This window comes from Nostoc sp. ChiSLP03a (assembly GCF_034531215.2).
In the GTDB taxonomy this organism is placed as follows: Bacteria; Cyanobacteriota; Cyanobacteriia; order Cyanobacteriales; family Nostocaceae; genus Nostoc.
The window spans coordinates 1-57,671 of record NZ_JAVRBQ020000029.1; the positions used below are offsets into that span (position 1 = coordinate 1).

43 protein-coding genes and 1 pseudogene (1 of these 44 running past the window's edge) are annotated in these 57,671 nt (G+C 42.6%); 30 read left to right on the forward strand and 14 right to left on the reverse strand.

Going from position 1 to position 57,671, the window contains the following annotated elements:
- Nucleotides 1-452 precede the first annotated feature (452 nt).
- Entirely contained in the window at nt 453-1,745 is a 1,293-nt protein-coding gene (locus RMY32_RS03715) for a hypothetical protein (RefSeq protein ID WP_322708975.1), read from the forward strand.
- A gap of 332 nt (nt 1,746-2,077) precedes the next feature.
- Here RMY32_RS03715 and RMY32_RS03720 read toward each other — a convergent pair whose 3' ends face one another.
- The 3 genes from RMY32_RS03720 to RMY32_RS03730 all read right to left on the reverse strand — a co-directional run bounded on the left by RMY32_RS03720 (nt 2,078) and on the right by RMY32_RS03730 (nt 6,626).
- On the reverse strand, nt 2,078-2,476 hold the full coding sequence (locus RMY32_RS03720; protein ID WP_322708976.1) for a hypothetical protein: 399 nt from the start codon (nt 2,474-2,476) through the stop codon (nt 2,078-2,080).
- A 294-nt stretch (nt 2,477-2,770) separates the two neighbouring features.
- Nucleotides 2,771-5,350: a COR domain-containing protein gene (locus tag RMY32_RS03725; protein WP_322708977.1), complete on the reverse strand. Its 2,580-nt coding sequence runs from the start codon at nt 5,348-5,350 to the stop codon at nt 2,771-2,773.
- A gap of 658 nt (nt 5,351-6,008) precedes the next feature.
- Entirely contained in the window at nt 6,009-6,626 is a 618-nt protein-coding gene (locus tag RMY32_RS03730) for a DUF4126 domain-containing protein (RefSeq protein WP_322708978.1), read from the reverse strand.
- A 274-nt stretch (nt 6,627-6,900) separates the two neighbouring features.
- Here RMY32_RS03730 and RMY32_RS03735 point away from each other — a divergent pair, with 274 nt between their 5' ends.
- The 7 genes from RMY32_RS03735 (at nt 6,901) to RMY32_RS03765 (ending at nt 19,803) form a co-directional block, all read left to right on the forward strand.
- Nucleotides 6,901-7,074, forward strand: a complete 174-nt coding sequence (locus RMY32_RS03735; protein ID WP_322708979.1) for a hypothetical protein — start codon at nt 6,901-6,903, stop codon at nt 7,072-7,074.
- Nucleotides 7,075-7,270: 196 nt separating this feature from the next.
- Complete coding sequence (metH, locus tag RMY32_RS03740; protein ID WP_322708980.1) at nt 7,271-10,798, forward strand: methionine synthase; 3,528 nt, start codon at nt 7,271-7,273, stop codon at nt 10,796-10,798.
- 249 nt (nt 10,799-11,047) lie between these two features.
- A complete protein-coding gene (locus tag RMY32_RS03745) occupies nt 11,048-11,689 on the forward strand; it encodes a class I SAM-dependent methyltransferase (protein ID WP_322708981.1) in 642 nt (213 codons plus the stop codon).
- Between the two features lie 222 nt (nt 11,690-11,911).
- Nucleotides 11,912-13,900, forward strand: coding sequence for a molecular chaperone HtpG (gene htpG / locus RMY32_RS03750; protein WP_322708982.1), 1,989 nt, complete (start codon nt 11,912-11,914; stop codon nt 13,898-13,900).
- Between the two features lie 154 nt (nt 13,901-14,054).
- Nucleotides 14,055-14,291 carry a 50S ribosomal protein L28 gene (rpmB, locus tag RMY32_RS03755; protein WP_322708983.1) on the forward strand — a complete coding sequence of 79 codons (237 nt, stop codon included), beginning with the start codon at nt 14,055-14,057 and terminating at the stop codon, nt 14,289-14,291.
- A 1,086-nt stretch (nt 14,292-15,377) separates the two neighbouring features.
- Nucleotides 15,378-18,551 carry a GAF domain-containing protein gene (locus tag RMY32_RS03760; protein ID WP_322708984.1) on the forward strand — a complete coding sequence of 1,058 codons (3,174 nt, stop codon included), beginning with the start codon at nt 15,378-15,380 and terminating at the stop codon, nt 18,549-18,551.
- 316 nt (nt 18,552-18,867) lie between these two features.
- Entirely contained in the window at nt 18,868-19,803 is a 936-nt protein-coding gene (locus tag RMY32_RS03765; RefSeq protein WP_322708985.1) for an NAD(P)-dependent alcohol dehydrogenase, read from the forward strand.
- Nucleotides 19,804-19,895: 92 nt separating this feature from the next.
- Here RMY32_RS03765 and RMY32_RS03770 read toward each other — a convergent pair whose 3' ends face one another.
- On the reverse strand, nt 19,896-20,558 hold the full coding sequence (locus RMY32_RS03770) for a DsbA family protein (protein WP_322708986.1): 663 nt from the start codon (nt 20,556-20,558) through the stop codon (nt 19,896-19,898).
- 83 nt (nt 20,559-20,641) lie between these two features.
- On the reverse strand, nt 20,642-21,037 hold the full coding sequence (locus RMY32_RS03775; RefSeq protein WP_322708987.1) for a hypothetical protein: 396 nt from the start codon (nt 21,035-21,037) through the stop codon (nt 20,642-20,644).
- A 236-nt stretch (nt 21,038-21,273) separates the two neighbouring features.
- Between RMY32_RS03775 and ffh the strand changes: the two genes are divergently transcribed.
- The 5 genes from ffh to RMY32_RS03800 all read left to right on the forward strand — a co-directional run bounded on the left by ffh (nt 21,274) and on the right by RMY32_RS03800 (nt 25,614).
- The gene (gene ffh, locus RMY32_RS03780) at nt 21,274-22,737 is read left to right on the forward strand and encodes a signal recognition particle protein (protein WP_322708988.1); all 1,464 of its coding nucleotides are present in this window, start codon (nt 21,274-21,276) and stop codon (nt 22,735-22,737) included.
- 222 nt (nt 22,738-22,959) lie between these two features.
- The gene (rpsP, locus tag RMY32_RS03785) at nt 22,960-23,220 is read left to right on the forward strand and encodes a 30S ribosomal protein S16 (protein WP_251955408.1); all 261 of its coding nucleotides are present in this window, start codon (nt 22,960-22,962) and stop codon (nt 23,218-23,220) included.
- Nucleotides 23,183-23,614: a KH domain-containing protein gene (locus RMY32_RS03790; protein ID WP_322708989.1), complete on the forward strand. Its 432-nt coding sequence runs from the start codon at nt 23,183-23,185 to the stop codon at nt 23,612-23,614. Before rpsP ends, RMY32_RS03790 begins: the two co-directional genes overlap by 38 nt.
- 481 nt (nt 23,615-24,095) lie before the next feature.
- Nucleotides 24,096-25,049, forward strand: coding sequence for a PhoH family protein (locus tag RMY32_RS03795; RefSeq protein ID WP_322708991.1), 954 nt, complete (start codon nt 24,096-24,098; stop codon nt 25,047-25,049).
- A 160-nt stretch (nt 25,050-25,209) separates the two neighbouring features.
- Nucleotides 25,210-25,614 carry a ChuX/HutX family heme-like substrate-binding protein gene (locus RMY32_RS03800; RefSeq protein WP_322709064.1) on the forward strand — a complete coding sequence of 135 codons (405 nt, stop codon included), beginning with the start codon at nt 25,210-25,212 and terminating at the stop codon, nt 25,612-25,614.
- A gap of 5 nt (nt 25,615-25,619) precedes the next feature.
- Here the strand turns inward: RMY32_RS03800 and RMY32_RS03805 are convergent, their stop codons facing one another.
- Nucleotides 25,620-25,958: a carbon dioxide-concentrating mechanism protein CcmK gene (locus RMY32_RS03805; protein WP_322672510.1), complete on the reverse strand. Its 339-nt coding sequence runs from the start codon at nt 25,956-25,958 to the stop codon at nt 25,620-25,622.
- Nucleotides 25,959-26,074: 116 nt separating this feature from the next.
- On the opposite strand from RMY32_RS03805, the gene RMY32_RS03810 reads away from it, so the two are divergent.
- On the forward strand, nt 26,075-26,875 hold the full coding sequence (locus tag RMY32_RS03810) for a DUF6816 family protein (RefSeq protein WP_322708992.1): 801 nt from the start codon (nt 26,075-26,077) through the stop codon (nt 26,873-26,875).
- 88 nt (nt 26,876-26,963) lie between these two features.
- Nucleotides 26,964-28,784 carry an ABC transporter ATP-binding protein gene (locus RMY32_RS03815; protein WP_322708993.1) on the forward strand — a complete coding sequence of 607 codons (1,821 nt, stop codon included), beginning with the start codon at nt 26,964-26,966 and terminating at the stop codon, nt 28,782-28,784.
- Nucleotides 28,785-29,114: 330 nt separating this feature from the next.
- Here the strand turns inward: RMY32_RS03815 and RMY32_RS03820 are convergent, their stop codons facing one another.
- Nucleotides 29,115-30,071 carry a hypothetical protein gene (locus tag RMY32_RS03820; protein WP_322708994.1) on the reverse strand — a complete coding sequence of 319 codons (957 nt, stop codon included), beginning with the start codon at nt 30,069-30,071 and terminating at the stop codon, nt 29,115-29,117.
- 190 nt (nt 30,072-30,261) lie between these two features.
- Nucleotides 30,262-30,726, reverse strand: a pseudogene (locus RMY32_RS03825) (Uma2 family endonuclease); the annotation flags it as partial.
- A gap of 119 nt (nt 30,727-30,845) precedes the next feature.
- Here RMY32_RS03825 and RMY32_RS03830 point away from each other — a divergent pair.
- On the forward strand, nt 30,846-32,951 hold the full coding sequence (locus RMY32_RS03830; RefSeq protein WP_322708995.1) for a M3 family metallopeptidase: 2,106 nt from the start codon (nt 30,846-30,848) through the stop codon (nt 32,949-32,951).
- 256 nt (nt 32,952-33,207) lie between these two features.
- Here RMY32_RS03830 and RMY32_RS03835 read toward each other — a convergent pair whose 3' ends face one another.
- The 3 genes from RMY32_RS03835 to RMY32_RS03845 all read right to left on the reverse strand — a co-directional run bounded on the left by RMY32_RS03835 (nt 33,208) and on the right by RMY32_RS03845 (nt 37,635).
- Nucleotides 33,208-34,008 carry a DUF928 domain-containing protein gene (locus RMY32_RS03835; RefSeq protein WP_322708996.1) on the reverse strand — a complete coding sequence of 267 codons (801 nt, stop codon included), beginning with the start codon at nt 34,006-34,008 and terminating at the stop codon, nt 33,208-33,210.
- 81 nt (nt 34,009-34,089) lie between these two features.
- A complete protein-coding gene (locus RMY32_RS03840; protein WP_322709065.1) occupies nt 34,090-36,483 on the reverse strand; it encodes a CHASE2 domain-containing protein in 2,394 nt (797 codons plus the stop codon).
- A 183-nt stretch (nt 36,484-36,666) separates the two neighbouring features.
- Entirely contained in the window at nt 36,667-37,635 is a 969-nt protein-coding gene (locus RMY32_RS03845) for a DUF1822 family protein (RefSeq protein ID WP_322708997.1), read from the reverse strand.
- A 179-nt stretch (nt 37,636-37,814) separates the two neighbouring features.
- Between RMY32_RS03845 and RMY32_RS03850 the strand changes: the two genes are divergently transcribed.
- Nucleotides 37,815-38,219, forward strand: coding sequence for a four helix bundle protein (locus RMY32_RS03850; RefSeq protein WP_322708998.1), 405 nt, complete (start codon nt 37,815-37,817; stop codon nt 38,217-38,219).
- Between the two features lie 183 nt (nt 38,220-38,402).
- On the opposite strand, the gene RMY32_RS03855 is transcribed toward RMY32_RS03850, so the two are convergent.
- A complete protein-coding gene (locus RMY32_RS03855) occupies nt 38,403-41,126 on the reverse strand; it encodes a CHAT domain-containing protein (RefSeq protein WP_409882191.1) in 2,724 nt (907 codons plus the stop codon).
- Between the two features lie 589 nt (nt 41,127-41,715).
- Here RMY32_RS03855 and RMY32_RS03860 point away from each other — a divergent pair.
- Nucleotides 41,716-42,189: a TspO/MBR family protein gene (locus RMY32_RS03860; RefSeq protein WP_322701606.1), complete on the forward strand. Its 474-nt coding sequence runs from the start codon at nt 41,716-41,718 to the stop codon at nt 42,187-42,189.
- 90 nt (nt 42,190-42,279) lie between these two features.
- Nucleotides 42,280-42,753 carry a TspO/MBR family protein gene (locus RMY32_RS03865; RefSeq protein ID WP_322709000.1) on the forward strand — a complete coding sequence of 158 codons (474 nt, stop codon included), beginning with the start codon at nt 42,280-42,282 and terminating at the stop codon, nt 42,751-42,753.
- Between the two features lie 205 nt (nt 42,754-42,958).
- On the opposite strand, the gene RMY32_RS03870 is transcribed toward RMY32_RS03865, so the two are convergent.
- On the reverse strand, nt 42,959-43,666 hold the full coding sequence (locus tag RMY32_RS03870; RefSeq protein ID WP_322709001.1) for a M15 family metallopeptidase: 708 nt from the start codon (nt 43,664-43,666) through the stop codon (nt 42,959-42,961).
- 208 nt (nt 43,667-43,874) lie between these two features.
- Here RMY32_RS03870 and RMY32_RS03875 point away from each other — a divergent pair, with 208 nt between their 5' ends.
- The 9 genes from RMY32_RS03875 (at nt 43,875) to RMY32_RS03915 (ending at nt 54,953) form a co-directional block, all read left to right on the forward strand.
- Nucleotides 43,875-44,186, forward strand: a complete 312-nt coding sequence (locus RMY32_RS03875) for a CU044_2847 family protein (protein ID WP_322709002.1) — start codon at nt 43,875-43,877, stop codon at nt 44,184-44,186.
- A 60-nt stretch (nt 44,187-44,246) separates the two neighbouring features.
- A complete protein-coding gene (locus RMY32_RS03880; protein ID WP_322709003.1) occupies nt 44,247-45,821 on the forward strand; it encodes a serine protease in 1,575 nt (524 codons plus the stop codon).
- A gap of 37 nt (nt 45,822-45,858) precedes the next feature.
- Nucleotides 45,859-48,663: an AAA family ATPase gene (locus tag RMY32_RS03885; protein ID WP_322709004.1), complete on the forward strand. Its 2,805-nt coding sequence runs from the start codon at nt 45,859-45,861 to the stop codon at nt 48,661-48,663.
- A gap of 62 nt (nt 48,664-48,725) precedes the next feature.
- A complete protein-coding gene (locus RMY32_RS03890) occupies nt 48,726-50,207 on the forward strand; it encodes an aminotransferase class I/II-fold pyridoxal phosphate-dependent enzyme (protein WP_322709005.1) in 1,482 nt (493 codons plus the stop codon).
- Nucleotides 50,208-50,328: 121 nt separating this feature from the next.
- Nucleotides 50,329-50,817 carry a DUF2059 domain-containing protein gene (locus RMY32_RS03895; protein ID WP_409882192.1) on the forward strand — a complete coding sequence of 163 codons (489 nt, stop codon included), beginning with the start codon at nt 50,329-50,331 and terminating at the stop codon, nt 50,815-50,817.
- Between the two features lie 541 nt (nt 50,818-51,358).
- A complete protein-coding gene (locus tag RMY32_RS03900; RefSeq protein WP_322709007.1) occupies nt 51,359-52,339 on the forward strand; it encodes a choice-of-anchor A family protein in 981 nt (326 codons plus the stop codon).
- A gap of 135 nt (nt 52,340-52,474) precedes the next feature.
- Nucleotides 52,475-53,494, forward strand: coding sequence for an ABC transporter ATP-binding protein (locus tag RMY32_RS03905; protein ID WP_322709008.1), 1,020 nt, complete (start codon nt 52,475-52,477; stop codon nt 53,492-53,494).
- Between the two features lie 130 nt (nt 53,495-53,624).
- Nucleotides 53,625-54,512 carry an ABC transporter permease gene (locus RMY32_RS03910; RefSeq protein ID WP_322709009.1) on the forward strand — a complete coding sequence of 296 codons (888 nt, stop codon included), beginning with the start codon at nt 53,625-53,627 and terminating at the stop codon, nt 54,510-54,512.
- A 39-nt stretch (nt 54,513-54,551) separates the two neighbouring features.
- Nucleotides 54,552-54,953: a hypothetical protein gene (locus RMY32_RS03915; protein ID WP_322709010.1), complete on the forward strand. Its 402-nt coding sequence runs from the start codon at nt 54,552-54,554 to the stop codon at nt 54,951-54,953.
- A 175-nt stretch (nt 54,954-55,128) separates the two neighbouring features.
- Here RMY32_RS03915 and RMY32_RS03920 read toward each other — a convergent pair whose 3' ends face one another.
- A complete protein-coding gene (locus RMY32_RS03920) occupies nt 55,129-55,566 on the reverse strand; it encodes a peroxiredoxin (RefSeq protein ID WP_322709011.1) in 438 nt (145 codons plus the stop codon).
- Between the two features lie 194 nt (nt 55,567-55,760).
- Here RMY32_RS03920 and RMY32_RS03925 point away from each other — a divergent pair, with 194 nt between their 5' ends.
- A complete protein-coding gene (locus RMY32_RS03925) occupies nt 55,761-56,165 on the forward strand; it encodes an Npun_F0494 family protein (RefSeq protein ID WP_322693651.1) in 405 nt (134 codons plus the stop codon).
- A gap of 377 nt (nt 56,166-56,542) precedes the next feature.
- A protein-coding gene (gene cobQ, locus RMY32_RS03930) for a cobyric acid synthase CobQ (RefSeq protein WP_322709013.1) crosses the window boundary here: on the forward strand, nt 56,543-57,671 show its 5' portion. 356 nt of this gene lie beyond the right edge of the window; 1,129 of the gene's 1,485 nt are visible here — the first part of the coding sequence; the start codon lies at nt 56,543-56,545; its stop codon lies off the right edge, out of view.

The following is a 57,671-nucleotide window of genomic DNA, read 5'->3' on the forward strand; positions in this document are numbered from 1 at the left end:
CAAGCAAGATTGCTTGGATCACTTTTTGCCGGAGGTCATAACTATAAGGTTTGGGCATCAGTTTCCCAGAGGTTCTACTGGAGCTTTCATCAAGGTCTACTTCCAGTTTATGGCTTAACCGCCTTGGCGGTTGCTATAACAGTTCAAATTGGACGGGTTGATTTGTCGTAAACATTTTGCATTATTAGTTAACTCGTATAAAATTATACTATAATATCAGAAGTATAAGAAAAGCGATCGCCCTCTTTAGCACAACCCAGCAAACTAACGTAAATCTTGGGTTTCGTCTCTAGAGAGAATTACAGCCTCTCCACCACCTCATACCGTTTCACCATAAATTTGATACAGATGCAAACGCCCAAACTTATGCTACGTCTTAATTTTGAATGCGTGAATTTTGAATTTTGAATTGGTATCACCCCCTTATTTTCCTTGAAAATATCTGAAAATATATGAAATTTAGAATCTGCAAATATCCTTTCGCACTCATCCTAGTCAGCTTTGGTTTTGTGCAGATAGCTGATGCTCAAACTCCTGTAGCTGAAACCTCCAACTTATCTCAAGAAGTTTCTGTACTTCGGAAACAGGGCCCAAAAGGGTTAGAAGTATTTCTTAAATCCCATGCTAATACATTAAATACCGCTTCTTCAGGAGCAGTTTTACCTTCTCCTGCGCTTCGGCTAGCTTTAGACGAACTTTGTCAACAAAGAGACTGTTACGCCTCTCATTTGTATTGGTACACTGATATAGAACAAGCCAAAGCTGCTGCTAGAGCCAGTGGTAAACCCATTCTATCTCTGCGGTTATTGGGTAGGCTGGATCAAGATTTGAGTTGTGCTAATAGTAGATTCTTCAGGGTAGCACTGTATCCGAATGTGGAAATTTCTAAACTGCTTCAAGACCGTTTTATTTTGCATTGGCAATCAGTGCGCCCTGTACCCAAAGTAACTATTGATTTTGGCGACGGACGCAAGTTGGAGCGAACGATTACAGGCAATAGCATTCATTATGTATTGGATGCATCAGGTCGGCCAATCGATGCTATTCCAGGGTTATATAGTCCCAAAGCATTTTTGCGGCAGCTAGAGCAGGCTGAATTAGCAGTAAAAAATTACAGTAAACTGACACCAAGCGATCGCGAGTCTTATTTAAGAAAATACCACAGCGATCATTTAAATTCTATCCAAGGCCAATGGGTTGCAGATTTATCCCGCCTGGGTATCCAATCTCCTCCTAAGTTAGTAGAAACTCCCAGCAACCCCACTCAACCACCGACAGCAGAAATAGCAAGCTCTCTAGCAGTTTCTAAAATGAGAGTTGAAACGCCAATGTTAACTGCTCTCCAGTCTGATGCTGAACGGAATCAAAACGCCTTAACTGAAATTACTGACCAGAAAGTTTGGGACAAAATTGCTCAACTCTATGCCGCCGATGTCAAGCTAGATCGAAACAGCATCTCTCTAATTAGAGCTAAAAAGTCTCAATCTGCCAACACTCAAGCAGATAATTTGCCGATAATAGTGAAAAATTTTGAAGCTACAATGGCTTTAGATACAGTCAGAAATGAATATATGCTGCACAGCCAAATTCATCAATGGTTTATGCAGGGTAAGCAAACAAGGAGTGTAGAAGCGCTCAATGAACAAGTATACGGAGAACTATTTTTAACTCCTAGTTCTGACCCTTGGTTGGGGCTTTTCCCTAGCGACAGCTACAGCGCCATTGATAATGATGGCATTCGTTAGTAGCTCATGATAAGCATCGCTAACCTTGCAATAATATTTACTCATTCACGAATATAAAAGACTCATTAATGGAGTTCAAAAACTCGTTAACGGAGCTAAAAGACTCATTAATGGAGTTCAAAGGTGCATTACGCTTTCGCGCTAACACACCCTATTGGACTGACACAGCTAAAATAGTGCATAAAATTTAGCTTTTGTGGGGCGGACAAGATGTCATTGGTGTCAACTTAGCGTGAAAGCCAGCCTATAACCAGCTTTTAGATATTGTCTCGTTCCCAGTCGGAGACTGGGAATGCCGTCCTAGCGGCTCTGCCGCCAGGGAGGCAGAGCCGCTAGGAGCAACATTTCCAGCCTTTAGGCTGGAAACGAGATTTGAAAACGCCGTTAACATCTTGAGCGTACCGTTCACCATAGTTACTTGGATCGACCGAAGCAACTTGATAATTAGGTCTGTACTGTGCAAAAGCTTGAGTAGTTATGTATCTTGCGACAGGCTGGTTAGTCTTGACTGGGGACTTGATAACATTTTGAAATTTCTTTTCTGGCTCTTTCGCTGATTGAAATTGCGCCTGGGGATATTGACTCAAAGCTGTAACCTGTGGATTGGATGCACGGGAGGTTGTCGGATTGTTGTGTAATTTTGTTGCTCGTCCAATTAGCAGCACTACAATTAAAGTGGCGAACATCAGCCAGATTAGTAGTACCCTAGTCACCCAGTCTGTAAACTTCATTTTTCTAATACCTGTAAAACCGTAGATATTAATTTATAGCTAAACTGGCGTATCCTTTGAAGAGGCGCACTTCTGTAAACCCCTACCGCTTATAGTATCCAAATAATAATCGCTATAATACCTTAATTCTAGTCAAATATACGTTACTAGTATATGTTGAATGCTAAGTAATTGTTTTAAATGCTTCCTCTATCTATGGAGCTATTTAAATACTCTTAAAACCATTGCTACTGCTTGAATAGTTGATGAATTATGTCTCTACAATTCAAGATTGCAATCTCAAATTTCAAATAGTTAGCGTTTATACTCTGCTGCGTGGTATTCGCATAGCCACAGGTAATGTCCCTCTGGAGTTAAGACGTTCTTTAATCCACCCCAGTGTTGCTGTGGATCTTTTTCTTCTAAAAGTTGACGTAAGGCACGTAAAGCTGCACCATCGGTGCGTTCTGGATCTAAATCTTCATCTATAGCAATTTTGTTTGCTAATCCTAAATCTTCAGATTCTTTGAGTTCGGGTAATTTTGCTGCTACTTCTTTAAATAGTTCTAAGTCATTTTTGAATAGCGTTTCATATTCTTTGGGATCTACGACACCCAGCCAAGGGCCAATTATCGGTGCGGCATATTTTAAGACTTTGAATAAGTTACCAATATAATGTGCAGTTACTCTCAACCATTTGGCAGGTTCATTTATTTCATATAAACCGCCTTCTTGGGTGGGATGCCAACAACCCGGTGCTTGGCAATAGAGTTGTAAATCTAATTTCTGTCCAGTTAGATTCTTTTGCCAAGCTTTACCGCCATGTGGACACAGGATAAAGACGTTGGGACAGTGAGAATCAATTTTTGCTTGTTCGCGGCGGAATGTATTGGTAAATCCCCGTTGCGTCAGTTCTAGGAGATTTTTGAATTCATTGAGAATTACTGTTTGTCCATCCACAACTGTGTCAACAACTGTTTTTTCTAACTGGTCAATGCGTTCTAACACTGCATTTTGAGTATTCCAGTTTAAGCCATATAAGAGTTCTGGCACTGATACATCTTCCATAGCTTCTGGGCATTCAATTGTTCCTTTCTTTTTTTCCCAGCGTTGCGATAGTTGTTTATAGTCAAATTCGTGAGTGCATGGTTGACCATTATGACCAAGACATGGAATTGTGCGTTTAATATCTAATCCGGGAAACCTGGCGAGAGTGAGTTCCATGCCATCTCGAAGCAGGACAAAAAAATTCAGCGGGTTAGGGCCTCGCACTGTTAATTTAATATAGCGATCGCTTTTAACAGCTTCCACTAATGCTAAATGTTCTTGCTCATAAGCAAATAAGACACCGTTACGCCAATGAGTATTAGTTGTGAAGCGGTGTTGACGCGCAATAAACCAAGTGGGAATACCCGCAGGAATGGTATTGAGTTTAAATTTCATCGAAATTTCATTACATTCCCCTGCTTGTTTAATTTGCTGCCATTTGTGTTCATAATTAGGCGGGTCGAAGGGCAAACGTTCCACAACTAAACTGATATCCCGGTTTTCGGGAATGCGGTAGGAAAGGTCAAAACGCTCCATGAGGTGCAAAAAGTGGTCGCGCATGGATGGCTCTAAGTCGCGCCAAAGTTGATTCATTTCCTGACGGGTGAAAATGCCCAAGCGATCGCTTACATCTTTGCTTTCTAAAACTTTGCTAATATATTCAGTTACCCACTGTGGCTTGAGGATAACGGTATCATTAAGTTCTTCGTTGTCTTGGAAATAGAGAATTTCGCCTAATTCATGCAGCCATCGCGCCAGCACTTCCTTGCTAATATCAGCAACTTGGGACTCAGCCATGATGTCGCACAATTCCTGTGGTGTGATTTGTTTTTTTGGCTGAGTGCGGATGGCATTAGCAGCATTTAGCCAGGTGGTAGGCCAGATTTCACCCATCAAGGGCAACTTAGCGGCTGATTCTGCGATCGCTTGCCGAAGTTCTTCAATGCCAAGGCTAATTTTAGAACTAATTTTACAGTGTTCGATAATCTGGGGGTAATTGTCACGTAACTCTTTTAAGGGAAGGTCAGCATCTCGCTCATCGATGTGAGTGGCGACGAGTAAAATCGGAGATTCCGGGGCTAAAGCTTTGATAATATCCAGCCAGTGGTAGAGTTTACCTTGCTCAAATCCTAGTCGAGCATTCCAGGCGAGTAAAAATAGGGAGCGGTTGGTGAGGAAGAATTGATGCGTGGCGTGATTGATTTGCTGTCCCGCAAAATCCCACGTTTTCAAATGCATTGTAGTACCTGCTTTGCTGGGATGGCTTAAATCGAGCCATTTAATTTCAATACCGTGGGTGGTGGATTCCTGGATGTCGAACTCTTCACCACGCAAGGCTCTTAATAACGATGTTTTACCTACACCTCCTTCACCGACGACTAGCAGCTTAGAAACCCACTGCTGTTGGCTATTCCGTAACCTTTCTCGAAGATAGGTCAAAATTGCCTGCGTTCCCTGCTTGACAATTTCAAGCGGTGGCGAGGTTAGTTGGGGATTGTTATCGAGGAATAGCCTTGTCAAGTTGGAGAGTTGGCTTATTTCTGGCGGCAGGCTGCTGAGTTGATTGTCAGAGAGGGATAGCCTTGTCAAGTTGGAGAATTGGCTGATTTCTGGCGGCAGGCTGCTGAGTTGATTGCTAGAGAGGGATAGCTCAGTCAAGTTGGGGAGTTGACTGATTTCTGGTGGCAGGCTGCTGAGTTGATTGTCAGAGAGGGATAGCCTTGTCAAGTTGGAGAGTTGGCTGATTTCTGGCGGCAGGCTGCTGAGTTGATTGTTAGAGAGGTTTAGCTCTGTTACCTTTTCCCTGGCAGCTTTTTCAATAATTTGCAACAGTTCTTCGTTTGTCACCTGCAAACCTCATCAACTCTGTAGCGATATTTACTCAAGTAGTATATCGTAACTAAGCATTACAAATTGGATTAGTGTGTTCATGCCTATAAAAACGGCTGTAATATTTAAATTAGCTGAGTGCGATCGCTTTTCACGGTCATTAGCTGAGTGCGTAAGCGTAGTCCATCGTAGACATCGATAGCCTCGCAATAATATTTACTTATTCACAAGTATAAAAATCTTATTAAAGAAGTTCAAAGGCTCATTAATGGAGCTAAAAGGTTCATTCACGAGTATAAAAGACTCGTCAGCGAATATCAAAGACTCGTCGGCGAGTATAAAAGACTCGTCAGCGAATATCAAAGACTCGTCAGCGAATATCAAAGACTCGTCAGCGAATATCAAAGACTCGTCGGCGAGTATAAAAGACTCGTCAGCGAATATCAAAGACTCGTCGGCGAGTATAAAAGACTCGCCGACGAGTATAAAAGACTTGTCCACGAGTATAAAAGACTCGTCCATGAGTATAAAAGACTCATTCACGCAGTTCAAAGGGTGCGCTACGCTTTCGCGCTAACACACCCGAAGACTGCGATCGCTTTATAATTGCGATGTCTACGATGGGCTATTCGGCATCGCAGCGATGAAACCAATCCATAAGTACTTATCCCAATTCTCATGATGGAGAAACGGTTTTGTTAGTTTGAGAAGATGGTTTATTCAAAAATAAATTCAAAATTCTTTGAATAGCTATTATTAGAAAACCAATCACGAGTATTCCTGCTACCACTGGTAAAGCTAGCGCCAGCACAGACAGTCCGATGGCAACGAGCAACTCAATGGTTGACACAACTGGATTGGTTAACCCACCGGAAACGCCTGTAGAACTTATCCGCAATATATTCGTTAATCCCTGAGTTAATCCTGCGGTTCCACCACCAGCAACTAAAGCTAACGTCCATTGCACGAGTGGATTCATCTCTGGAGCAACGGATGCTGTGACGATTGTCCCGGCGATAAATGCCGCAGGAGTGGCTACAATATCCAACAGATGATCCAACCAAGGAATGTAATAACCGATAATTTCCAGCGAACAAGCAACGGCAAATACAATTACAGCTTGAGGGGTTTCCAGCCAATCAAAGTTAGTCGGCAAATCTAAATGTCCAAAAACTGAAGCCACACTCAATGCTAGCAGTGGGACAAATACTCGAAAGCCAGCCGCCGCACTCAAACTAATCCCCAGTAATAATTCAATAAATGTATTGAGATTGAACAAAGAATTTAAATCCATAGTAGGACTCAAGTTATACTCCTGGTGTTTTTCCATCTTTGAGCTGAACGGAGTAACAACTCTAAGCTGTGATTCCAAGATAAGAAACTTGATGAAAATATTTCATCTGACTATATGTAGAATTAGTGAAACCACACCTGTGTCAATACTGCGTAGGTTTTGCCTAAAAAATAACTCCAATGTAGGTTGCGTTTCGTTCCTCAACTCAACATTTTCAGGGCTTTGTTTGTGAGCCAGCGACCTCTAGAGTGATATCATGTCCGCATAATTAGTTATGCTAACCACAGTCATTACACCCCACCCTGAGATGCTTTGGCTGCGGTGTACACACAAGTCACCAGTTTTATCCCAATACGCTTGGGATAAGCCAGAAACCCCTCATGTAGAAACGCGATTTATCGCTCATGTAGAGACGCGATTTATCGCGTCTAAAAAACTGAAACGTTAGAGAGACGCGATAAATCGCCGTCTCTACAAAGAATGGACTCGTCAATTATTCCTTGACAGGTCAAAATGAGCAAATGGTGAGTTTCAGCAAAACAGACTTTATTAAAAGATGCCGAAAATATCACAATCTTGGAAAATAATAAAGTAAGTCGAGTATCACAAGACTCACTTGATTTCCTCATTTATTCTAGGAAAATATGACTCATTCTTTCCTTGAACGCCTGCGTAGTCCAGATAGCCCAGTCCTCGTCTTCGACGGGGCGATGGGAACTAATTTACAAACCCAAAACCTGACTGCTGAAGACTTCGGCGGCCCGCAGTATGAAGGTTGTAACGAATACTTAGTCCATACAAAACCCGAAGCAGTTGCTAAGGTTCACCGCGACTTTCTTGCTGCTGGTGCAGACGTAATTGAAACCGATACCTTTGGTAGTACATCCCTGGTGCTGGCAGAATATGACTTGGCAGACCAAGCCTATTGCCTCAGCAAGACAGCCGCAGAATTAGCCAAGCGTGTCGCTGCGGAATTTTCCACGCCAGAAAAACCCCGGTTTGTGGCAGGTTCCATCGGCCCAACAACGAAACTACCCACCTTGGGACATATTGACTTTGACACCATGAAAGCGACTTTTGCCGAACAAGCAGAGGCGCTGTGGGATGGTGGGGTCGATTTATTTTTAGTGGAAACTTGCCAAGATGTGCTGCAAATTAAAGCGGCCCTGAATGCCATTGAAGAAGTGTTTGCCAAAAAAGGCGATCGCCGACCGTTGATGGTGTCTGTGACAATGGAAAGCATGGGCACAATGTTGGTTGGTTCAGAAATCAGTGCTGTGCTGACGATTCTGGAACCTTACCCAATTGACATTCTCGGTCTAAACTGCGCCACAGGCCCAGACTTGATGAAACCACATATCAAGTATCTATCAGAACATTCACCTTTTATAGTTTCCTGTATTCCCAACGCAGGTTTACCTGAGAACGTCGGCGGTCAAGCGCACTACCGACTGACACCGTTAGAATTACGGATGTCGCTGATGCATTTTGTTGAAGATTTGGGTGTCCAAGTGATCGGGGGTTGCTGTGGGACGCGTCCAGAACACATTCAACAATTGGCAGAAGTCGCTAAAGGTCTGAAGCCAAAAGTTAGACAACCTAGCTTAGAACCAGCAGCAGCATCAATTTACACTACTCAGCCCTACGAGCAAGATAATTCTTTCTTGATTGTTGGCGAACGTCTCAACGCCAGTGGTTCCAAGAAGTGCCGCGATTTGCTTAATGCCGAAGATTGGGATGGACTGGTGTCAATGGCGAGGGCGCAAGTAAAAGAAGGCGCACACATCCTCGATGTTAACGTCGATTATGTCGGACGCGATGGCGTGCGAGATATGCACGAATTAGTTTCGCGCATTGTTAATAATGTGACATTACCTTTAATGCTTGACTCCACCGAATGGGAAAAGATGGAGGCGGGTTTAAAGATTGCCGGTGGTAAGTGTTTGCTGAACTCCACCAACTACGAAGATGGAGAACCGCGCTTTTTGAAAGTGCTGGAATTAGCGAAAAAATACGGTGCTGGTGTAGTCATTGGTACTATCGATGAAGATGGGATGGCGCGGACAGCCGAGAAAAAGTTTGCGATCGCCCAACGCGCATACCGCCAAGCTGTAGAATACGGCATACCACCCACAGAAATATTCTTTGATACCCTGGCGTTACCCATTTCTACCGGGATTGAAGAAGACCGAGAAAACGGTAAAGCCACAATTGAAGCGATTCGGCGGATTCGTCAAGAATTACCTGGATGTCATGTGATTTTGGGTGTTTCCAATATTTCCTTTGGTTTGAATCCAGCTTCGCGGATGGTGCTGAACTCAGTATTTTTACACGAGGCGACTACGGCGGGAATGGATGCAGCCATTGTCAGCGCTAACAAAATTTTACCGCTCTCGAAGATTGACGCCCGCCATCAAGAAATCTGTCGTCAGTTGATTTATGATGAGCGCAAATTTGAGGGTAATGTTTGCGTTTACGATCCTTTGGGAGAGCTTACCACAGTATTTGCTGGAGTGACAACTAAGCGCGATCGCTCCTTAGATGAAAGTCTCCCCATCCCAGAACGTCTCAAACGTCACATCATCGATGGCGAACGCATCGGCTTAGAAGAACATCTCAAAAAAGCCTTAGAAGAATATCCCCCTCTGGAAATTATCAACACCTTCCTGCTAGATGGCATGAAAGTTGTCGGGGAATTATTCGGTTCTGGACAAATGCAGTTACCTTTCGTTTTGCAATCTGCGGAAACCATGAAAGCGGCGGTAGCGTTTCTCGAACCGTTCATGGAAAAATCAGAATCGGGTAACAATGCCAAGGGAACCTTTATCATTGCCACAGTCAAAGGCGATGTCCACGACATTGGTAAAAACTTGGTGGATATCATCTTATCCAACAACGGCTACAAGGTGATTAACCTGGGAATTAAACAGCCGGTGGAAAACATCATCAACGCTTACGAACAGCACAAAGCTGATTGTATAGCCATGAGTGGTTTGCTGGTAAAATCCACCGCCTTCATGAAAGAGAACTTGGAGGTATTCAACGAAAAAGGAATTAGTGTCCCTGTGATATTAGGTGGTGCAGCGCTGACTCCCAAGTTTGTCTATGAAGATTGCCAAAACACTTACAAAGGTAAAGTTGTTTATGGCAAAGATGCCTTTTCTGACTTGCACTTCATGGATAAATTAATGCCAGCAAAGGCAACTAATAACTGGGAAGATTTGCAAGGATTTTTGAACGAAGTCGAAACGGCTGAAGTTTCGACTAATGGTAACAAACAAGCAAAAGCTAAGACTGCTGAAGAAACATCTGCTGAACCAAAAGTAGTAGATACGCGGCGTTCTGATGCTGTGGCGATAGATATTGAACGTCCGACACCGCCTTTCTGGGGAACGAAGTTATTGCAGCCTAGTGATATTCCCATTCAGGAAATATTCTGGCATTTAGATTTACAAGCTTTGATTGCTGGACAGTGGCAATTCCGTAAACCAAAGGAACAATCCAAGGAAGAATATCAGGCTTTCTTGGCTGAGAAAGTGTATCCAATTTTAGAAAGTTGGAAACAGCGAATTATTGAGGAGAATCTGTTACACCCCCAGGTAATTTACGGGTATTTCCCTTGTCAAGCTGAGGGGAATTCTCTACATATATATGACTCAGAAAGTCAATCACAACAGATTGCAACTTTCGAGTTTCCCAGACAAAAGTCTTTAAGGCGGCTGTGCATAGCAGATTTCTTTGCACCGAAGGAGTCGGGAATTATTGATGTCTTCCCAATGCAAGCGGTGACTGTCGGGGAAATTGCCACAGAGTTCGCTCAAAAGTTGTTTGCTGCCAATCAATACACCGATTACCTGTATTTCCACGGTATGGCGGTGCAGGTGGCGGAAGCTGTAGCTGAGTGGACACACGCTAGAATTCGCCGGGAGTTAGGTTTTGCTGCTGAGGAACCCGATAATATTCGGGATATATTAGCACAACGCTATCGCGGCTCCCGGTATAGTTTTGGCTATCCAGCTTGTCCCAACATTCAAGACCAGTACAAGCAACTGGAGTTATTGCAGACTGACAGGATTAACTTGTATATGGATGAAAGCGAACAACTTTATCCAGAACAGTCTACCACTGCGATTATTACCTATCACCCGTTAGCAAAATACTTTAGCGCGTAGAATCCTACTCGTTAACCCAATACGCTTGGTGTTAATTATATTTTGCCCTGGAAAATCCCCCTAACCTGTTCTCTACCTCTCTCTAACCTCTCCTCGTAGGAGAAGAAGGGGAGTAAGATGCAAAGCCTCTCTCCTTGTAGGAGAGAGGTTTGGAGTGAGGTTCTGATGTTACTTTGCTGATTTTTCCGGGAATCCTGTAGTTGTATGCGCACCAGATTTGTTAATCTCTCAGCTTAGGTAGGCTTATTTATGCAACTCATCAGCTCGTTAGATATTAGAAATTCAGAATATTTATCCAAAAATCGCCTCATCAGTTACCATCACCAGTTGCGTCTAATTTTTTCGCTGGGTAATCAGGTAAAAAACGTTCTGGAAATTGGGATTTTTAATTCTCTGTTAACAGACATCTTGAAGAATAATGGATACAACGTCTCCACTGCTGATGTTGACCCCAGCCTCAAACCAGAAATAATTTTGGATTTGACTACAGATTTTTCCTTACCAAAAGATAAATTTGATGCGATTGTCCTGTTTCAAGTGCTGGAACATTTCCCCTACCCTGAGTCAGAAGAAGCATTGAGAAAACTTGCTATTGCAACTAAGAAATTTTTGGTGATTTCGATTCCCTATTGCACTCAATACCTTTCATTTCAGGTGAAAACTTCTTTCTCAGGTAGACCAAGGCATTTACTATTCAATGTGCCAAAATTCTGGAGTACAACGCCAGTCTGTGACGAACACTGCTGGGAAATGGGTTTAAAAGGATATCCGAAAACGCGGATTTTAAACTCTGTTGCCAAAGCTGGGTTAACTGTTAAGCAAGAATTTATCGATCCCACTTATCCATACCATTATTTTTTGGTGTTGGAAAAGAATTCTAGTAATACTTAAACAGCAATTTGTGGGGAGCGGGGAGTCGGAAGTAGGGGAATCCGAATCAGAAAATGGGGGCAAACAATGCTCAAAAAAGGTGCGATCGCCTAAGTTATGCTTTTAAAATCCTAATTGGTATCATGCCCTTCTGTGCTCTCCGGGTTTATCCTGGAAAGCAGAAGGCTAAGTTGTATTACCTACTATCATCATTTCAGATACTAACATCGAAGATTATCAATTATGCTAGAACAAGGCACTATCAGTATTCATACTGAGAATATTTTCCCGATCATCAAGAAGTCGCTCTATTCAGATCATCAAATCTTCTTGCGGGAACTGGTATCCAACGCTGTAGACGCCATCCAAAAGCTGAAAATGGTATCCCGCGCCGGCGATTATGCTGGAGACATCGGCGAACCAGAAATTGAAATTGCCATTGACAAAGATAAGAAAACTCTATCCATCTCCGATAACGGTATCGGGATGACCGCAGATGAAGTTAAGAAATATATCAATCAAGTTGCCTTCTCTAGTGCGGAAGAATTTATTCATAAGTATGAAGGCAAATCAGATCAACCGATAATCGGCCACTTCGGTCTTGGTTTCTACTCTTCCTTTATGGTGGCGCAAAAGGTAGAAATTGATACCTTATCCTACCAAGAAGGGGCGCAGGCGGTTCACTGGTCTTGTGATGGTTCCCCAGCTTTCACTCTCGAAGAATCTTCCCGAACAACTCGCGGTACTACTATTATTCTTAGCCTGCAAGGGGAAGAAGAGGAATTTCTCGAACTAGCACGAATTAAGAATCTTGTCAAGACCTACTGCGACTTCTTGCCAGTTCCGATTAAACTTGATGGCGAAGTATTAAATAAGCAAAAAGCGCCGTGGCGAGAGTCTCCAAGTAATCTGACTAAAGAAGATTATTTAGAGTTTTACCGCTATCTGTATCCTTTTCAGGAAGAACCTTTGTTATGGGTACATCTAAATACAGACTATCCGTTTATCATCAACGGGATTCTGTATTTCCCGAAAATGCGACCGGATGTAGATGTTACCAAAGGACAGATCAAGCTATTTTGCAATCAAGTTTTTGTTAGCGACAACTGCGAAGAAATTATCCCGCAATTTCTGATGCCGATGCGGGGTGTGATTGATAGCACCGATATTCCCCTGAACGTATCGCGGAGTGCTTTGCAAGGCGATCGCACCGTGCGGCGAATTGGTGACTACATTGCCAAAAAAGTAGGCGATCGCCTCAAAGAACTTTTCCGCGACAACCGCGAACAATACATTAGCGCCTGGAAAGACCTCGGCACTTTCGTAAAATTCGGCGTTCTCAACGACGAGAAATTCAAAAAACAAATCGAAGATATCATCGTCTTCCGCACCACCGCCAAGCTGACAGAAAAAGTTGCTGCTGAAACTCCAGTGGTTGAAGTCCAGTCTTCAGACGGCGATGCTTGGCAAGATGTCACTCCTTCACCCAGTTCTGAGAACTCAACTCCCAGCGCTCCTTATACTACGCTGAAAGAGTATCTAGAACGCAACAAAGAACGCCACGAAAACCGAGTTTTCTACAGCACCGATGAAGCTACCCAATCTACATACATAGAACTGCACAAAAATCAAGGCTTGGAAGTCCTGTTTATGGACTCCTTCATCGACACCCACTTTATCAACTTCCTAGAGCGCGAATATCAGGATGTCAAGTTTACGCGGGTAGACTCAGATTTAGATAATACTCTGCTAGAACAAGATAAAGATAAGGAAATTGTCGATCCCAAGACGAATAAAACTCGCAGTGAGACGATCAAAGAGTTATTTGAGAAATCCCTCAACAAACCCAAACTCAACATCCGTACCGAAGCGTTGAAATCAGACGATCCTCAAGGGACACCACCTGCGATCGTGCTTTTACCAGAGATTCTTCGCCGCCTGCGCGAAATGAACGCCATGATGCAGCAGCAGTCAGCAGAGTTTCCCGAAGATCACATTTTGCTGGTGAATACTGCTCACCCGTTGATTCAAAATCTGGCAAATATTAATCAAGGTAGTATCATTCAAGGTAACGGTGAATCGTCTACAGATCAGTTAGTCAACTTGATTTGTCAACACGTTTACGATTTAGCGCTGATGTCTCAGAAAGGATTTGACGCTGAGGGAATGAAATCCTTCGTCGAGCGATCTAATGAGGTACTCACCAAGCTGACGGAACAAGCGAGTAAATAGTGCTGAGTGGGAAGTTAGGAGTTAGGAGTTTGGAGTTATTTCTCCCCTGCTTCCCCTGCTTCCCTGCCCCCCTGCCCCCTTATCTCTCCACTTCTGCTGCCTAAGACCTAAAATGGAAAGGCTGTATTAAAATAACAATCTGGAGATAGTAGCTATGTCCCGTCGCTGTGAACTAACTGGTAAGAAGGCAAATAACGCTTATTCTGTTTCCCACTCCCACCGCCGTACTAAACGCCTTCAGCACGCTAATCTGCAAGACAAGCGGGTTTGGTGGGAAGCTGGAAATCGCTGGGTGAGATTAAAGTTGTCTACCAAAGCAATTAAAACCCTACAAATTAATGGGTTAGAAGCAATGGCAAAAAAAGCTGGCATTAACCTAAATCATTACTAAGTAATCTGGATTTCATAACCTGAAACTTTTGTAGGTTGCAATATAGGTGGTTTGTAGGGGCGCACTGCTAGCAGTGCGCCCCTAGTGTTTATAGCGGTTCCCATTCAGATGAGGTATAGCACAAGCCTTGGTGGTTAGGACATTAACAGATGATAAAACTTAGACACAACAAGACTTTTCACCCAATCCCCAGTCACCAGTTCTCAGTCCCTTGCTATACAAGATTAACGTGAGTTCGACAGACCTCTCCCGGACAGCCTCCCTGTCCTAAAAGGCGAACGCGTTGCGTCTCCCCTTGGGAGAGGGAGGAGTAACGAGAAAACAAAAGTTTTTGCTCCCCTCTCCTACCAGGAGAGGGGCTGGGGGAGAGGTCAAAATAGTACTCGTCGAACTCACGTAAGATTACATCGCAAGGTGTAGGGGCACGGCATTGCCCATTGGTATCAACTTAACGCCAAACCCCTTGTCCGCCGGGAATTGAAATTCCCGTCTCATCGCTAAAGTCATCTGAAGATGACTAAATATCGCCAAAAATCTCCAGTCTACTGAAGTAGAGTTAAGCTAAAGCCGGAAAATTTATTTCCGGGCGGGGATGTAAGCTAACAGATAAGCTATTTCCAGCTGAAGTTGACACCTATGGCAACATGAGCGCCCAGATTATGCAACTTGAATACTGATTAGCTTAAAGAAACAGGGGACAGAAGCAATATAGATGTGTACTGAGCTTTTTGACGCAATCAATATGAGTTATTTATGTAATTTTTCCACTACGGATAAATTCAGGTATTTTTGAATAAAAATACTTACCAGTTTTATATTTTTCAGAATTGAAGTTAGACCGCTCTATACCCAAAATTAATTATGAATTGATTTTGTCATTGCTCAACACTCTTAACAAGAGGCCAAAATAGAGATTAACTGAATAAATAGAAAAACTGCCTGACCTTAAACAACTATCAACGAGGCAAAAGAAGCCTTGATAGTAAACTAAAAGTAATCAAGACTCTCCACTAACTAAGACTAGTTGAGCAATTACAAATAAACAAGGGAATACTGAAAATAGGTAGTCTATTTTATTTATAATTTATGACAGCGAACAGTTATGGAACGTCGAACCACTTAGACCTGCAAGATTGTCACAAACAGCTACAGCTAACGGTTCAATATCAAAAAATATTGGCGAGGATTCTGGCTAAGATTCGCGCATCTGTAAATATAGAATCCCTCTGTTCGACTTCTTGTCAAGATATTTGTCGGCAATTGAAGATTGAGCGAGTTGCAATCTATCGCTTTAACACTGACTGGAGCGGTAGTTTTCTCAATCGTTTTGGCTTTGCAGAACATCCTTGGGATGCATTGACTGCCTTTGGACAGGATTTGGTTTGGGAAGATTCACATTTGCAAGAAACTCAGGGAGGGCGATATCGCAAAAATGAGCCGTTTGCTGTGGCTGATATTTACGATGCAGGGCACGCTCGTTGTCATATTGAAGTATTAGAACAGTTTCAGATTCGGGCGTATGCGATCGCACCCATCTTCATCGGCCCAAAACTGTGGGGAATGCTGGCAGCCTATCAACACTCCGCTCCTCGGCAATGGTATCCTCACGAAGTTGAATTTTTCGCTCAAGCTGCCAGCCATCTTGGCCTAGCAATGCAGCAGACAGAAACCCTAGAAGAAACCAAACAACGCACAGCAGAACTGCAAGATGCGATCGCGCGGCAACGGGCTTTAACGGAAGTAGTAGGAAATATTCGCTCCTCTGTAAATACCGAAATTATTCTAGACACTGCCTGTCAAGAACTCTGCAAACTCCTGAAGTTAGAGCGGGCAGCAATTTACCGCTTTAATGAAGATTGGAGCGGCGAATTTGTCAGCCAATTCGGGATGGTAGAGGCGCAGTGGGATAGAATCAATCCCTTTGGCAAAAATCTCGTTTGGGAAGATACCCATCTCCAAGAAACGAAAGGTGGACGCTACCGCAATAACGAAAGTTTTGCTGTCAACGACATCTACCAAGCCGGACACTCGCGTTGTCACATGGATATTTTGGAGCAATTCAAGATTCGGGCATATACCTTAGCACCGATCTTCATCGGCCCAAAACTGTGGGGACTGATAGCAGCCTATCAACACTCCGGGCCGCGCCAATGGGCAAATTACGAAGTGGAGTTTCTGGGACAGGTAGGGGCACAATTGGGAGTCGCGATTCAGCAAGCCGAGAATTTAGCTCAGTCGAAACAACAGGCAGTTGCTCTCAAAGATGCGATCGCAAGGCAACGAGCATTAACTGAAGTGGTTGGGAAAATTCGCTCCTCTTTAAATATTGATTTAATTCTAAAAACTAGTTGCCAAGAAGTATGTAAACTGCTGCGAGTTGAGCGAGTTGGCGTTTATCGCTTCAATCAAGACTGGAGTGGCGAATTCGTCAGTAATTTCGGCATGCTTGAGGCACAGTGGGACAGTATTAATCCCTTTGGCAAAAATCTCGTTTGGGAAGATACTCACCTTCAAGAAACCAAAGGCGGGCGCTACCGCAACAACGAAAATTTTGCTGTAGAGGATATTTATCAAGCTGGACACTCGCGCTGTCACCTCGATATTTTGGAGCAGTTCAAAATTCGCGCTTATGCGTTAACCCCAATTTTTGTGGGACGGAATTTGTGGGGATTGCTGGCTGCCTATCAACATTCCGCACCGCGCCAGTGGGATAGTGTGGAAGTGGAATTTTTGGGACAAGTTGCTAGCCAACTAGGAGTGGCACTGCAAAGTTCTCAAATGGTGACTCAAATTCAAACTCGCGCCGATGAACTGCAACAATCGGCTGAACAGCGCCGGATTTTATTTGATTTGGTCGTCAAAATTCGGGAATCTTTGGATTTAGAGACGATCCTTAAGACTACAGTACAGGAAGTGCGGCGATCGCTAAATACAGATCGAGTTGGCATTTTCCGCTTCGATCCGAATGTTGGTTTTTGTAGCGGTGAATTTATTGCTGAAGATGTCTTACCCAAGTTCGATTCTGCCCTCGCCGTGAAGGTGCAAGACTATTGCTTCGGCGATCAATATGCACCGCAATATCGTCAAGGGCAAGTGCAAGTAATATCTGATGTCAACAGCGTTGGCTCCAAAGTACCTCATCTGGATGTAATTGAGCGATTCCAAGTCAAAGCACAGATTATTGTGCCATTGATGGAAGGGGATGAACTGTGGGGGTTGTTGTGCATTCACCAATGCACCCATACACGTCATTGGGAAGAAGCGGAATTGGAATTTGTCACCCAAGTGGCGGCTCAACTCAGCGTAGCACTGCGTCAAGCCAACTTATTTCAACAATCTAGTTTGCTGGGTCAAACTCGTGAAGAAGCGAATCAACTCGCTCAAGCACTGAATGAACTGCGTACTGCCCAAATGCAAATTATCCACGCTGAAAAAATGGCCAGCTTGGGGCAACTGGTGGCGGGAGTTGCCCATGAAATTAATAACCCGATTAATTTTATCCACGGCAACTTAGAACACGCTCACCAATACACGCAAGAATTGCTTCACTATGTGCAACTTTATTGGCATCATTATCCTGATGCCGCACCAGAAATCCAAGAGTTCTTCAAAAAAGCCGAAATAGCGTATTTGGTCGAAGATTTACCTCAATTATTCCAGTCCATGCAGGTCGGCACTGAACGCATTCGGGAAATTGTCACATCTTTACGGAACTTCTCGCGCCTAGACGAAGCTGACTTCAAACCAGCAAATATTCACGAAGGCATCGACAGTACATTAATGATTTTACAAAACCGTTTGAAGCCCTCAGCTGATAGCCTCACCATTCATGTGAGCAAAGATTATGCTACTTTACCTCTAATAGAATGCTATCCCGGTCAGTTGAATCAGGTATTTATGAATTTGCTGTCTAATGCCATTGATGCTCTAGAAGAACGAACCACAAAGGAGTCTTCTGAAGCACTGGCAAAAAACCCCTGCAAAATCCAAATTTCTACCTCCTTGCTCAATAAAGATTGGATTGTCATTCGCATCGCCGACAACGGACTCGGCATAGATGAAAAAGTCCTATCTCGACTGTTCGATCCATTTTTCACTACTAAGGTTGTCGGTAAAGGTACAGGTTTGGGACTGTCTATCAGCTATCAGATAGTTACAGAAAAACACAACGGTAAAATATACTGCCAATCTGAGCTTGGCAAAGGTACAGACTTTGTGATTGAGTTGCCGATTCGTCAGGTAACAAATAAAAAACAGTAGTTAAAGTCAACGGATTAGACCAGGAATAAGCCAATACGTTTGAGTTAAGGCTAAAATTCTTTCTAAAAATCAATTTTTTTAACGTAGGGCTGCTGAAAAAGAAAGAAAAGGTGACAGTATCTAAATTATCAGACTCTAGAAGTATATTCAGGTGCAAGACAAGGAGTGTTCTTGATGTATCGAAAGTTTTATCGAGGAAAAACCGAAAAAGAACGATAATTCTACAAATAGCCAACAGAAGAAATTAAACATAATTCACGCATACGCAGCCAAAGCAGTAGGTGCAGCACTAGAACCATTTGAATACGATCCAGGTGTGCTGAAAGATCGAGAAGTAGAAATTAATGTTGAATATTGCGGACTTTGCCATAGCGACCTAAGTATGCTCAAAAATGACTGGGGCAGCAGTCGATATCCCTTTGTGCCTGGTCATGAAGTTGTGGGAACAATTCCAGCTGTCGGCGATCGCGTTACCACGCTCAAAATCGGTCAGCGTGTCGGATTGGGGTGGTCTTCCCATTCTTGTATGCACTGCGAATATTGTATGTCGGGGGATCACAACTTATGCCTAACCCTAGAGCAGACGATTGTCGGTCGTTATGGCGGATTCGCTGACAAAGTGCGCGCCCATGAAGAATGGGTAATTCCTCTGCCAGAAGCCGTTGATCCTGCTAAGGTAGGGCCGCTTTTCTGTGGAGGTGTTACCGTGTTCAACCCCATTGTTCAATTCGATGTCAAGCCAACCGATAGAGTTGGTGTAATTGGGATCGGAGGACTTGGACACATGGCACTACGATTTCTGAAAGCTTGGGGATGTGATGTTACAGCATTTTCAACCAATCCAAATAAAGAGTCTGAAGCCCGTGAGTTAGGAGCTAATCATTTTATTAACTCTCGTGATGCCAAAGCGATTGAGTCTGTTACCAACTCGTTTGACTTAATTATCTCAACAGTGAATGCAGATTTAGATTGGGCAATATACATTAATGCACTGCGTCCCAAAGGACGGTTACATTTTGTAGGAGTTGTACCAAATCCAATTCAAGCCTATGCGTTTCCTTTAATTGCTGGTCAAAAATCCATATCGGGTAGCCCTACAGGTAGGCCGATAACAATCGCAAAAATGCTCGACTTTACCGCGCGTCATGGCATTGAACCTGTCACAGAGACTTTTGATTTTAGCCAAGTAAATGAAGCTTTCGCTCATCTTGAAGCAGGCAAGGCTCGTTATCGAATTGTCTTAAAGCATTAAAAGAGCAGATTTCAAGTTGGTTAGGTACACAACGATTTGTCTGTTACTCAGATAGAAAGCGTGTTTTACTCCTAAACTCTGAATTCTGAATTCTAAATTTTGTATTCTGCTGTAATTAATTGTTTTACCTTTTCTATTACCCAATCAACACGATCCTTTCCCCAAAACCTCTCATTTTCGATTACCCAAGTCGGGACTCCGGGACAGCCAAACTGTTCGTATTCTGCCAAAGCTGCCACTGCTGCAAGTTTTGCTGCTTCGCCGTGGATTAATTCAAGAATGCGATCGCCATTCAACCCAACATCATCTGCAACTTTCTTAATCACAGACTCATCGTTGACATCAAGCCGATCGATGTACGTCGCTCGAAAGAACGCGGCATCAAGCAGATGTTCCTTCCCAGTTACACAAGCAGCGTAATAGGCTCTCGCGGGAAGTTCTTCGCGGTCAAACTTCATTTTCTCCCAGCGTTTTACCCACCGACCAAATTCTTCAAACTCCTTGAGCCGAATTTCAATGCCGTACTTTTTCGCCCACCGCAGACAATCTTCTTTGTGATAGGACGATAACACGGCGGTTTCACTTCTTCCTTGGAGATCGGCTACCTTTATCCCGCGTTCCTTCGGTATGTAAATTGGTCGTCGTTCAATATCAACAGGCAATCCGCGCAATGCTTTTTCGGCAAGAGCAATATTAATATATGAATTTGACGAATGGTATATCGAGTATGAGTATACTTTGATTCGCTGCGACATCTTGGCTAAAAGTAGTTACCTAGCTCATAAATAATTTTTGAATTTATTTTCGCTGAAGCTTGTATGTTCTACCCAGAATCCAGTCAAAGAGAAAGACTTTCCCAGTAGTTTAATGCCCATTCAAATGAACGCTTATCAAACCTTTTACCAATTTGATATACCTCTTCCCAAGAATATACTTTTTTTGAAACTCTCTCCTGCGTGCCTGCTAAGTTGGAGATTATTATGTAGTATTTGCCTCGTCCATGAACCTGCTGCTTAACTGTATCTACTACTCTACCTGCTGGTCTAAAAGTCATTTGAACATCATCAACTGCTGGTTCCTTTTTGAGCATTACTGCGGGATGACCTTCTGAGCATACACAGTCTCCTTCATCTTCAGGGTCTTGTTTATCCTTAAAAATAGACCACTGATGCCCAAAGTCGCACATATATGCTCTATATTCTTTCATATATTTTTGCTCTCCTGCGGTTTCCAACTATTTACCCTAAAATCCTTAATTTATCTGTAGTGCTGGCATTTTTCCCTTTGAAAAATCAAAATTTACACCCAAAAGACGGTTTACTACTTCAATAAAGGTAGGTATCTGATTGCTACAGTCGCGGTGAAAAATACTAAGCTGGTAGATAGCACGTTTAAACTTTAGCGGAAATTCGCGATCGCATTCATCGGCGGTTTAGAATTCCCCATTGGCGAACTACCTGTAATTACATTATGTTTGATGCATTATCTGACCGTTTAGAAGCCGCCTGGAAAAAACTGCGGGGACAGGACAAAATTTCTCAATCCAACATTCAAGATGCATTGCGCGAAGTGCGCCGCGCCCTGTTGGAAGCAGATGTCAATCTCCAGGTAGTCAAAGATTTTATTAGCGAAGTCGAAGCCAAGGCACAGGGAGCCGAGGTGATTGCCGGCGTGCGACCCGATCAACAGTTCATCAAAATTGTTCATGATGAACTAGTGCAGGTGATGGGAGAAGAAAATGTTCCCATCGCCGAAGCAAAGGAACAACCTACTATTATTCTGATGGCTGGGTTGCAAGGTACTGGTAAAACCACAGCTACCGCTAAGTTAGCCTTACATTTGAGAAAATTAGACCGTAGCTGCTTGTTGGTGGCGACAGACGTATATCGCCCAGCAGCGATCGATCAGTTGCTAACGTTGGGTAAGCAAATTGACGTACCAGTATTTGAACTAGGAAGCGACGCCGATCCCGTAGAAATCGCAAGGCAAGGTGTAGAACGCGCCAGGGCAGAAGGTGTAAACACAGTAATTATTGATACTGCCGGTCGCCTGCAAATTGACGAAGAGATGATGGCGGAATTAGCCCGCATCAAAGCAACCGTCCAACCCGATGAAACTCTGTTGGTGGTGGATGCGATGACTGGTCAAGAAGCAGCCAATCTTACCCGCACCTTCCACGAACAGATCGGCATTACTGGAGCGATTCTCACCAAATTAGATGGTGATAGCCGTGGCGGTGCAGCGCTTTCAGTGCGAAAGATTTCGGGAGCGCCGATAAAATTTGTGGGCGTGGGTGAAAAAGTCGAGGCACTGCAACCGTTTTATCCCGATCGCATGGCATCGCGGATTCTCGGTATGGGCGATGTTCTCACTTTGGTAGAAAAAGCCCAGGAAGAGTTTGACTTAGCCGACGCTGAGAAAATGCAGGAGAAAATCTTGTCAGCAAAGTTTGACTTTACTGATTTTCTCAAGCAGTTGCGGATGCTGAAGAACATGGGTTCTCTGGGAGGCTTGATCAAGATGATTCCAGGGATGAACAAGCTTTCAGACGATCAACTCAAACAGGGAGAAACCCAGTTAAAGCGCTGTGAGGCGATGATTAACTCCATGACTCGCCAAGAACGCCACGACCCCGATTTATTAGCCAGTTCTCCCAGTCGGCGGCGGCGGATTGCTGCTGGCTCAGGCTATAGAGAGTCAGATGTCAGCAAACTGGTGGGTGATTTCCAAAAAATGCGATCGCTCATGCAGCAAATGGGTCAAGGTAGCTTCCCTGGAATGCCGGGAATGTTCGGCGGTGGCGGCATGGGCAACGCCTTCGCAGGTGCTGGGAATCGTCCCGCAGCCCCAGGATGGCGAGGTTATGATGGAGCCTCAGCCACGAAAAAGAAAAAACCCAAAGATAAAAAGAAAAAAGGCTTCGGCAATCTTTAGTCAAGAGTCATTGGTCATTAACCAATGACAAAGGACAAAGGACAAATGACTAATGAGAAATAGCAGCAAATGCTAGGCAGTGCTAAAATTAGCATTTCGACCTCAGAATTTATTAGCAGAGGAAACTAACCCTTAATTTATCGGCAGCAGCCAAATTTAAGTTACTTCCTCACCAATTAGTTGCTAATTAATATCTAACTACAGGAGAATGATTCTTCAACCATGATCAAACTGCGCTTGAAACGATTCGGTAAAAAGCGGGAAGCAAGTTACCGCATTATCGCTATTAACAACCTTGCTCGCCGCGATGGCCGTCCCTTAGAAGAATTGGGTTTTTATAACCCCAGAACTGATGAAGTGCGACTAGACGTTCCCGCCATCGTCAAGCGACTACAACAAGGCGCTCAACCTACTGACACCGTTCGTCGCATTCTAGTAAAAGCTAATGTTTTTGAGCAGGTCAGTGCAACAGCCGCATCATAATTTCGGAACAAAACTCCCAACAGCTAGCCCCAACTATGTTGAGCTGGTTCGGTTTTTGGTACAGCCGTTTTTGGAATCTCCAGAAACATTAAGCGTTGATTGTGAAATTTCTCAGACCCTCAACCGGGTTTGGGTTCGCATCGCTTTTGAAAGCACAGATAAAGGAAAAGTGTTTGGTCGAGGGGGACGCAATATTCAGGCGATTCGTACAGTAATTGCCGCAGCCGCCGCCGCAGCTGGGCAATCAACATACCTGGATATATATGGCAGCACCACTCCGGGCCGCGAGGGTATGTCTTTTGATGAAGACACAGAAGATCGATCGCCACCGCCGACTAAAAGAGAACCGCGAAATGATGGGCCTAAACCCATTGTTAAACCACGCCTCCGCTAGGTTGAAACTAGAGAGTAAATCTGAGCGGTCGTTGATTACCTCCGCTCAGAATTTTTATAAAGATGGAAAGTAACAAAAAGATTTTTAAATCTTTTTTTGAACTCTTCACCGAAGAGGCAGGGGAGCAGGGAGAAGGGGGCAGGGGGAAAGATAGTGGAATTACCCTGCCACAAAGCTTAAAGAGCAACTAAATTTATTTATGCCCAAAAGTAAAAGTATTTATTTCGAGATGTGTAATACGAGAAATAATACGTCCAAACTTTCAGCAGGCCTACATTCATGTATGGCGATTCTTTGCTGCTCCCATCACCTGCCCCTTTTCCTCTTTTTGACCAGTAGAGGTATACAAATGTATGCCCTTACAGCCGATTAATTTGTTGCAAAAATTTTTCACAATGTAGGTAGTAAAAGTATAATTTCGCCGTTAGCGAGAAAAAATTAACCTTTGTCAAATACAGATCCTCACCAATTAAGAAATACTATGGCAGGTGCCTTAACAATTCAGCTGCCGAATATTACCAGTGCGATCGCTCTTGGCGGAGATGGAGAAGAAAATCTCAAAATCCTATCTCGGCAAACAGGAGCCGCTTTAGTACTACGCGGACAGGAATTAGTAATTTCTGGTACCGAAAAGCAAATTGATTTGGCTTCTCGATTAGTGCGATCGCTTGAAGACCTCTGGATTAAAGGCAATACTATTTCCAGTGCCGATATTTTAACAGCTCGTCAAGCCATAGATAGCGATCGGCAAGAGGAACTGCAAGATTTACAGCGAAATGTCCTCGCCAAAAGTCGCCGGGGTGAAGAAGTTCGTGCCAAAACCTTCCGCCAGCGTCAATATATCGACGCACTCCGCAAACGCGATCTCACCTTTGGCATTGGCCCTGCTGGTACCGGCAAGACTTATCTCGCTGTTGTTGTCGCCGTGCAAGCACTTCTTGCTAACCAGTTTGAAAAGCTAATTTTAACTCGTCCTGCCGTCGAAGCTGGTGAAAAACTCGGTTTTTTGCCTGGAGATTTACAGCAGAAAGTTAATCCCTATCTTCGCCCACTTTACGATGCTATTTATGAATTCATCGATCCAGAAAAAGTACCCAGTTTAATGGAACGCGGTGTGATTGAAGTCGCACCACTGGCCTATATGCGGGGACGCACCCTCAATAACGCCTTTGTAATTGTAGATGAAGCTCAAAATACTACACCTGCTCAGATGAAAATGGTTTTGACTCGTTTGGGTTTCCGTTCGCGGATGGTGATTACAGGCGACATGACACAAACTGATTTACCACTTCACCAACAATCAGGTTTAGGAGTGGCTTTACAAATTTTAAAACACGTTGAAGGTATTGCCTTTTGTGAATTTTCCCAAAGAGATGTAGTACGCCATCCTCTAGTTCAGCGTATTGTTGCTGCTTATGAACAATATGAAAAATAGGGATTGGGAATGGGGAATGGGGAATGGGGCATTGGGCATTGGGCATTGGGCATTAGTAAAAAACTAATAAATGACGTAGACGCGCCAGCGACTACCCGCAGAATAGGACAAATGACAAATGACAACTGACAAAGGACAAATGACAACTGACAAAGGACAAATGACCACAACATTAAAAGAATTTTTAGCAGCTTGCGAGACTTTAGGAACTTTGCGTTTAATTGTGACTAGCAGCGCTGCTGTATTAGAAGCACGAGGCAAAATAGAAAAATTATTTTATGCAGAATTGCCTAAAGGTAAGTATGCGAATATGCACACCGAAGGCTTTGAGTTTCATTTGAATATGGATAAAATCACTCAAGTGAAATTTGAAACAGGTGAAGCGAAAAGAGGTAACTTTACAACCTATGCCATTCGGTTTTTAGATGATAAACAGGAGTCTGCTTTAAGCCTCTTTTTACAATGGGGTAAACCAGGAGAATATGAACTAGGACAAGTGGAAGCTTGGGAAACTTTAAAAGAGAAGTATGGGGAAATTTGGCAACCTTTACCAGCAGAAATTTAATACAGCTAAACTGATAGGGGTGGAGGAAATCGGATATCTGCACTGAACTGCTCGATATTAACGCTGCGATGAATCGGTAAAACATATTCTAAATTTTCGTGGGGGCGGGGAATAATGTGATTAGAAAGTACCTCGCCACCGTCAACTCGCAGCACCGCCTTTAATCCTGCTGTCACTGCTACATTCACCTCGCCTATAGCTCCTCGAATTAAGACAGTAATTCGTCCCAAATCAGTGTTTTCATAACCAACAAGGGTTACACGGGCAGCTTTACACATGGCATCTCCCACTTCCACTGCTGTGGGAACGCCATAAACTTCAATCATGCCTAATGCCAATGTCATGCTATTACTATAAATTCGGGATAGGGCTAATTATCTCACTACAAAGTTTTAATTTATTACAGAAAATTACTTAATTTTTAATCAATAAACAATAACCATTAAATACAAAACTGCTAATGCTTGTAATGAAGGTAATTTGGAGTTTTTGCTTGCTATTTTTATTCCTTGTGTGGGGTGGTGAAGCTTTTGCAGGAGAGTTGTCTCAAAGGTTAGCAAATTTTCCCCAATGGGAAAAACTAACTTCAGTGCAACCGGCTTCAGGTGATTTAGTTTACCCTGAATGGATGGCTGGAACTTGGGAAGTTACAAGTACCTTAGTAGATTTAGCTGCACCTTTAGCACCAGAAATCGTAACTCCAGGGTTTGAAGGTAATCGCCGACAATTAAATCAACCTGTGAGTTTTGTAGTAAGATTTGTGAAAGAGCAACCATCTATTTCTGGGTTAAAAATACTTCCTCAGATAGGTTACAAATCCCCAATTTTAGTAGCGGATAGAGCATTTAATAGCTTGAATTTGGCAAGAGCTTATTTAGGGGATGAAGCAGTGTTATCAGTCAAAGTAGATCCAGATTCACCTAATCGTCAAATTACGTTCTTGCGTAGCAGTCGCCAACTAGTTTCTATTGTGACTGCACGTGCTACAGAAACTACCTCTGATGGCAAGTTCATCACCACAGAAGTGTTTCAACAACTATTTAAAGGCGGTTCGCGCCCCTATTTAAACTCTGTAGAATCGACTACGGCTTATCATAAAATTTCAACATCTAATCCGGCGATTGAAGCAGATCAAGTTACTGCTGTCTATCTTTCACCCCAAGATCCAGATTATTTTAAAGCTGGTTTTCGACCAGTTGCTCTCTACCGCTATCGCCTCGAATTTTTACCTCAAGAGTTACCAACTACTCCCAAAGAGTGATTTGTCAGCTAGCTCTTGACTATTTTTGTAATACATTTGTAGTATTTAAAATCCAAGTTTACGATCGCGCTCTTGGACGGTGTGCATCATGGCCAAATTTCAAGATATTGTCAATTACTTTCGCTCTTACTGGAAGCCGAGTGTTTTCAGTATTACAGCATCCAGCGTTTACGAAATTATTGATTTGGTTGTTCCTTATGCGATCGGACAGATTTTAAACGTTTTGTCTGCTCAACCCTTGGACAAACCACTTCAAAGTGCGATCGCAACTTTTTCGGACATCACCAATTACCCAGTTAATAAAACTCTATCTTTGGGTGTATTACTGGGTTTAATTTTCGTTGTCACCGTAGTGAGAGCGCCAACACAACCCTGGTTAACCAATTGGTTTCATTGGGATATAGCTTTCAGGTCGCGTCGAGAAAAAAACGAAACAGCGATCGCTAAAGTTCTGACTCTGCCACTAGAATTTTATGATGAAAATAACCCTGGACGCATTGCCGGCAGAGTAGCTAGAGGTATTTCTAATCATACTTTTAGTTACCCTGAAGTTACGGGACAGTTGATTCCTAAACTGGCTCGTGTGCTGGGTATTTTTGTGTTTATCTTGTTCATTGAGTGGCGGATTGCAATTTTATATCTAATTTCCTTTGTAATTATTCTCAGCTTCAGCTTGAGGAGTTTACAACAGCTCATTAGGTACGAAAGTCGTCTGGATAAGTATGCAGAGGACACCGAAAGCCGCACTTCCGAATTAATCACCAATATCAAAACGGTAAAAGCATTTGCTACAGAAGCTAGGGAACTGAAGCGGCAAAAGCAACGTTTGGATCGAGAACTAACAGTGCTTGATTATCGCATCCACAAAGGTTATACGATATTGGGTACTTGGCAAAGAACCGTAATTCAGTTTTGTGTATTTACAATTCTGGGTTTGACTTTAGCTGCAACAGTAAATGAAAAAATTTCTCTCGGTCACTTTGTCATGACCTTAACTCTTTCTAGTATGGCTTATGCCGAATTAGAACCTATTGGTAGCTTGGCAGAAGTTTTTGCCCGTCGTTATTCTTCCATGCTGCGGTTTCACGAATTTCTCCAAGAGCCAACTGCATCCGATTCAGCCAGTCTTTTAGAAGAGAATAACCAGACAGAATCACCTTATAAATTTACTGGAAAAGTTGAGTTATCTCATATTAGTTTTGGATATGATGCCAACCGTCAAGTTTTGCAAGATATTAACTTGTTGATTGAGCCATACCAAACGGTAGCATTAGTGGGGCGCTCTGGTTCTGGTAAGTCTACTTTAGTAAAATTGTTGTTGCGATATTTTGAACCTCAAGCAGGTCAAATTCTGATTGATGGTCAAGATATTCGCACTTTGGATGTGGGTAAATATAGACGGAGATTAGCGATCGTTCACCAAGAAGTAGACGTTTTCAACGGTACTATCTTGGATAACCTCACCTACGGCAGACCAAATGCCACTTTCGAGCAGGTTCAGGAAGCCTGTAGAATTGCCAGAGTCGATGAAGTAGTGCAGCACTTACCCAAAGGTTATTACACCGTCGTGGGAGAACGAGGTGTCAGGTTATCTGGAGGACAAAGACAACGCTTGGGAATTGCTAGGGCATTGTTGGTGGAACCAGACGTGCTGGTTTTTGACGAAGCTACCTCTAGTTTAGATTATGAGTCTGAGCGTTCAATTCAGCTAGCGATGCGATCGATTCAGGGCACTTGCACCACCATTGTTATTGCCCACCGTTTAAGCACAGTCCGAGAAGCTGATAAAATTGTCGTTCTAGAGCAAGGAAAGATTGTAGAAATGGGTAGCCACGATGAACTCTTGCGTCACGAGGGTATTTATCGCCGCTTGCACTCCCTGCAAGAAACAGGAGAACTCTTGAGTTAGGGGACATACACATTTTGGATTTTGGATTTTGGATTTTGGATTGGCCCCACAAATGAATCCGCCTGATTAAATCGACTTTATTCACAATAAGGTCGATTTTTTTATAGATATCTTCAGAAATTAAATATGTGTTATCTAAAACCCTTTCGCGCCTATTCGGTGGTATAAGTAATATTATCAAGTGGGGAATTTGCTTTTATTCCCCAAGAAAAGCGTTAGCCATTGAAATTAGTTTTACGCGCTTGGATGAAGCGCGATAAGTAAAGTGAATAATCCATCGATCGCTGTTGTAATACTAATCACTAATCGAAGTCTTCCAATTGAAAAAAACTAAGATTTGCTCTTATCTGCTTCTTTCTGTGCCGCCTCACTGTATTTTTTATAAAGTTGAGTACGAATTTTAGCTTCTTGATAACGGCTGTGGGTTTGTGGTACCGTACTCATTAAATCTGAAGCCCGTTGCCACTTAGCAGCAATCTCTAACCACTGAGTTGAGGTTGTAGCTGTTTTTCCAGATGCAGAAGCTTGGTTGGCAATTCGCACAGATATTTGAAATGGATCGTCAGAAGGCTCAGAAAAGCTATTGTTAGGAGCGTGAGATGGTGTTTGGGCTTTGCTATCGTTGGTATTTTCTGTAGTTAAAGATTTGGAAGTTTCTGGTTGTATGAGGTTTTTGAATTTATTTCCTAGCTGGGCATAAACAACCCAACTAAGCAATAACAGCGAGCATAAACCAGCTGCTGCTAATATCTTTGTTTTAGGTTTATTTTTGGATTTTTCTTTGTTAATGAGTACTAAAGGACGAGAGACTTGAGTTTTAGGATAATTTGGTTTTCCTAGTTCAGCTTGAGCTTCTGTGAAATCTTTAATTAATTGCTTTACAACATTTGGCTGAATTAATGTAATTTCCTGTGACCAAAGCAATTGATTTTCGCGATCGCTATCTATTTCCTTTAACCACAGCAATTGTTGTTCTCGAACAATCCGGCTGTTGATTTTAACACGGCGAATGTGACGCGGGGCGATATACTCAAGAATTTGCTGGATTTGTTCTACTAGGGGAGATTGCTCAAGTTGCTCTACTTTAGCCGCCTCGCACAGAATTTGTAAGACGCCATCAGAAAAAATGGCTCTAGTTCTGACACACGACTGGGCTAGCTTTTCGTTCAATAACTGAATAATCGCCGCAACGCTGCCTTGGTGAGCTTGCCAAGCGATATCGTTTATCCGGTCTACCACCTGAAATTTAGTGATAGCTCTTCCACCCTGACTGATTAACGTATTCATTAATTTAGGGACTCTTTTCTACTGACCTCGATCTTGTCTTCGATTTTACGAGTAAAAAGATGAGTTGCCAAATAATATCATAAATATGGAAATCTGGAGCCTTCCTTTTCGGTTTGCTAAGGATTTCTAATCGCTAGGGCTAGGTGCAAGATGTGAGTAAACCCACTCTGCGATCGTCGCAAATGTATGGCTAGATAGTATCAGGGTCAACGCCGAGCGATCGTAATTGTTCTTTCAACCTTTCTACCTGCGACTGTGCTTGTTCCCTGGCCACTCTTTCCTGTTTGAGTGCCTCTGCCAATTCCTCTGGAATCAGCAACTTTTCTCCAGTGTCTTCTCAATAAAAACCAATCAGTTGCCCCTCTATCTGCAAGCGCAGCTGCAAAGGTTCACATCGACTATCTGTAATTGGCTCATATACCTCGCCTCGCAGCCGATACCCTTGTAATTGCTCCTTAATCCACTCTCCCTTGGGGTCAAATAACCAGTATTCCAATACCCCTAACTGCTCATACAGCGTCTTTTTGAAACCTGTATCCTGGTTTTTAGTGCCCTCCGAAGTCATTTCAAAGATTACTACAGGCACTTGTCCCTCTTCCCATATCTTGTAATTATCCCGACCTCCAGGAGCAACATTAAAAATTGTCAGTAATTCTCGCTTTTTTGCCTTTTTTCTATAATGGCAATACTAAATAGCACAGCGATCGTTACATTAGAAGATATATAACTAAAAATCATTGTTGATTTTTATTCGTTCGCAGTTCACACAAAACTATGAGTGCAAGTACCATTATTTCTGATAATCCCTTACTCCAAGGCACTGGTTTACCTCAATTTACAGAGATTAAACCAGAACGAGTAGTACCCGCCTTCAATCAGTTGCTAGCAGAACTTGACCAGCAACTTGCCACTTTAGAGGCTAATGTACAGCCGACTTGGAGTGGTTTAGTAGAACCCTTAGAAAAGCTGACGGAACGGCTTACCTGGAGTTGGGGGGTGGTAAATCATTTAATGGGTGTTAAAAATAGCCCAAAACTGCGCGAAGCTCATGAAATCGTACAGCCACTAGTCGTACAATTTATCAACAAACTCGGTCAAAGCCAACCCATCTACAATGCTTTTAAGGCACTCCGTAGCAGTAATAATTGGGCAACTTTAGAATTAGCTCAACAGCGCATTGTGGAAGCCGCCATTCGAGATGCAGAACTTTCTGGTGTTGGCTTAAAAGGAGAGATAAGAGACCGTTTCAACGCCATTCAGATGGAGTTGGCAGAACTTTCTACTAAATTCTCTAACCATGTACTTGATGCCACGAAAGCCTTTAGCTTAACCCTGACAACAAAAGCGGAAATTGACGGTTTACCACCAAGTTTGGTAAGTTTAGCTGCTCAAGCGGCTCGTGCGGCAGGAGAAGAGAACGCCACACCAGAAAATGGCCCTTGGCGCATTACTTTAGACTTCCCCAGCTATGGCCCTTTTATGCAGCACAGCACCCGTCGAGATTTGCGTGAAAAGCTCTACAAAGCTCATATCACTCGCGCTTCTAGTGGTGATTTAGATAATAACCCGTTAATTGTGCGTATTTTGGAGTTACGGCAAGAACTCGCAGATATACTTGGCTTTAAGAGTTTTGCCGAGTTGAGCCTTGCAAGTAAAATGGCTCCTAATGTTGAGGCAGTCGAAGCACTATTAGAAGAACTACGTCAGGCCAGTTATGATGCTGCTGTCAAAGACTTAAAAGAACTCCAAACTTTTGCTGCATCTTATGGAGAAGAATATCAAGATTTAAAACATTGGGACATCAGCTTTTGGGCAGAACGCCAACGAGAAGCAAAATTTGCCTTTACAGCTGAAGAATTACGTCCTTATTTTCCTCTTCCTCAAGTGCTAGATGGCTTGTTTGGACTTGTTAAGCGGTTGTTTGGTGTTACAGTAACTCCTGCTGATGGTCAAGCCCCAATATGGCATGAAGATGTCCGTTATTTCCAAATAGCCGATGAAACTGGTTCTCCCATCGCCTACTTCTACTTAGATCCCTATAGCCGTCCAGCAGAAAAACGTGGTGGTGCTTGGATGGATGTATGTATCAATCGTGCCAAAAATGAAAATGGTGCAGCTGGCATTCGGTTGCCTGTGGCTTATTTGATATGCAACCAAACTCCTCCAGTAGATGGCAAGCCGAGTTTGATGACTTTCTATGAGGTAGAGACTTTGTTCCACGAGTTTGGTCATGGATTGCACCACATGCTCACCAAGGTTGACTATGCTGGAGCCGCAGGTATCAATAATGTGGAATGGGATGCAGTGGAACTACCCAGTCAGTTTATGGAGAACTGGTGTTATGAGCGACCCACTTTGTTTGGTATGGCTAAACATTACGAAACTGGAGAAGCCCTACCAGAGCATTATTATCAAAAGCTGCTAGCGGCGCGTAATTATATGAGTGGTACTAGTATGTTACGGCAAATTCACCTTAGCAGTATTGATTTAGAACTACACTACCGCTATCGTTCCGGTAGCAATGAAACTCCAGCAGATGTGCGTCATCGCATAGCTAAGACTACTACTGTTTTACCACCACTTCCAGAAGATTCAATATTGTGTTCTTTTGGGCACATTTTTGAGGGTGGCTATGCAGCAGGTTACTACAGTTATAAATGGGCTGAAGTCCTTAGTGCTGATGCTTTTGCCGCTTTTGAAGAAGCTGGGCTAGAAAATGAAGAAGCGATAAAAGCGACAGGTCGGCGTTATCGGGATACGGTACTAGCACTCGGTGGTAGCAAGCATCCAATGGAGGTGTTTAAAACTTTTCGGGGTCGCGAACCAAGTACGATCGCTTTGCTCAGGCACAATGGTTTAGTAAGTGCTGCTGCAAACTAAACAACACAACTGTAGAGATGTTGTATTGCAACGTCTCTACATCAATTTTTGCTTATATAGCAACCGCCAAGGCGGTTAAGCCATAAACTGGAAGTAGACCTTGATGAAAGCTCCAGTAGAACCTCTGGGAAACTTATGCCCAAACCTTATAGTTATAGCAACAGTCAAGGTGGTTAGGACATCAACAGACGATAAAACTTAGACACAAAAAGGCTTTTCACCCAGTCCCTTGCTATATTAAAAATTTTTTCCTAGTTTAAGGTGTTCCTGGAACAATGGGTTCTCCGGCAACATCATCTAAGCGGATGCTGCTTAACAAATTTCGCCACTCTGCTTTCAGGGCTGCATCTTGAGGATTTTGTTGACGCAGTTCAGCCAACGTTGTCAGTGCCTCGTACCATATCCCATTTTGGGCATAGATAGCATAACGCTTTAGAGGTTCTGCCGTTTCTAGTTGTTTGACTGTTGGTTGACTGAGGTTAACTCGTTTTATTACCCCTTCAACAAAAGTTGGGGGAGCATTCTGTTGCTTGTCACAGTTAATGGTGAAAAACCAGCGGTATTGTTGACCTACTGCTAAAGTGGGAGCAGTGCTAGGCAAAGAAACGCGGATGACTCCGGGCTTATCCGGTAGAGCGATCGCTTTTTTGTATACCTCGTTAGCGTCTGAATCTTGCAGTACAAATTCAACTGTATATGGCGAATTTTTGGTATATGGCACATAGAAAAACCAACTTGGATGTTCTACTGTTGTTTGTCCCCAGACATTAATCACTGAGTTAGCTTCCTGAGTAAAGGGTACTAAAGCAGTCAAGTCAATTTTAGTTGTAGGACATCCAGGTTCCCCACGCTTCGCTCCACCACGAACGCGACCTCCAGGAGGAGAGCCAGCTGGAATTGGAGGTTGATTAAAGGTTTTAGCTTGAGCAAGGATTGTTTTAGTATCAGAGCGGTTAGGGGTTGGTTTCGCCAGTACTGGAGTCAGACTAACTGATAAACTTGTACAGCTAAAAGCTACTACTAAAAACAGCTTTATCGGTTGTGAATTTGAATTCATAGAAACCTGACCTCATAGGATTTTAGATTTTAGATTGGGCATTGAAAAAGGGCAGAGGTGCAGAGGGCAAAGGGAAAAAACTTACTGCAATTTCTTTGCTGCTTCCCTGCCCCCTGCTCCCTGCTCTCTTGCTTCTTCTCCATTCCCCATCCGCACTTTTGTTTTTAAATTACTATAAATTGACATTAAAACTCCCATAGCTAACAACGATAAAGCCGACGGTACGAAAGGCACCCAAGCACCAGAAATTAACAGACCAAAGCAAACTACATACAAAACGCTAGAAGCAACACCCATTGCTAACGCCAACCAGGGTAACGAAAGCTTGCGCCAAACCAGGACTCCCCCAATCAAAGACCAGACCCAAATCCAGGCGATCTCCGCCCACCATGACCAAGCCCGCAGCAACGGTCGCCCATCTTGGACTGCACCAAGAATCTGGCTGATCATGTGAGCTTGTACCAGTACTCCTGGCATTTGCTCGTCTAAAGGAATGCCATAAGGTGTAGGCCAGGTGTCTGGAGAATCCCCCTTTGCAGTCACACCAATGAGAACAATCCGGTTTTTGATGGCGTTGGGGTTAATTGGACTAGATAAAAATTGCGTTAGGTTTACCTGTTCGGCTATTTCTTTTGAAGAACGATAGTTGAGTAAGATTTGACCGCCATTCGCATCAATATTTTGATAGCCACCAGTACGAGACTTCAAATTCTCAAAAATAGTCTTACCCAACTGCAAATTTCCTTCAGGGGTGAACTTTGTTTGAATTCCTAAAGGGTGCAGATAAAGGGATGCTAGTTGTAAACTGAAGGAATATTCAGCAGTACACAATGATGTCGCCTCTTGCTTCATGAACAGAAGATGCCGACGAATAACTCCATCGCGATCGTGAATAAAGTCACTGAATCCCAGATTTACTGGAGGGATTTCTGGTGGCGGCTTAATGCCTTTGATATTTCCTGTGCGATCGCTTCCTTTGCATACGCCAACCAAGTTCTGAGTTTGCTGGAGACGAGTAATTAAATCTGGCTCTTTGGCCTGAAAATCACGGTAGACATCTAAGCCGATCGCGCGGGGTTGGTATTGATTCAGTTTTGCTAAGAGTTTATTCAGAGATTTTTCCGAAATAGAAGCTCCAATTAAGGACTCGCCATTTTGTCTTTGAATTGCTAAATCCTCATCGTCAATTGTGATAATCAACAGTCGGGGATCGAGTCCTTCTGTGGGGCGCGATCGCATCATTAGGTCAAAGGCTTGAATCTCTGGATTTTCTAGCAATCCCACCAATCTCACGCCACAAACCAAAGCTGTAACTGCCAAGCTGGATAACACAGTTCTCTTAAATCTGCGTTTGTTAGACAAAGGTAAACTTGCTGGCTCTTCATCTTCAGATTTTGTAGACCTTAATTCATCCCAAGTCGGTGGTATCTGCGCCGGATTTTGGCAAATCACTGGTAGCCAAGTTGCACAAGGAAATCTATCCTCAAGTCCTTGCAAGCGTTCCCGTGCTTGGCGTACCGCTTGATATAAAGACTCGCCACCAGCAAAACCTTGGAGAAAATATTTTAAAAACTCCTTCGCAACCTGATCTGGGACGGGTTCGCGCATGACAATTATTTGAGGAATTTGCAAATCAGCTAATTCCCGTGCCAATCCCAATCCATCACAGGAGTTAAATATAGCTAATTGCAAACCATTTTCAATGGCTTTTTTGAGAGCGTACTTTAACTCGCCAATGGTCAGACTATCAGTTCTATTCAGGTAAATTCGTCCGCTTTCGCCATTTCCTTGACTGGAACTGTGTCCGGCAAAGAAGAGAATATCCCAGTTTTTTCTCCAGAGATGATCTGTCAAGTCCTTACGTTGTGGTTCTACCAAAAAGCTCACCTCTGCGTTACTACACTGTTGCAGTAAAGCTCGATCGGCTTGGGTGTCAATCCCTTTACTATTGCCGACAATTGCCAAAATATTGACTAATTGATTGAGAGTACGTGGCTTGGGAATGCGATCGTAAGATGGTGAAGAAAGGGCAATTTCAGCTTTGGGATAGCGTTCTAACAAGTCCCACAGATGCCAAGGTAATAGCTGCAATTGGCTATTTTCTGTTTGCAGAATTACCCGTACTTCGTCGCTGGATGATAATTTTTCTAACCATTTTTCCCTCAAAGGGCGAAACTCCTCTGCTCGCAACCAGGTATTAAAGCGTGCGCGCAAAATATGAGAAGCGTTTTCGCAGTCTTGCACCATTGATACATTCGTCACCTGCATTTTGTCAGCATGGAGGCGGTAACGATTGCCTATCTGCCGATAACTAGACTGCCAATGACTATAATAGAGCGGCATTTCCGGGAATGAAGGGAGCCTCCCGGTGATTTCGGTTGTAGCACGCTCGTGTTCTTCACCAATTTGGAGGGTGACAGCAAACCCCTGCTCAAAACTACCCTCTCCAAATTTGATCGCCACTAATTTACCCATAACCGTCGCTATTTCCCCATGCAAGATCGTGCCCTGTTCTAATGTCTGATCGCAAGCTTCACAAGTGTTCATAGATTTTTTTCAAAATCCCCAAAAGCTGGCTTGGATTTTTAATTTTTAATTTTCAATTAATGAATTATCACTTAATAAATTACCGACAAACAAGGAAGATAGTTACATATTTCAAATTCGGAAATATTCGGTAATACTGGTATTATCCAAGGCGACCCTAACACTAAATTGCTCTCTAGGTTCACCACGAAACTGCAACTGAATGTAGTTGTCTAATTTTCTAGATTGAGCGTCTAAAAATACTGCTCCTGAACTATCTATAACAGTGAGATGAACTCCTGGTGGCAAGTAAATTTGATTTCCAGTGGCGTGCAATTGGAGATGAATACTAGTTTGTCCATCTTTTTCGGGGCTGATTTCCACAATCAACATCACAGGTTGGTTGTGGATTTGGATACCTAAATCAATCACTTTTGCCCGTTTAGTAATTGATTCTGGTTGTTTGAGGGTATCTAATTCTAAAGTTTCAACACTGCGAAAGGCATAAGTTGGCATGAGTTCCGGCGCGTTCCACAGCGATTCAATAGTTTCCCAGCCCGTCTCAAATATACCAGCAAACCACTGACTCAAATTTACTAATGAATTCAGTGGGGATTGACGCAGTTCCCAGATGCGATCGATAAACGCTTCTAATGGTTGCAGTTGCGCTAAAGGAACTGTTTGGGTTGTCACACTAGGGATAAAACCAAGCAGCCTTGCTTCTTCAAGCGATTCATCAAATTGAACTATTAAATAACCCACCCGTTCTTCCCAAGTTTCTGGAGGAACAAAACATATCTGCTGATGCAAACGGACAGGGCGACACTCCAGACGGCCAATTGAGGGCACTTCTAAATCAGCCACATCTCCACAAAGGCGCACAATTGGGTTCCAACTGTCACTAGCTTGAAGATCGGTAGGAATATCCATCATCTGCAAGTAGTCATTCACCACCCATACAGCTAAAGTATTCAGCCGCACTTGCTCTGCTTTTTCAAGATTTGGTTGCTGGTTAGCAAATTGCTGGGCAGTTATGCGAGCTGTTTGGGAAATTGGCAATGTTAAAGCGAAATCATCTAGCTGATAGGTGGAGTTATTCATAAGTCAATTTCTAGGGTTCAATGCTGCTATGTATATATCACCCGCATTCAATAAATTTATGCCACAAAACTGAATACTAAAAAAAGATAATTGGGATTGGGGACTGGGAACTGGGGACTGGGGATTAGGTAAAAATATCCCATAAAATTGAGGGATTGTTTGTATATTATTAAGATGATATGGGAGATAGAGGTTTTGAGTCTTTAGACTTCTATCAAGATAGCGTCAAGCTACTAAAAGCAGCTTATCGACTAGCAGATAGGTTGCCAACTTTTGAGCGTTACAATTTGAGCGATCAATTACGAAGATCGGCTTGTAGTGTTTTACTGAACATAGCTGAGGGCTACGGACGTTATCATTATCTAGATAGATTGCGTTTTATGTACATTGCTCGTGGTTCATTAACTGAGACTAAAAGTGCCTTCATTATTGCTGAAAGTCTGGGGTACTGCAATACAGAACAATTAGACTGGGTTAGTCAACTTAAAGACCAGATTGAAAAAGGTCTTAACGGTTACTGTCGTTTCATTCGTTCCCAACAACAAGGTAAAGAAGAGTATGGCACTAGATTAGGTAATTGGTGATTAGTGATTGGTGATTGGGAGATTTGAGGTTTTGAGCTAGATGAACGAGTCCCCAATTCCCAATCCCCAGTCCCTAATCCCCAGTCCCTAATCCCCAGTCCCCAATCCCCAATCCCCAATCCCCAGTCCCCAATCCCCAATCCCCAATCCCCAGTCCCCAATCCCCAATCCCCAATCCCCAAATCACAACCAATTGCCAATCAAAACATAGGCAGACCAAAAGCTTGGCGCTCTGTAATTGGGATGTTTCAGCAGTTGTAGTTGGGCACGATGGACTGCTTCGGCTTTGGTGATTTTGCCACTCTTGAGTTCTCGATAAAAGGCACTAACAAACATCGCTGTTGATTCATCATCAATTTGCCACAGGGAAGCGATGGTACTACGTGCCCCAGCTCGGACAGCTGCTCCTGCAAGACCCAGTGCTGCCCGGCTGTCTCCTGTTGCTGTCTGGCAAGCACTCAAAACCAATAATTCTACTACGGTTTTACTCTGGCTGTGGAAGAGAGTATCAAAATCTTTGACATTGATCTGACCATCGAAATCTAAAATAAAAGTGTCTTCAAGGCGAGAGCTAAACTGACCGTGGGTTGCCAAATGCACTATGTTGAATGAAGCAGCATCAATTTCACTTTCCAATTTCTTTTTCTTAAAATCTCCATCCAATAGGCTGGTTGTCGAAACTCCTGCTTTGGCAATACCATCAAATTCAGATTTGATCGCTAGCAATGGTGCAAACTTAGGATATCCTGGCGGCGGCTGAGTCAGTCCTGCGGTTAGCGCTCTGAGCTGCTGTTTAATTAGCGGTTTCGGGTCGAGGAGTTGTAGACCGACGCTCAGGGCGATCGCATATTTCTCTACTAAATATTGTTTACCATCGTAAAGAGCTGCCATTGGTAAATTGCGTAATGGCCCATCTAGGACGAACACTAACGTATCGACGCCACTTTGTTGTAATTGTGACTCAATGGGTTTAAGCAGCCAGCCGTAAACTTGTTGCGATTGGGTTTGGACGATCTTAGTAGCAGTTGGATCGACAAGATTTCTTCGCAGTTTTATTAAGAGTTGCTCTACTTCTCTTTGGGAAATCTTGGTACTGTAGCTTTCCAAAGGTTGTTTAGGAATTTTGACAATTACCTGGAGTTCGTCACGAAGAATAATTGGATAAATAATGGCAGCCTTGGAATTATCTTTGTCTACTACTCGATCGAGGGCTACTTTCTGACCTTGCAGACAAGCTTCCTGAAAGAAGTCGTCTAATTCTGCTAGTTGGAGTGCTTCAATCCGTTCGCGTGCTTTCTCCAATATTTGTTCATTTGGTTTTCCTTTTTGAGATTGCAGCAGTAACTCTACTGACTGGCGGTAGACAGGTTCTACACTGTCCCGGAAATCAAATTGCACATCCTGGTTGACTACATCTTTATTGACTACTAAATCTCTTCGCAGAGACTCAAGGGTGTCTACAGCAGCATCATAAGCGGCGATTGCACCATTAATATCTTTTTTTGCCCAAAGCAATCTACCTAACTGCCATTCCAAGCTATAGGTAATTTCTGGTGCATTGCTACTCTGTGCCAAAGCTAATCCTTGCCGGGTCAGGTCTTGCGCTTCTGACCACTGTCGGGTTTCTTCGTACAAGCCGCCTAAACTCTTCAGAGCATAAGCCTCTGCCCGCTTGTCTCCTAAACTACGGGATTGCTGGATGGCACTAGCGAGTAATTTTGCTGAATCTTTTGTACTTAATCCTGAGTAAAAACTATGACTCGATGCTTGTAATACACCACTCTTGACTTTTGCTAAACTTTGTGAAAAGTTAACATGAGCGTAAATACTCGCACGGCTGAGAGGGAGTTGCCTGAGTTGGGATTCAATCGATGGCAAAAGAGTTTGCACCTTTGCCCATTCTTTATCTTTAATCAGTAGTCCCAGGTGATTGAGTTGTGCTTGAACTTTTGTGAGGGGTGAGGGAGATACTGCGACTGTTTTTTGATAATAGGCGATCGCCTGTTCCTTTTGATTTTGTTTGCGGGCATTATTCCCCAAGCTGAACAGACTAGCCCCAATATCAGCGCTTGATTGGAGATTTTGAGCAATTATCAGACTTTCTTCTAATGCTTGGCGTGACTTTTTCAAATCGCCCAATACCAAAAGAGCATCACCGAGCGATCGCAAACTCACTGTTTTTTCTAGAGAATCTGGTTGAGATTTTAACGTCTGACTTATTCGATCGAGTGTTTTGATCGCTCGCGGGTAAAATCCTTGGGTACGCCACGCTTGTGCTTGATTGATTAGCGATCGCACTACGCCACTTTGATTATCTGCTTGTTTGTAAATTTCTTCTGTCTGCTGCCAAGTTGCCAAAGCCGCCTCGGACTTTCCCATTGCCAATTGCAGACGACCTTGAATATCTAGTGATTGGGCAAATATTTGCAGATTTTGGTTTTTATCCGGTTCTTGGAGTACATTTAAGCTTTCTGTAATTGCCTGCTGCGCCTGATTCCATGCACCGAGTTGCTGGTAAGCTAAAGAAAGATTGCCCAATGTGACTGCTAGTCCAAGGCTCTCCCCTTGCTGCTTATATATTTGGACAGCCTGTTGTAAAACTTCTACAGCTTTGGTAAAGTTGCCATTACTGTATAAAACTTTGCCCTGCTGTAAGAGTGAGGCGGCATCAGTGGGCACAGCCAGCGATATTATACTATTTATTGGTAGTTGGGATAAAGAATTGATTGAGCCAGGAACTTTTGCTAGCACTGGTGAACCGACAATGCATAGCAAAGCGACCAGGAAGTACAAAGGCAAACGTAAAAAGTGAGCTAGGGCGGTGAGCCTGCGCGTCCTTGCCGTTTCTCGACTTCTGCTTTTAAACTTTAGAGAATTTGCGCCAAAAATCCTAGTTGTTTTAGCCATAAGCATGACGAGAGGTAGGTGATAACCAGAAACACATAGGATGAACTATTAGGCTAACAGGCTAATGTTACCATCTCTATTCCCGATCAATCTTTGAGCTTCTACAATTTTCTTATTTATGGCGATCGCTGTGAAACTTGATTAACAAAGTAAATGAAGTACGCGGATAGGGGCACAACATGTTGTGCCCTGACGATTATCTCTAGCTCATCATGCAATCTGTTGTAGTTAAAAAGCGATCGCTAACCTTAATCAAAAACTCACTGAAATCGCCTTCTCCAATAATCCGGTCTGCGCTTGCTATGTGCTATTGCAACAATCCAGATAAACTCTTCAAAGCCCAACAGGACGCGCTCTAGCGATCGCATCTGGAAAAATAGCATCCAAATCGCGTGTCACTAAAAAAGTCACACAAATCACGTCCTTTCTACTTTTTGTGCCATTCCCAATGCCTATAATTTAAAATCCAGCCAAATGATGTGAAGGTTTCAAACTCAGGGATGATGAGTAATTAGCAATTAAATTGACAAAATCACACTATAAAGAGTGATATTAACCGATAAATAGCGCTTGTAAAGGACTAACGGGCATGATTAAATCTTGGATGGTGATTGGGGGCGTGGCTTTCTTGGTTGCTTTAGCAGCGAACGTGATTACGCCTAGCGATCGCCAATGGTTCAAGCGTTTACAACGACCGAGATGGCTAACTTTTGAGGGCGCAATTCCGATTATTTGGACTGTAATATTTATTTGCGGTGCTTGGTCAGCTTATATTGTCTGGGAAAAAGACCCAGGAAGCACCTCAACCTGGTTAATCATGGGTTTATATCTGCTATTAGAAATTGTTACCATTGCCTATACGCCTGTAATGTTTAAGCTTCGCAGTCTGAAAGTGGGTACAATTCTCGGTGGCACAGGTTTGATTATTGATGTTTTATTGATACTTGCAGTCTTAGGTTTTTCTGGTTGGGCAGCCCTATTACTAGTTCCTTATTTACTCTGGAGTCCCATTGGTACTTATACCACTTGGCAGATGATGAGTCTCAATCCTCAAGATGCCTAAGAATCGCACCAGGGAATGATTAAACATCTAGCCTAAATTGTCAAACTTGCAGTGTATGACTTGACAAAATACACAAAGCAAGAGTGCATTATGATTCCATCTTGGATAATAATTGGGGCTGTAACTTTCTTCGTCGCCCTTGGTAGTTTCTTCATCACGCCACGTGATGTTAAATGGTTTGCAAACTTAAGTCGCCCTCGCTGGCTAGTTTTTGAGCCGCTGATTCCAATTATCTGGACTGTGATTTTTATCAGTGGTGCAGCTTCAGCTTATATTGTCTGGGAAAAAAATCCCGGAAGCCTAATTACTTGGCTAATAATGGCTTTATACCTTTTGGTGGAAATTATCACCGTCGCCTACATACCTACAATGTTGAGGTTTCGCAGCCTTAAAGTTGGGGAAGTTCTTGGGCTAATCGGTTTGATTTCAGGAGTTGTCCTAGCAATCTGCGTTTTACCTATTTCTCTAGTGGCGGCGCTGTTACTCCTTCCTTATTTAGTTTGGACTCCCATTGGTACTTACACTACCGACGAGTTAAAAGAACTGAATCCTCAAGATGCTTGAAGAAGTATTCAGTAGTCTGAATTCAGTAGTCAGAAGAAGAAAGTGTAGGATGAACGCTTATTTATTCCTTATGGATTCCGTAAGAAAGATTTCGCATTTAGTATCACCATTTATTCAGCATTAGATTGAGCAAGTTTGCCAGTTAGACTCCAATTCAATTCTGAATTCTGAATTCTGACTCCTGAATTTTTTTGTAATAACGCATCTATACAAGCCGTCCATAACGTGCTGTGGTAGGATTGGCTGGATTAGATTGATTATTCAGCCAAGCCCACATTTGATCGCCGACAGAAAAATGCCACCATTCTCTAGGATTGCGTTGAAAGCCGGCTTTTAACATTACATCTCGCAATAGTTGACGGTGAACATGATACTTTTGCGTTTCTGAGCGATCGCTATTGGCATAATAATCGGGATGCGATCGCTCTGACATTTCATCAATTGGCGAACCCATATCCACTATTTCGCCAGTATCATCTACCAGCGTCACATCCACCGCCCCACCAGTACTGTGAGGAGGCGGAGTTTTTTCATCTAAACTCGGTGCAGCCCAAATTGCATAAACCGCTTCCCAAATCTCTTGGCGTTGGTTTGAGGATAACTCCACATTAGTCAGTCCTCTATCCCGCACTGCTTGGGCGAAGCTGTAATCTATCATAAACTGCTGGACTGCTACTGGGCGATAGGCATCAAATATTTGAATCCGCCAGTTAGGATGCAAGAGATTAAGATAATTTTGCGCTCGAATCAAATTTTCAATGACGCTTTGACGAAGATAATAAGGAGAGCGATCGCCATAAGGCGCACCTAACTTTTCATAAGGATGGGGAGATTCCACTGCAAACAATTCCAAAGGAATCTCCACCAACAGTTCGCCACACTCAAAAATCGGGATTTGATGATAAGGTCTCATCTAGTCAGCTACACAGGACTTACGCATTTTAACGCAAGCATAGCATTCTGCATAACGATTCTCTTCTTACTCTGTATCCTTGGCGCCTCTGCGTGCAATACCAATTTTTCTCAATTTAATCGTGCCCGAAAAATGTAACAATACCATATACCTTCTTCCCATTATTTAGGAAAATCCTTGCACGAAAAATTAACAGAAAAAATGAAGTATGGCAGATAAAACCAAAATTATTTCCTTTCAACTTTCTGACGGTAAAATAATTAAAGTAGAGGTTACGCCTATAGGAGAACAACCCGTTTCTGATGAAACCAGAATTTTTAAACAAGCCACAGAAATTATTAAATCCATTGCTGAAGATGTCGCAGGTACATTAAAAGATATTAGCGAGACAGTCAAACCAGATAAATTTAGTGTCAAACTAGGTTTACAAATTGGAGTTGAGTCAGGACAACTAACCGCTTTAATTGTCAAAGGAACAGGCACAGCTAACCTAGAAATTACGATGGAATGGGGTAAATAACAGTTGATTGTCTTACAGTTGTGGTAATCTTCTTACAAAGATGCTAGATGAGAGCAATTAATGGGTAACGAAGACGATTTACAACGCTGTACAGTGCGTTTAAATGTTGCCAGTAGTCAGGGAACAGGTTTCTTTGTTGCACCAAATTGGATTCTCACCTGCGCCCATGTGGTCGAATCTGCAAAAGATAACCCTGTGCAAGTATTCTGGAAAGCAGGAAACCAGAATTACACAGCTAAAGTTACGCAATTATGCAAATATCCCCTTGATTTAGCCCTTTTACGACTGGACGAGGATTGTTTGGATCATCCCTGTGTTGAATTGGATGAGACAAAACCCAATACCAACAATGATTTATATATTTTCGGTTATCCCAAGAATAGCGAAGTTGATTATTCGCAGGGAGATTCAGCAAGCTTTAAATATGAAGGAATAAGTTTTAAACAGGATATTAGTCTCTATAAGTTAAAGCAAGGGCAAGTTATCTCAGGCTTTAGTGGCTCGCCTTTATTAAATTTACTAACAGGTAAAGTTTGTGGAATTGTGCATCTTTCCCGTGATGAGGGTAACGATTTAGGTGGGCGGGCAGTTTCGGCTCAAGTTATTGTGAAGCAATTTCCCGAAATTGCGTTACTTAATAAACAATTTCATCAGCCAAAGCCCAAAGGTGATAATCCATTTGAATATGGTCTTCCTATTCCTCCACAACGTTTTTACGGACGGAGAAAAGAGATTTTAGAGATTAAAAACCGCATTGGCGCGATTAGTCCTCAATGTGTCAATTTGGTGGGTTTGCGGCGCAATGGAAAAACCTCTCTATTGCGATATATCAAAGAAAGAATCAGCGAATTTTGTTCGCCAGAACAAAAGCCTTTAGTTGTTTTCTTAGATTTAACGAATAGGAATTTTCATACTCCAGAGGGGATTATTGAAGGCTTAAGGCGAGGGATTCACAAACTAACAGGTAATTATCCTTGGTCAAAAGAAGATAATGAAGATGGCTTTGCAGTAGAAGATGGCTTACAGGTGTTAGTAGATGAAGGGTATCGTTTAATTATTTTATTGGATGAGTTTGAAGCCATTGCTAGTAAAAAAGATAGATTGGAATTGTTTCAGGATTGGGGAGAAGATTGGCGTTCTAAGGCTTGTGCGGGTTTATTAACAATGCTAATTGCCAGTAAACGCCCTCTTAATGAAGTTTACGAAACTTTGAGTCTGGGTTCTCCCTTTGCCAATATTTTTAGTACGACTATTTTAGGGGCATTAGAGGAGAAAGCTTGGCAAAGCATCATCCAGAAAGGATTTCTGCCTGATTCTGCGGTATTTCAATGGGTGGATGAGTTAGCAGGAGGGTTGCCCTATTATGTGCAGATGGCGGGGGCGATGTTGTGGCAAGATGGGAATCAAGAAATAGCTAAAAATGAGTTTAATTTTCAAGCAAAGCCTCGTTTTGAAGAACTTTGGAAAGATTTAACCGAAGTTGAACGTTTAGTATTACGTTATGAGTTGGGAGGGAGTAATTTACCTATTCGCGATCGGGCAATTGTAGATAGGCTTCAGCGTCATGGGTTATTACGGAAGAATGGGGGTTTATTTAGCAGTGTGTTTGCAGAGTTTATCAAAGGTCAAAGATAAAGGAATAAGCCAAAGGTTCAAACATTAAATCTAAAAAATGTTGCTGTTTTTGCGAGAAACTTGGGAACTATTTTGGTGGGTAATGTTTTGCCCTTCAAGGCTTCAACAACGAATGAATGAATGGTTGCCTCAAAAAGAAAAAATTGGACGCAGACCAGACACAAGTTTTATTGAGATTTTATTGTCCAAAAACTTAAGATTTATTAGTCAGTATTTATTACTATTATTAATTTTTAATATTCCTCTTATTTTCAGACTGATTGAGCGTAATCAATTGTTGGATTGGTTACAGTTACCTTGTGTAATGTTAATTGCTTATGCGACAGGGGTTTTATTTTTACCTCTAGGACTGATTATCCCCTTGTTGTGGTTAATAGTTGTATTAAATCAGCCTGATAGCTGGTTAAAAAGCTTAGAAGAAGCTATTAAAGTTTTACCTTCTTTACCTCAAATAGGGATAGGTCTTCCAGTTTTCGGAGTATCCATATCATTAACTGTTTGGTTAATGCAACTGTTAAAAAAACATCTTTGCCTTGCTCGTAATGTGATGGTCGTGGGAGGAACAATCAATGTGATGTTAGGAACGTGGTTAGTAACTCAAAACTGGTTGTTTCTATTGTTAGTAAGTGGAATAACAGGCTTTCTCCTATTTTCAGCAATAGAAAGTATAAAAAATAGCGATAATGCGGTCGTCATGGCGGTCGTCGTGGCGATCGGAATGATGGTCGTCGTGCCAGGAGTCATGGCAGTCGGAGTGGCGGTCATCGTGGTGGGAGTCATGGGGGGAGTCGTAGGGGGAGTCGTGGCGGTCGGAGTGGCAGTCGGAGTGGCGGTCGGAGTGGCGGTTGGAGTGGCGGGAGTTGCTACTTTACCGCTTACTTGGTTTTCGGTTGTTGCAAGTTTAATTGCTTTTGCTCTTGCACCAGCAAAAGACAACAGAGTTTTTATCACCACTACAGTGATTTTAATAGCTCTTTCTGCCCTAAATTTAAAATGGCTTTCAGTATTAATTATTCCTGTAACCTTAGTCAGCTATTACAGAATATTTCCTGATTATTCCTTTATCTCTTTAGGTAGTTATTATATATTTCCTCATTATTTACTAAAACTTTTCAGATTTTCAGATTCAACAAATAGGCGGTTACGTCCCCAAATAGCAAAAATACTTTTTCAATTACCTCCTTACACAAGCGAACTCCTGTGGATACCTTTATCTAATCATCCTCAACTTCTTGTTTCTGAATTTTGTCAAAGACCTCAACAAGCCTTAACAATCTTTCAATATACCCAAACTTTTTCTTTACCAGGATTTCAAATAACCCTGCAAAATGCCTTACCACAAATTGTCGCCAATCAACTCAAGCAAATTCAAAGTATTCCAGAACTAATCTTTACTGCCAACTCAGACCATCCCATATTACCCTTCCTGATTTTCCCCTTCTATCACCTCAATTCTGACAGCGACACCTCTACTCCAGAAACATCTTTACCAAAGGTTAAACCTGAACTTTCTATCCTTCTTCCTCGGTTGCAAACTATTATTCAAGATATTCAATCTGCACTTGAAAATAAAAATATACCCCTACGAGAACGAGGATTAGAACGAATCAATAACAATGTTGTTCGATTACAATCCCAATTACCCTCTCTGGGACTTAAAGACGAAGCCATCAAACGCTGGACACCTGTACTGGAACATTGGCAAAAGGTTATTGAACTGGAACAAAATGAACAACGTAAACTCTCTCAAGGCGAACTAATCAACCCGTTCCAATATGGAAATCCGGTGCGATTTGACCAAAAAAACTTGTTTAAAGGTCGTCAGAGATTTGCCGATGAAGTTGTTCGTCGAGTTTTAAACCGCGATCGACCTACCCTTGTGCTGCACGGCCCCCGTCGCTGTGGTAAAACTTCCTTTTTGTATAACTTTCCCCGCCTGCTTCCCAGTGATATTCTCCCCGTATTTGTAGATATGCAAAGTTCCGCCATTACCACTAGCGAATCTGACTTTTGCTTTGGCTTAGTCCGTGCAATTCATAAAGACTGCAAAAGTCAAGGCGTTCAATTACCAAACATTCCTAAACGCACCGATTTTCAACCTAGTCCCTATACAACCTTAGAAGATTGGTTGGATGAAGCATTTGACCAAATTGGAGAACGGCGCATTCTTCTCAACCTTGATGAATTTGAAAAAATTGGTACGGCTATCCAAAAGGGACAGATAACTTTACGTTTATTTGACCAACTACGCCACTTAATTCAACATTACGAACAACTCGGTTTTCTGTTTTCTGGGGTGCAAACTTTAGAGGAATTAGGGCCGAATTGGAGTAACTATTTTATCAGCGTTGTCCCGATAGAAATGCTTTATCTTGAACCTAACGAAGCCGAGGAATTAGTCCTTAAGCCAGATCCAGATTTTGCACTGCGTTACGCTCCAGGGATTGTAAAAGAAGTATTAAAGCTTACCAATTGTCACCCTTACTGCCTACAATTATTGGGCGCATCAATGGTAAATCAAGCTAACTTTAATCATACTGATTTGATTACTACCGAACTCTTGCAAGCTTCTATTAATGACGCATTTATTTCCGGTCAGCCTTATTTTACAAATATTTGGACAGAATTTACAGGAACTACACCAGAAGAAATGGTAATTGGTCAAGAATTATTATTACAAGTTGCCAGAACAGATATTTTATTACCTAAAACTACTAAAATTGCTGAAAAGGTATTAACCCGCTTGTTGCGTTATCATATTTTACACAAAATCAATGGAGGATATGATTTTGAAATCCCTCTGTTAAAACAATGGGTGAAAGAGCGTGCAATAAGAAGCTAATTATTTTATGAATATGCCTTAACAGATTTCAAATTTTATCATTAACGGTTTGTTTTATTTTAATGCCTAATCAAAATCAAATACCCTTATTAGATGCCTTAAAAGCCAATGCAGCAAGACCCCATGCACCTTTTTACACCCCAGGACACAAACAAGGCAAGGGAATTCCTCAACCCTTAGCCGATTTATTTGGCAAAGCCGTCTTTAGCGCTGATTTAACCGAATTAGCAGATTTAGATAATCTCTTTGCACCCCAAGGCGTTATTCAAGAAGCACAACAACTGGCGGCTGAGGCATTTGGTGCTTCGCAAACATGGTTTCTTGTCAATGGTTCTACCTGTGGGATTGAAGCGGCTATTCTTGCTACCTGTGGCACAGGCGATAAAATTATTCTGCCTCGCAATGTGCATTCTTCTGCGATCGCAGGTTTAATTCTCTCTGGTGCTATACCAATTTTTCTCAATCCTGAATACGATCCAGTTTTAGATATTGCCCATAGCATTACACCCAATGCTGTACAAGCTGCACTCCAACAACATCCAGATGCGAAAGCAGTGTTGACAGTTTATCCAACATACTACGGTGTTTGTGGAGATTTGAGGGCGATCGCCAATATTACTCATCAATATAATGTCCCTCTACTTGTAGATGAGGCACACGGCGCACACTTTGCCTTTCATTCAGAACTACCCACTCCAGCTTTAGCCGCAGGTGCTGATTTAACTGTACAATCCATCCACAAGGTACTCGGTGCGATGACACAAGCATCGATGCTGCACGTTCAAGGTAATAGGATAAATGGTGATCGCATCAGTAAAGCTTTGCAGCTCGTACAGTCTACCAGTCCTAGTTATTTACTTTTAGCTTCTTTAGATGCAGCGCGTCAGCAAATGGCACTCCACGGAAAAATGCTGATGTCTCGCACTTTGCAACTTGCTAAAGAAGCTAGAACAAAAATCAGTCAAATTCCGGGATTATCAGTTTTAAGCCCCCCTTTTAAAGAGGGGTTGGGGGGATCTCCCGGTTTTGTAGCTTTAGATAAAACGCGACTAACTGTAACTGTTTCTGGTTTAGGTTTAACCGGATTTGAAGCAGATGAAATTCTTGATGAAAAATTTGCTGTTACTGCTGAATTCGCCTCAATACAACATCTCACCTTTATTATTAGTTTAGGCAACACCCCAGCCGATATTGAACAATTAGTCCAAGGTTTCACCACCCTCACTAAAGAATATTGCCGAAGCAACTTGACTGTTAAAAACCAGGTTTGGCTAAATCTAGACAGAACCCTAGATTATGCTTTACAACTTTCTCCCCGCGAAGCTTTTTTTGCTGTCAGTGAAATACTACCTTTGACACAAACCAATAAACGCATCTGTGCCGAAATCGTCTGTCCCTATCCCCCAGGAATTCCTGTGTTAATGCCAGGAGAAGTCATCATCAAACCCGTCCTTGACTATCTGCAACAAATCCAGGCAATGGGAGGATCGATCGGTGGTTGTGCTGATAGTAGTTTCCGCACCCTAAAGGTAGTAAAAGAATGACTTATATGGTAAATTTAAGGATAATAATTTGAGACCATTACTTACAATGGTTCCTCGTTTGTCAAACTTACCTAAATAATCTTCTCTTAAAAATAAATTTAAATCAATGAAGATAAATTTTTTGTTCACAGCAGCAGTTGTACTTTCCTTAGTAACGACCTTCAATAAAGCTGCTTTTGCTCAAAGTCCAACTAATACTATTGCACCAAGTAATAATGCTCAAGAAATAGAAAAAACTAATAATATCAAGAAATTGTTAGAGATAACTGGTACCAAAAATATTTCTACACAGATCCTCACTCAAATATTAAATAATTTCAAGTCCGAATACCCTCAAGTTCCTCAAAAGTTTTGGGATACTTTTGCTGCTGAACTCAAGATAGATGATCTTGTCAATGAGATTATTCCTATTTATAATAAATACTTTACCAATGAAGAAATCAAACAAATTATTGCATTTTATCAGACACCTTTAGGACAAAAAACAATTACCGTTATTCCCCAAATCACTCAGGAATCTACTGCTGTTGGTATAAGATATGGAAAAGTAGCAGTCGAAAGAGCCTTAAAAAAATTGGAAGCAGAAGGATATATCCGCCCTAGTCGATAAAGCGGTCTATGATGTTAACTGGAATTTAGGAATGGGTAATTTTTAGGTTTTGCTCAATTACCAATCCTGCCAAAAAGCAGCAAAGGAGAAAGATTCTTTTTGCTCCCTATTCTCCCTCTGCCTATTGTTTACTTCCTCGAGCGAGCAACTTGAAACTCAGATCAAATCTGCTCTCCACCTTCTACAATCAAGTTACTATCCTCCACGAATTCCCTTGTTAATGTTGGGAGAAGTCATCACAAAATCTATTCTTAATTACCTGCAACATATCCAAGTGATAGGGGAATTTATCAGTGGTTACAATCACACTAGCCTCAAAACTTTCAAAGTTTTGAAATAACGTCCTAACTCCTAACTCATGAATTATTGTTGATAAAAATTTAATTCATGCAGTAAACAGTAAATCTGCGGTTGAGCAGATAATTTTGAGAAAAGTATACAGTAGTTATACTAATGTGAAACTTCAATAAAAATAGCTAGTAAACTAGTGCAATCTTTGATTTATAGCCATAGGATCGTTTTGATGATCCTAAACTAGAAGATGAAATCAAAAACCTATTATATTTGGGGGTTAGTAACAGTTCCGATTGTAGTAACTCTGGCGCTGGGTTTCTCAGCAAGAGCGAATGCAGTTGAGTTAGGCGCTGCCTCTGATTACAATGTATTTGTTTTGGGAGATATCTCTCAAAAATATACAGATATTGAAGGAAAAGTTGCTGCTGGCGGTAACATAAATTTCGTCGGCGGACTTGGAAGCAGACTTTCTGGCAATAGCGGCAACGTAGTAGTCGCTGGACAGAATTTAACTCTAAGCAACGGTCAAGTCTACCACGGGAATGCTGTCTATGGAGGCAGCGCCAATGTATCCAGCAATGTGGGATTTCCCCAAGGAACTCTCAGCCAGGGTAATCCCATCAACTTCAATGAAGCAGGGAAACAACTGCGAGGACTATCTGAATATTTAGCAACCTTGACTCCTACTGGTAACACAACAGTTCAACCTTGGGGTGCTATTAACCTTAGTGGCAGTGGTACTGCTTTCAATGTTTTTAATCTTGCAGGCTCATCTGTATCCAAGACAAACTATTTTGAAATTAAAGGGGACGCAAATTCAACTATCGTTGTCAATATCAGCGGTAAGGATGTGTCACTGCAAAACTTTGGGTTTAATATCATTGGCGCAGATAAACAAAAGGTAATTTACAACTTTTATGAAGCAACTAACATAACTGCTAGTGGAATTGGCATCCAAGGTAGTATCCTTGCGCCTTTGGCTAATTTCAATTTCAATAATGGTCAAATTAACGGCAATGTCGTGGTAGCTTCTTTGACAGGAAATGGCGAGTCTCACAACTATCTATTTAATGGCGATCTGCCAGATGTCCCGATTAGGTACTACACTCCGCCTAAGCCTCCCATTCGTAAGGTTCCAGAGCCTGCAAATCTTCCAGGTTTAGGATTAGTTGCTGTAGTATTTGGTTTGTTTCGCTACAAACGCAATCGAGCAACTTGTTTAGAATAATTAAAAATTTTTGGCAGCATAGCGCATGAAGCGAACTTATTTACAGATTTTCGCTCATGCGCTATTTCCTTGCTCTCTACCTTCTACAATAAGGATAGACTTTATTGAGATTTGTATAGTTGGGGATCGGCTGTCATGGCTCCCGCCGTTTTAATTCAAAATCTGCAAAAACGTTACGGTACAGTGGTTGCCGTCCAGGATGTTTCCTTTCAGGTAGAACCAGGAGAAATTTTTGGTTTGCTTGGTCCCAACGGTGCTGGGAAAACTACTACCTTGCGTGCTTTGTGTACGTTGACCACACCGGATGCAGGCATTATCGAAGTATCTGGCATCTCTGTGTTAGATAATCCAAAAGTGGCAAGACAACGACTAGGCTACATAGCTCAGGAAGTCGCTATAGATAAGGTGTTGACTGGAAAAGAACTGCTGCAATTGCAAGCAGCACTTTATCACCTTCCAGGCGCAGTAGCCAAACAGCGTATTGAAACGGTATTAGATTTACTCGGTTTGCAAGAATACGCCAATAAAAAGACAGGAACCTACTCAGGCGGTTTACGCAAGCGCCTAGACTTGGCTGCCGGCTTGCTCCATGCACCGGATGTTCTGGTATTGGACGAGCCAACTGTAGGGCTTGACATAGAAACCCGTTTTGTAGTGTGGGATTTCCTCAAAAAATTACGCGCTTCTGGGACGACGGTAGTAATTACCAGCCATTACTTAGAAGAAATTGACGCTTTAGCCGATCGCGTGGCAATTATAGATCGCGGCGTTGTCATTGCCAGCGATACACCTTCGCAATTGAAAGATCGAGTAGGGGGCGATCGCATCACCTTGCGAATCCGCGAGTTTTCCCCCATTGAAGAAGCCCAAAAAGCTAAAAACCTCCTGAAACCTTTGCCCTTTGTCCAAGAAATCATCATCAACAGCGCTCAAGGTAATTCACTCAACTTAGTAGTGACACCTCAGAATGATGTTTTCATTAACATACAGCAAGCGCTGAATACCGCTGGCTTGCCCATATTTGGCATCGCCCAATCTCGCCCCAGCCTCGATGACGTTTATCTCGCTGCCACAGGACGCACCTTGTTGGATGCAGAACTCGCAGCCGTCGCCACCCGCGATCCCAAAGCTGAGAAGAAGCAGAATATGAGATAGGGACTGGGGACTGGGGACTGGGAACTGGGAACTGGGAAAGAGTTTTGCCAATCCCCAATCCCCAATCCCTAATCCCCAATCCCCAATCCCCAATCCCTAATCCCTAATCCCTAATCCCCAATCCCCAATCATGAGTGTTACTCCTAAATCTGATATCAATTGGCAGCCGCTAGCATCACCGCAAGCAGATGTTAATACTGCACCTAACTTTTTCGGTGAATTGGTACAAGAGACGTTGGCTTTAACTCGTCGCTTGTTTATTCAGTTGCAACGCCGTCCCTCATCTTTGGTTGCTGGAATTATTCAACCAGTAATGTGGTTAGTGCTATTTGGTGCTTTATTCCAAAATGCCCCCAAGGGTATATTTGGCAATACAACAAATTACGGTCAATTTTTAGCTGCTGGCATCATTGTGTTTACAGCCTTTGCTGGGGCGCTGAATGCTGGTTTACCTGTAATGTTTGACCGCGAGTTCGGCTTTTTGAATCGTTTGCTAGTAGCACCCTTAGCATCGCGGTTTTCCATTGTTTTTGCCTCAGCCATTTTTATTATCAGCCAAAGTTTGTTGCAAGCAGCCGTAATTGTTGCAGCAGCAGCATTTTTGGGGGCTGGACTTCCAGATGTAGCGGGTTTAAGTGCGATCGCTTTAATTGTCTTACTCTTAGCTTTGGGTGTAACAGCCATCTCCCTCGGTTTAGCTTTTGCTTTACCCGGACATATTGAATTGATTGCAGTGATTTTTGTCACTAACCTACCATTATTGTTTGCGAGTACTGCTTTAGCACCTCTATCCTTCATGCCTAAGTGGTTACAGGTTGTAGCTACTCTAAATCCTCTCAGTTATGCGATCGAACCAATTCGCTATCTCTATTTCCACAGTAATTGGGGACTAAGTAGTATAGTGATGCAGGCTCCTTGGGGCGATGTTACCTTTGGGGGAGCATTACTAGTGTTGTTTGGCTTTGCCCTAGTCGCCTTGCTGAGTATTCAACCCCAACTGCGGCGTACTCTGGCTTAAAAAGATAAAATAGATCAATTTTATTTAGGGTCAAAACCCATGAAAAAACCATTTTTACAAATTACTAGACTCTTTCTAGCTACGGCAGCAGGAATTAGCTTTGCTTCCTTGCTCATGGCTCAACCAAGTTCCGCTCAAATCAGCAGCCCAACGGATGCTTTCCCCAGCAATAGTACAACAGACCAAAATACCGATCCTTTCGCCCGTTCCAACTCAGACAATTTCAATATGTTCGATCTGATTCATCGGGCAAATTTCGGGAATCTCAACTGGGATTCTAACCAACAGAACGAAGAACTAAACTCAGCAGCAGCAGCCTTTAAAGCAAGGCAACAAAAACTAATTCAAGGTCAACAACAGCAACCAACCACCAATAGTTTGCCAACGATTATACTACCATCAGTTACATCGCCATCGGTGACACCACCATCAGGTAACTGAATTCAAACAAAGAACCCCAAGCCTCTAGAGCATCGATTCAGTAATCAAAAACCTAACCCCCCAGCCCCTTCCCTACAAGGGTAGGGGGAGAGGTTCTTCGAGGATTACTGAATTGGTGTTCTAGGGCTTGGGGCTGAAACTATTTAAAAAAAATCCTGAATTATCAGGTAAAAAACTACAGTCCAAGCGCAGCTAAAATATCGCTAGCATGGTTGCTGGTATTTACATTAGCGTCAACATGGGTAATTTTACCGTTGGGGTCAATTACGTAAGTGACGCGCTTGGCATAACCGCCGCCATCCACATCGAAAGCTTTGATGAGGGATTTGTCGGTGTCAGCCAGTAGGGGAAAATTCAAATTATATTTTTGGGTGAATGCCTGATGGGAGACTTCATCATCTGCACTGACTCCCAATATTACAATATCTTTACCTTGATATTGAGACTGGGCATCCCGAAAACTACAGGCTTGTTTGGTGCAGCCTGGCGTGTCATCTTTGGGGTAAAAGTATAAAACAACCGTCTTCCCCCTCAAATCAGATAACGAAACTGTGTTGCCGTTTGTATCTTTGGCGGTAAATGCAGGTGCATCCGTACCAACTGCTAGAGGCATAATTAACTTTTCCTGTTTCAGATTGTTGATGCACTTGAAATTTTACATTAATTTATAATGTTTAAATATAATTACTAAAAAATCGGATAAATACACTTTAGGTAACTAATTTTGGTTTAATGGGGTATTTGGTACAAGAAAAAATATATTCTTAAATTAATCTTTGTTAGAAGAAAAATTTCTACCAATACACAATGGCTGCTGTTGATTCCCAAAACCCAAATATTTTTGTCTATCCTCAAAGTACAGTAGAAAGAGCCGAACGATCGCTAGTGTGTTCGCCTTTTAATGTATCTTTATTTGAAGTGATGAGCCACCAGAGTGTATCATTAACTGCGATCGCTCTGGAAAATGGACTCAAGCAGGGCTATACTAAACGCCCTTTATCAGAATTAGCTTGTGATGACGCTTTGGGCTGGTTGATTCAAGTAGGTGTATTGCGCCGAGAAGTTGATGGTCAGGGAATTACAGATAGTTTTCGTCTCACTCCCTTGGGACGCCAGTTAGTAGAACAATACCAAGGGAAAAATTGGCGTACTCCTTCATGGCGCGATCGTTTCTATGATGCTGTGATTCGTTGGTTACGGATACCTTTTTAGAATAAAAACCTAAGAGTTAGGATTAGGGAATCAAAGGGAACAATATATACGGAAACATCATATCTATTCATGAAGTCTTTACCATAACCATCCAACTGCAATTTGTGATGGTTATAGTGGGCATTGGGCATTGGGCATTGGGCATTGGGCATTGGGCATTGGGCATTGGGCATTGGGCATTGGGCATTGGGCATTGGGCATGGGGCATTGGGCATGGGGTAAGGGGAAAAGGGGAAAGATTAAATTTATTCCTTTTCCCTTTAACCTTTAACCTTTTCCCCTGCCCCCTGCTCCCCCGCTTTTCCACTTTCCCTGCTCCCTTGTTGTTCGCTCCTAAAAATTAACTCTGTATCTTGAAAAACTAAGTGATAGCAACTATGAAATCAATTATGGTAGTGGGGACAACATCCCATGCAGGGAAATCACTTTTAACTACAGCTATTTGTCGCATTCTGTCACGGCGTGGTTGGCGAGTGGCTCCCTTTAAAGGTCAAAACATGGCTTTAAATGCTTATGTCACCGCCAGTGGTGGAGAAATTGGCTATGCTCAAGCAGTGCAAGCTTGGGCTGCGGGAGTCGTGCCTTGGGTAGAAATGAACCCAATTTTACTCAAACCTCAAGGGGATATGACTTCTCAAGTAATTATTAAAGGTAGGTCTGTAGGTAAAGTCAGTGCCTCAGATTACTACGAGCAATATTTTGAACTGGGGTGGCGGACAATTGAAGAATCGCTACAGCATTTAGGAACAGAATTTGACATGGTGGTTTGTGAAGGTGCCGGTAGCCCTGCGGAAATTAACCTCAAGCACCGCGACTTAACTAATATGCGTGTAGCAAAACATTTAAATGCACCAACCATATTAGTAGTTGATATTGACCGAGGTGGTGCTTTTGCCCATGTCGTTGGCACCTTAGAGTTATTGGAACCAGATGAACGCGCTTTAATTAAAGGTATAGTAATTAATAAGTTTCGAGGGCAGCGATCGCTCTTAGATCCGGGGATAAAATGGTTAGAAGAACGCACAGGTATCCCCGTTATCGGTGTTATACCCTACTTGCAAGAAATGTTTCCAGCAGAGGATTCTCTTGACCTGCTAGAACGTCAATCGTCTACAAATAAAGCCCAAACTGACCTCACTATTGCCGTCATCCGCTTACCAAGAATTGCCAATTTCACCGACTTTGACCCACTGGAATCAGAAAGTACAGTTTCAATTAAGTACTTAAGTCCTAAGCAAGATTTAGGACATCCTGATGCAGTAATTATCCCAGGTACAAAGACCACAATTGCTGATTTGCTACTGCTGCAAAAAAGCGGTATGGCAGAAGCGATCCAAAACTACGCTGCTTCTGGGGGAACGGTTTTAGGTATCTGCGGTGGCTATCAAATGCTCGGTCAAATCATCGCTGACCCAGAAGGGATAGAGGGACAAGCTGGCAGATTTCAAGGGTTAAATCTTTTACCAATCAGAACTGTGATTACAGGACAAAAAATCGCCCGTCAGC

What these genes read in the sequence shown, in the direction of transcription:
- RMY32_RS03715 (WP_322708975.1), top strand. Translation starts at nt 453, where the DNA reads ATGAAATTTAGAATCTGCAAATATCCTTTCGCACTCATCCTAGTCAGC.
- RMY32_RS03720 (WP_322708976.1), bottom strand. Translation starts at nt 2,476, where the DNA reads ATGAAGTTTACAGACTGGGTGACTAGGGTACTACTAATCTGGCTGATG.
- RMY32_RS03730 (WP_322708978.1), bottom strand. Translation starts at nt 6,626, where the DNA reads ATGGATTTAAATTCTTTGTTCAATCTCAATACATTTATTGAATTATTA.
- RMY32_RS03735 (WP_322708979.1), top strand. Translation starts at nt 6,901, where the DNA reads ATGCTAACCACAGTCATTACACCCCACCCTGAGATGCTTTGGCTGCGG.
- metH (WP_322708980.1), top strand. Translation starts at nt 7,271, where the DNA reads ATGACTCATTCTTTCCTTGAACGCCTGCGTAGTCCAGATAGCCCAGTC.
- RMY32_RS03745 (WP_322708981.1), top strand. Translation starts at nt 11,048, where the DNA reads ATGCAACTCATCAGCTCGTTAGATATTAGAAATTCAGAATATTTATCC.
- htpG (WP_322708982.1), top strand. Translation starts at nt 11,912, where the DNA reads ATGCTAGAACAAGGCACTATCAGTATTCATACTGAGAATATTTTCCCG.
- rpmB (WP_322708983.1), top strand. Translation starts at nt 14,055, where the DNA reads ATGTCCCGTCGCTGTGAACTAACTGGTAAGAAGGCAAATAACGCTTAT.
- RMY32_RS03760 (WP_322708984.1), top strand. Translation starts at nt 15,378, where the DNA reads ATGACAGCGAACAGTTATGGAACGTCGAACCACTTAGACCTGCAAGAT.
- RMY32_RS03770 (WP_322708986.1), bottom strand. Translation starts at nt 20,558, where the DNA reads ATGTCGCAGCGAATCAAAGTATACTCATACTCGATATACCATTCGTCA.
- ffh (WP_322708988.1), top strand. Translation starts at nt 21,274, where the DNA reads ATGTTTGATGCATTATCTGACCGTTTAGAAGCCGCCTGGAAAAAACTG.
- rpsP (WP_251955408.1), top strand. Translation starts at nt 22,960, where the DNA reads ATGATCAAACTGCGCTTGAAACGATTCGGTAAAAAGCGGGAAGCAAGT.
- RMY32_RS03790 (WP_322708989.1), top strand. Translation starts at nt 23,183, where the DNA reads ATGTTTTTGAGCAGGTCAGTGCAACAGCCGCATCATAATTTCGGAACA.
- RMY32_RS03795 (WP_322708991.1), top strand. Translation starts at nt 24,096, where the DNA reads ATGGCAGGTGCCTTAACAATTCAGCTGCCGAATATTACCAGTGCGATC.
- RMY32_RS03800 (WP_322709064.1), top strand. Translation starts at nt 25,210, where the DNA reads ATGACCACAACATTAAAAGAATTTTTAGCAGCTTGCGAGACTTTAGGA.
- RMY32_RS03805 (WP_322672510.1), bottom strand. Translation starts at nt 25,958, where the DNA reads ATGACATTGGCATTAGGCATGATTGAAGTTTATGGCGTTCCCACAGCA.
- RMY32_RS03810 (WP_322708992.1), top strand. Translation starts at nt 26,075, where the DNA reads ATGCTTGTAATGAAGGTAATTTGGAGTTTTTGCTTGCTATTTTTATTC.
- RMY32_RS03815 (WP_322708993.1), top strand. Translation starts at nt 26,964, where the DNA reads ATGGCCAAATTTCAAGATATTGTCAATTACTTTCGCTCTTACTGGAAG.
- RMY32_RS03820 (WP_322708994.1), bottom strand. Translation starts at nt 30,071, where the DNA reads ATGAATACGTTAATCAGTCAGGGTGGAAGAGCTATCACTAAATTTCAG.
- RMY32_RS03830 (WP_322708995.1), top strand. Translation starts at nt 30,846, where the DNA reads ATGAGTGCAAGTACCATTATTTCTGATAATCCCTTACTCCAAGGCACT.
- RMY32_RS03835 (WP_322708996.1), bottom strand. Translation starts at nt 34,008, where the DNA reads ATGAATTCAAATTCACAACCGATAAAGCTGTTTTTAGTAGTAGCTTTT.
- RMY32_RS03840 (WP_322709065.1), bottom strand. Translation starts at nt 36,483, where the DNA reads ATGGGTAAATTAGTGGCGATCAAATTTGGAGAGGGTAGTTTTGAGCAG.
- RMY32_RS03845 (WP_322708997.1), bottom strand. Translation starts at nt 37,635, where the DNA reads ATGAATAACTCCACCTATCAGCTAGATGATTTCGCTTTAACATTGCCA.
- RMY32_RS03850 (WP_322708998.1), top strand. Translation starts at nt 37,815, where the DNA reads ATGGGAGATAGAGGTTTTGAGTCTTTAGACTTCTATCAAGATAGCGTC.
- RMY32_RS03855 (WP_409882191.1), bottom strand. Translation starts at nt 41,126, where the DNA reads ATGGCTAAAACAACTAGGATTTTTGGCGCAAATTCTCTAAAGTTTAAA.
- RMY32_RS03860 (WP_322701606.1), top strand. Translation starts at nt 41,716, where the DNA reads ATGATTAAATCTTGGATGGTGATTGGGGGCGTGGCTTTCTTGGTTGCT.
- RMY32_RS03865 (WP_322709000.1), top strand. Translation starts at nt 42,280, where the DNA reads ATGATTCCATCTTGGATAATAATTGGGGCTGTAACTTTCTTCGTCGCC.
- RMY32_RS03870 (WP_322709001.1), bottom strand. Translation starts at nt 43,666, where the DNA reads ATGAGACCTTATCATCAAATCCCGATTTTTGAGTGTGGCGAACTGTTG.
- RMY32_RS03875 (WP_322709002.1), top strand. Translation starts at nt 43,875, where the DNA reads ATGGCAGATAAAACCAAAATTATTTCCTTTCAACTTTCTGACGGTAAA.
- RMY32_RS03880 (WP_322709003.1), top strand. Translation starts at nt 44,247, where the DNA reads ATGGGTAACGAAGACGATTTACAACGCTGTACAGTGCGTTTAAATGTT.
- RMY32_RS03885 (WP_322709004.1), top strand. Translation starts at nt 45,859, where the DNA reads ATGTTGCTGTTTTTGCGAGAAACTTGGGAACTATTTTGGTGGGTAATG.
- RMY32_RS03890 (WP_322709005.1), top strand. Translation starts at nt 48,726, where the DNA reads ATGCCTAATCAAAATCAAATACCCTTATTAGATGCCTTAAAAGCCAAT.
- RMY32_RS03900 (WP_322709007.1), top strand. Translation starts at nt 51,359, where the DNA reads ATGAAATCAAAAACCTATTATATTTGGGGGTTAGTAACAGTTCCGATT.
- RMY32_RS03905 (WP_322709008.1), top strand. Translation starts at nt 52,475, where the DNA reads ATGGCTCCCGCCGTTTTAATTCAAAATCTGCAAAAACGTTACGGTACA.
- RMY32_RS03910 (WP_322709009.1), top strand. Translation starts at nt 53,625, where the DNA reads ATGAGTGTTACTCCTAAATCTGATATCAATTGGCAGCCGCTAGCATCA.
- RMY32_RS03915 (WP_322709010.1), top strand. Translation starts at nt 54,552, where the DNA reads ATGAAAAAACCATTTTTACAAATTACTAGACTCTTTCTAGCTACGGCA.
- RMY32_RS03920 (WP_322709011.1), bottom strand. Translation starts at nt 55,566, where the DNA reads ATGCCTCTAGCAGTTGGTACGGATGCACCTGCATTTACCGCCAAAGAT.
- RMY32_RS03925 (WP_322693651.1), top strand. Translation starts at nt 55,761, where the DNA reads ATGGCTGCTGTTGATTCCCAAAACCCAAATATTTTTGTCTATCCTCAA.